We start from the raw sequence: 45,584 nt of genomic DNA, 5'->3' as shown, positions 1-45,584 counted from the left end.
TTGCTGGCGATGGCGATGCTGAAGACGCCATCGCCAGCAAGCCGGCTCCTACAGGTCGGTGGGCATCCTCAGGAATAGCGTCTGAAAACGACCTCCATCTGTACTGAAAGCGCTACAGCGGAACGATATCGATACACCCGCTTCGGATCACCGCTGCACAAGGCTTTGATCCACCTATACTTTTTTGTTCGCACTCGACTGTAGCGATTTCGCTACACCGATAAAAAAACCATCCTCAAAACAAACTCCTAACCAATTGATTTATAACAACAAAATCAAATTGGCCGCGAAATTGCTTAGTAACCACTCATAAATCAGGGCTTACGCCCAAGCATTCAATCGCGTCCACCAGACGAGTCTGGCCCCCTTAGGAGTTTCCATGAGCGAATTGCGTTTTACTGAAGATCACGAATGGCTGCGTACCGAAGCTGATGGCTCCGTCACCGTCGGCATCACCGCTTTCGCGCAGAACGCCCTGGGCGACGTGGTTTTCGTACAACTGCCTGAGCTGCAGTCCTACGACAAAGGCGCAGAAGCCGCCACCGTGGAATCGGTAAAAGCCGCCAGCGGCGTGTACATGCCACTCGACGGTGAAGTGCTGGAAGTGAACCCGGCGCTGGACAGCAGCCCGGAACTGGTCAACGAAGATCCGCTGGGCGAAGGCTGGTTCTTCCGCTTCCAGCCAACTGACGCCTCGGCTGTCGCCAAACTGCTGGATCAGGACGCCTACGACCGTCTGATCAAAGCCAACGCCGAAGCCTGAGGAGCACGCACATGACTCAAATCAATCTGAGCACTGCCAACGAATTCATCGCGCGCCACATCGGCCCGCGTTCCGGCGATGAGCAAGCGATGCTCAACAGCCTCGGTTTCGACTCGCTGGAAGCCCTGAGCGCCAGCGTCATTCCGGACAGCATCAAAGGCACCAGCGTGCTCGGTCTTGAAGACGGCCTGAGCGAAGCCGACGCCCTGGCGTTGATCAAAGGCATCGCGGCCAAGAACCAGCTGTTCAAGACTTACATCGGCCAGGGCTACTACGGCACCCACACACCGTCGCCGATCCTGCGCAACCTGCTGGAAAACCCGGCCTGGTACACCGCCTACACCCCGTACCAGCCAGAAATCTCCCAGGGCCGTCTCGAAGCGCTGTTGAACTTCCAGACCCTGATCAGCGACCTGACCGGTTTGCCGATCGCCAACGCCTCGCTGCTCGACGAAGCCACTGCCGCCGCCGAAGCCATGACCTTCTGCAAGCGCCTGAGCAAGAACAAAGGCAGCCACGCGTTCTTCGCCTCCGTGCATTGCCACCCGCAAACCCTCGACGTGCTGCGCACCCGTGCCGAGCCGTTGGGCATCGACGTAGTCGTCGGCGACGAGCTTGAACTGACTGACGTGACGCCGTTCTTCGGCGCCCTGCTGCAATACCCGGCCAGCAACGGTGACGTCTTCGACTACCGCGCACTGACCGAGCGTTTCCACGCTGCCAACGCACTGGTTGCCGTCGCTGCCGACCTGCTGGCCCTGACCGTGCTGACCCCGCCGGGCGAGTTCGGTGCCGACGTCGCCATCGGCAGCGCACAACGCTTCGGCGTGCCGCTGGGCTTCGGTGGCCCGCACGCGGCTTACTTCTCTACCAAAGATGCGTTCAAGCGCGACATGCCGGGCCGTCTGGTCGGTGTCTCCGTGGACCGTTTCGGCAAGCCGGCCCTGCGCCTGGCCATGCAGACCCGCGAACAACACATCCGTCGCGAGAAGGCCACCAGCAACATCTGCACCGCGCAGGTTCTGCTGGCCAACATCGCCAGCATGTACGCCGTGTATCACGGCCCGAAAGGCCTGACGCAGATTGCCAACCGCATTCATCACCTGACCGCGATCCTCGCCAAGGGCTTGAGCGCACTGGGCCTGACCGTCGAGCAAGCCAGCTTCTTCGACACCCTGACCCTGAACACCGGCGCCAACACCGCCAAACTGCATGACAAGGCGCGAGCGCAGCAGATCAACCTGCGCGTAGTCGATGGCGAGCGTCTGGGCCTGTCCCTCGACGAAACCACTTCGCAAGCTGACGTCGAAACCCTGTGGGCCTTGTTTGCCGACGGCAAAGCACTGCCGGACTTCGCTGCCATCGCAGCGGCAGTGGTCAGCGCGATCCCGGCTGCACTGGTTCGCCAATCGCCGATCCTCAGCCACCCGGTGTTCAACCGTTATCACTCGGAAACCGAGCTGATGCGCTACCTGCGCAAGCTCGCCGACAAGGACCTGGCCCTGGATCGCACCATGATCCCGCTGGGTTCGTGCACCATGAAACTCAACGCCGCCAGCGAAATGATCCCGGTGACCTGGGCTGAGTTCGGTGCCCTGCACCCGTTCGCCCCAGCCGAACAAAGCGCCGGTTACCAGCAACTGACCGACGAACTGGAAGCGATGCTCTGCGCCGCCACCGGTTACGACTCGATCTCGCTGCAACCGAACGCCGGTTCCCAAGGTGAATACGCCGGTCTGCTGGCCATTCGTGCTTACCACCAGAGCCGTGGCGAAGACCGTCGCGACATCTGCCTGATCCCGTCGTCCGCCCACGGCACCAACCCCGCTACCGCCAACATGGCTGGCATGCGTGTAGTCGTGACCGCCTGCGACGCCCGTGGCAACGTCGACATCGAAGACCTGCGCGCCAAGGCCATCGAGCACCGCGAACACCTCGCTGCGCTGATGATCACTTACCCGTCGACCCACGGCGTGTTCGAAGAAGGCATCCGCGAAATCTGCGGCATCATTCATGACAACGGCGGCCAGGTGTACATCGACGGCGCCAACATGAACGCGATGGTCGGCCTCTGCGCGCCGGGCAAGTTCGGCGGCGACGTGTCCCACCTGAACCTGCACAAAACCTTCTGCATCCCTCACGGTGGTGGCGGCCCGGGCGTCGGCCCGATCGGCGTGAAATCGCACCTGACCCCGTTCCTGCCGGGCCACGCCCAGATGGATCGCAAGGAAGGCGCGGTCTGCGCGGCACCGTTCGGCAGCGCGAGCATTCTGCCGATCACCTGGATGTACATTCGGATGATGGGTGGCGCGGGTCTCAAGCGCGCTTCGCAACTGGCGATCCTCAATGCCAACTACATTTCCCGTCGCCTCGAAGAGCACTATCCAGTGCTGTACACCGGCAGCAACGGCCTGGTTGCGCACGAGTGCATCCTCGACCTGCGTCCGTTGAAAGACAGCAGCGGCATCAGCGTCGATGACGTTGCCAAGCGCCTGATCGACTTCGGCTTCCACGCCCCGACCATGTCGTTCCCGGTCGCCGGCACGCTGATGATCGAGCCGACCGAAAGCGAATCCAAGGAAGAACTGGACCGCTTCTGCGACGCCATGATCCGCATCCGCGAAGAAATCCGCGCAGTGGAAAACGGCACCCTGGACAAGGACGACAACCCGCTGAAAAACGCCCCGCACACTGCAGCGGAACTGGTCGGCGAGTGGTCCCATCCGTACAGCCGTGAGCAAGCGGTGTACCCGGTTGCTTCGCTGATCGAAGGCAAATACTGGCCGCCGGTCGGTCGCGTCGACAACGTCTTCGGTGATCGCAACCTGGTTTGCGCTTGCCCGTCGATCGAAAGCTACGCTTGATCTATAGGGGGCGGACTCTCTCGCCCCACTAGGACGCCACAAAACCCCGTAGGAGCGAGGCTTGCCCGCGAAGAGGCCATCAAGGTCGCCAAAAGCTTCGCGGGCAAGCCTCGCTCCTACGGGGTCGCGGTGCTCCTCATAACAAGAAACCGGAGAACAACCATGTCGTTAAGCGTGTTCGACCTGTTCAAGATTGGCATCGGCCCCTCCAGCTCCCATACCGTCGGCCCGATGCGCGCTGCTGCGCGTTTCGTCGAAGGTTTGCGCCGTGAAGGGCTGCTGGCCGCCACCACCTGCGTCAAAGTCGAGCTCTACGGCTCGCTCGGCGCCACCGGCAAGGGCCACGGCAGCGACAAGGCTGTGCTGCTCGGACTGGAAGGTGAACACCCGGACACCGTTAACACCGAAACCGTCGCCGCCCGTCTGCAAGACATTCGTGGCAACGGTCGCTTGAACCTGCTCGGCGAACACAGCATTGCGTTCAACGAGAAAGAACACCTGGCGATGATCCGCAAACCGCTGGCCTATCACCCCAACGGCATGATCTTTCGCGCGTTCGACGCGGCGGGCCTGCAGATCCGCAGCCGCGAGTACTACTCGGTCGGCGGCGGTTTCGTCGTCGATGAAGACGCCGCCGGCGCCGACCGCATCGTCGAAGACGCCACTCCCCTGACCTTCCCGTTCAAAAGCGCCAAGGACCTGCTCACTCATTGCACCACCTACGGTCTGTCCATCAGCCAGGTGATGCTGACCAACGAAAGCGCCTGGCGCCCGGAAGCAGAAACCCGCGCCGGTCTGCTGAAAATCTGGCAAGTGATGCAGGATTGCGTCGACGCCGGTTGCCGCAACGAAGGCATCCTGCCCGGCGGTTTGAAGGTCAAGCGGCGGGCGGCAGCGCTGCATCGGCAACTGTGCAAAAACCCCGAATCGTCGCTGCGCGATCCGCTGTCGGTGCTGGACTGGGTCAACCTGTATGCCCTGGCGGTCAACGAAGAAAATGCCAATGGCGGGCGCGTGGTCACCGCGCCTACCAACGGTGCAGCGGGCATCGTCCCGGCAGTTTTGCACTACTACATGCGCTTCATCCCCGGCGCCAACGAAGACGGCGTCGTACGTTTCCTGCTGACGGCTGCCGCCATCGGCATTCTCTATAAAGAAAACGCCTCGATCTCCGGCGCTGAAGTCGGTTGTCAGGGTGAAGTCGGCGTGGCCTGTTCGATGGCGGCCGGCGCGTTGTGCGAAGTGCTTGGCGGCACCGTGCAGCAAGTGGAAAACGCCGCCGAAATCGGCATGGAACACAACCTCGGCCTGACCTGCGACCCGATCGGCGGGCTGGTGCAAGTGCCTTGCATCGAGCGCAACGCCATGGGTTCGGTGAAAGCCATCAATGCCGTGCGCATGGCCCTGCGTGGCGACGGTCAGCACTTCGTCTCCCTCGACAAAGTCATCCGCACCATGCGCCAGACCGGTGCCGACATGAAAAGCAAATACAAGGAAACCGCCCGTGGCGGTTTGGCGGTCAACATTATCGAGTGCTGATGCGCGCTCACTGCATCTGCACACTTTTTCAGGAGCTGGATATGTCCACCGAACAACTGTTGAAAACCCCGTTGCACGCACTGCACATCGAACTCGGCGCCCGCATGGTGCCGTTTGCCGGCTATGACATGCCGGTGCAGTACCCGCTGGGCGTCATGAAGGAACACCAGCACACCCGTGATCAGGCCGGGCTGTTCGATGTTTCGCACATGGGCCAGATCCGCCTGACCGGCGCCAATGCCGCCAAGGCCCTGGAAACCCTGGTGCCGGTGGACATTATCGACCTGCCGGTGGGCATGCAGCGCTACGCCATGTTCACTAACGAGACGGGCGGCATCCTCGATGACCTGATGGTCGCCAACCTCGGTAACGACGAACTGTTCCTGGTGGTCAACGCGGCCTGCAAGGATCAGGACCTCGCGCACCTGCGCAAACACATCGGCGACCAATGCACCATCGAGCCGCTGTTCGAAGAACGCGCACTGCTGGCTCTGCAAGGTCCGGCCGCCGTCACGGTGCTCGCGCGCCTGGCGCCGGAAGTGGCGAAAATGACGTTCATGCAGTTCGCCCGCGTGAAGTTGCTGGGCGTGGACTGCTTTGTCAGCCGCTCGGGTTACACCGGCGAAGACGGTTTCGAAATCTCCGTGCCGGCAGCCAATGCCGAAGCGTTGGCCCGTGCCCTGCTGGCCGAACCGGAAGTTGCGGCCATTGGCCTGGGCGCTCGTGATTCGCTGCGCCTGGAAGCCGGCCTGTGCCTCTACGGCCACGACATGAACACCGACACCACTCCGATTGAAGCGAGCCTGCTGTGGGCCATCTCCAAGCCTCGACGTGCCGATGGCGCGCGGGCCGGCGGTTTCCCTGGCGCTGAAACCGTGTTCGCCCAGCAGCAAGCCGGTGTCAGCCGCAAGCGTGTAGGCCTGTTGCCGCAGGAACGCACACCCGTGCGCGAGGGCGCAGAGATCGTCAACGAAGCAGGCGACATCATCGGTAGCGTTTGCAGCGGTGGTTTCGGTCCGACTTTGAGCGGTCCTTTGGCCATGGGTTACCTCGACAGCGCATACATCGCCATCGACACACCTGTGTTCGCAATTGTTCGTGGGAAAAAGGTGCCTTTGCTTGTAAGCAAAATGCCATTCGTTGCACAACGCTACTATCGTGGTTGATTGACTGTTTCTATAAGTAACGCGGTTGCGTTAACAGTGCACTAATGTGTAACGCAACCGCCATAAAAGAGTGCAAGCTTTCGTTTATGAACCCTGCTTATAACAATCGAAAGCAATTGAACCACCGCATCGAATAAGCTGGAACTAGTGAACACACTTATGGCCAGAAACCTGAGTAAAACCGGGCTTCTCACGGGGCTTGTTTTTTCTCCCGTAGTTGGCGTAGAGTTTGTTCACTGTGTTTGCATGGGTCGCTTGGAATCGTGACCTGGGCAGTAGCCTACAAGTTAGCTACATCCCGTTCGGCGTCTTCTTACTCTCCCTGCAACCAGCCCCAGTACTCTTTCATGAGAAAGAGACTGTCATTAATTTTTGCGTCAAAGGAAATAAGAAATGTCCCAACGTCAGAGCGGTACCGTCAAGTGGTTTAACGACGAGAAAGGTTTTGGTTTTATCACTCCAGAAAGCGGTCCGGATCTGTTCGTGCATTTCCGCGCTATTCAGGGCAACGGCTTCAAGAGCCTGAAAGAAGGCCAGAAAGTGACCTTCATCGCCGTGCAAGGCCAGAAAGGCATGCAGGCTGACGAAGTACAAGCAGAAGCCTAACCTTCTGTAACGAAAAAGCCCCTGATGCTGACATCAGGGGCTTTTTTGTGCGCGTAAATCCGTAAAATGGCTTCTTTTTCCGTCGAGAGCCCTGCCATGTCGAAACACCTGCTCACCCCTCAGGGCGACTTTCCCGCCGCGACCCTGGGCCGTCGCCTGGCAGCGATGTTCTATGACTTTCTGTTGTGCACTGCTCTGTTGATCGTCACCAGCGGCCTCTACAAGATGATCCAGATGGCGATCATCGGCGAAGACAAAATGCGTACCCTGACCGAAGCCGGCGCACTGGACGGTGATCCGTTGCTGTCGACGGTGTTGTTGTTCGTGCTGTTCGGCTTCTTCGCCAAGTTCTGGACCTGGTCCGGGCAGACCCTGGGCATGCAGGTTTGGTGCATCCGCGTGCAGAACGCCGATGGCTCATCCATCAGCCTGTGGCAGGCGCTGCTGCGCTTTGTCGTGTCGATCGCATCCTTGCTGTGTGTCGGCCTTGGATTCATCTGGTCGCTGTTCGACAAACAGAAACGCAGCTGGCATGACATCTATTCAGGCACCCAACTGGTGCGGATCCCGAAGAAAACCAAATAATCGGATAGCGTAAAACCATTGTGGGAGCGAGCCTGCTCGCTCCCACAGGTTTTTCAATTTGCCTGACAGCTATCAGGCGTTCCCGGCCAGCCTCATCCGCGCAGCCTGAGTGAAGTCGAGCATCCGCTTCAACGGGCGAATCGCCTGAGGAATCAGCGCCGGATCGACAAAGATCTCGTTCGCCCCTTCTTTCAAGGCCTTCAGCGTGCGCTCAAGCGTATTCATCGCCATCCACGGGCAGTGCGCGCAACTGCGACACGCCGCGCCGTTACCCGCTGTTGGCGCCTCGATGAACACCTTGTCCGGGCACAACTGCTGCATCTTGTAGAAGATGCCACGGTCGGTGGCAACGATTAGCGTCTTGTTCGGCAGGCTCTGCGCCGCTGCGATCAACTGACTGGTGGAACCGACAGCGTCCGCCAGCTCGATCACTGAGGTCGGTGATTCCGGGTGCACCAGAATCGCCGCGTCCGGATACAGCGCTTTCATGTCTTCGAGCTGCTTGGACTTGAACTCTTCGTGAACGATGCAGGCCCCGTCCCACAGCAACATGTCCGCACCGGTCTGGCGCTGAATGTAGGTGCCCAGGTGCTTGTCCGGGCCCCAGATGATCGTTTCGCCGTTATCCATCAGGCTTTCGACGATCTCCAGAGCGCAGCTTGATGTAACAACCCAGTCCGCCCGGGCCTTGACCGCCGCCGAGGTGTTGGCATACACCACCACGGTACGTTCCGGGTGCTGATCGCAGAACGCCGAGAACTCGTCCACCGGGCAACCCAGGTCCAGCGAACAGGTCGCTTCCAGGGTCGGCATCAGCACACGTTTTTCAGGGTTGAGGATTTTGGCGGTTTCGCCCATGAATTTCACACCGGCAACCACAACGGTCTTGGCCGGGTGAGCATTGCCGAAGCGGGCCATCTCCAGCGAGTCGGAGACACAGCCTCCGGTTTCTTCAGCCAGGGCTTGAATAACCGGATCACAATAAAAGTGCGCAACCAGCACTGCGTCCTGAGCCTTGAGCTCGGCGGCGATGGCAGCACGGTAATAGGCTTCCTCCTCGACCGTCAGCGGCTTGGGCTGCTTGGCATCGAGGTGGGCTTGAACCAGAAGGCGTTCGGAAATCTGCGTCATGTTCGCAAGACCTGCAGGCGCATTCGCGCGAAAGTCGAGTATACACCCGGCTCCGGACCACTTGAGGGTACCGCCGGGAGAGTGAGTATCATCAGGCACGGACAGCGTGAAGCTGCGCAAGGCTACAGAATATCGTGCGGATGCAAAAGATGATTCTGACCTGCGTCATGGGGAGAAGCCCTGAACCGGGCAGACCATAAATCGCAGGCAAAAAAAAATCCGGAAATCCTCACTTGCGTGGGCCTTCCAGACTTTTAAAACTGCTACAAAAATGGTGGGTCGTGTGGGATTCGAACCTACGACCAATTGGTTAAAAGCCAACTGCTCTACCAACTGAGCTAACGACCCGCTGTGTGGTGGCGCGTATAATACTGATTTTTAAGGACTATTCAACACCTAATTTGAAATAAATCAAAAATAAGGTGTTGGATCGCTGATTCCGGCTGCTGCAAAGCCTTCCGCACGCAGTCGGCAGCTGTCGCATTTGCCGCACGCGTAGCCCTTATCGTCCGCCTGATAGCAGGAAACGGTCAGACCGTAATCGACGCCCAGCTTCACGCCCGCCTGGACGATCTGCGCCTTGCTCAGGTTTTGCAGGGGTGCCTGAATGCGGAAGCCATTGCCTTCGACACCGGCCTTGGTCGCCAGATTGGCCATGCGCTCGAAGGACTCGATGAACTCAGGACGGCAATCCGGATAGCCGGAGTAATCGACAGCGTTAACGCCAATGAAGATGTCGCGCGCCCCGAGCACTTCGGCCCAGCCTAGCGCCAGGGACAGAAACACGGTGTTGCGAGCAGGCACGTAAGTCACAGGGATGCCTTCACCTGCCTCTTCCGGCACATCAATGCTGCTGTCGGTCAGTGCCGAGCCACCGATGCCGTTCAGGTTCAAACCGATGACCTTGTGCTCGACCACACCCAAGTCCCGGGCAACACGTTCAGCGGCGTGTAATTCGGCATGAGACCGCTGACCGTAATCGAAGCTCATCGTGTAGCAGCTGTAGCCTTCAGCGCGAGCCATGGCCACGACCGTCGCCGAGTCGAGGCCGCCGGACAGCAGGATGACCGCACGTTTTTCAGCAGTATTCGTTTGTTCAGTCATGTCAGCGCCCCGGCTCGTCATTCCAAAGATATTTATGCAGCTGCAGTTGCAGACGTACTGGCAGGTTGTCCGCCACTACCCAGTCAGCCAGATCCCGAGCATTCAGGTCATGGTGGCTTGGCGAGAACAGCACTTCACCGGCTCGGCGATCCAGACCGTACTGAATCAGCTTCGACACGGCCCAGTCGTAGTCTTCCCGCGAGCAGATGACAAACTTCACCTGGTCGTTGGGGGTGAGCAGCTCGATGTTCTCATAGCGGTTGCGGTGCGCTTCCTTCGAACCTGGGGTTTTCAGGTCGACAACGCGACTCACGCGTGAATCTACCGCCGAGATATCAAGCGCACCACTGGTTTCCAGTGACACTTCGTAACCGGCGTCGCACAACTGCTTAAGCAATGGGATGGCATTGGGTTGCGCCAGCGGCTCTCCGCCGGTGACACACACATAACGCGGGCGGAAACCGGCCACTTGCTCGAGGATGTCGTCGAGCGTTCGGACAGTGCCGCCAGTGAACGCATAGGCGCTGTCGCAGTATTGGCAACGCAATGGGCAACCGGTCAGGCGCACAAATACTGTGGGCAGCCCGGCAGTCCGCGTTTCCCCCTGCAACGAGTAGAAAACTTCGGTGATTCTCAATGTGTCTTGCATAGTCGCCACGGGCGTAACAGCTAAACAGGCTGTCCGCCTCCGTCAGCACTTCAAGGAACCTCGCCAACGCGCAGGCCCCAAAAAGCGTATTTCATAAAAAGGGCGTGAATTCTAACGAAAAAACCCGCGACAAGCGCGGGTTTCTTCGAAATGGGTCAAGCAGGCTTACATGCGTTGCAGATCGCGTTGGGCCAGCTGAGCGGCGGAAGTGCCCGGATATTGGGACACAACCTGTTGCAGAATGCCTTTTACCTTGTCGGGATGACCGAGGCGGCGTTCTACATCAGCCAGCTTGTACAGCGAATCAGGCACTTTGTTGTGCTTTGGGTACAGCTGCGAAACCTTGGCAAATGCCTGACCTGCACCTTGCAGATCGCCTTTGGCCAGGTTTACTTCGCCCAACCAGTACTGGGCATTGCCCGCGTATTGGCTGTTCGGGTATTTGCGCAGGAAAGCGGAGAAAGCCTGACTGGCTTTGTCGAAATCCTTGGCCTTGATCAAGTCGAAGGCTGCATCGTAATACAGTTTTTCCTTCGCTGGATCCGCCGGTTCGCTACCCGCGGCCGGAGCCTGAGCGGCTGCCGCCCCTGCAACCGCTGCTGCGCCGGGGGCATTCAGATCGCCACCGGCAGAAGAATTCTCAGGAGTCGCGGCTGGTGCAACGCCGGTTCCTATGCGCCGATCAAGATCCTGGTATCGCTCCAGGTTTTCCTGCTTCATGCGCGCTACATCATTTTGCAGAACTTCAATCACACCTTGTTGGCGCGAGATCTGCTCCTGCATCGATTGCAGTTGGTTGAACAGCTCGCCCTGTGCCGAGACAGGGGCCGAAACCCCTCCCCCGGCATAGGCGCCGTTCGTACCGTAACCCGCAGGCGGATAACTACTCCCGCTATTGTTATAGCCGGAGTCATTATCGACCACAGGAACCGCAGCCCACACCGCAAGCGGTGCGAGGCTGAGAGCCAAAACAGTTACAGCACGACGGCACGTTCGCATGACGAATTACTTACGCAGTTCGACGCGACGGTTTTGAGCCCAGGACTGCTCGTCGTTGCCGGTAGCAACTGGACGCTCTTCGCCGTAGGAAACCAGTTCCAGCTGAGCTGGGGAAACACCTTGCAGTACCAGGTAGCGTTGAACGGCTTTCGCACGACGCTCGCCCAGTGCCAGGTTGTACTCACGAGTACCACGTTCGTCGGTGTTGCCTTCCAGAACAACGCGAGCGCCGTTTGCTTTCAGGTCTTTGGCGTGAACGTCCAGAGCGCGCATGGCTTCTGGCTTCAGGTCCGAGCTATCGTATTCGAAGTAGAAGGTGGTGATTGCGCGCAGAGCAGCTTCTTCGCTCAGGGAGCCATCAACGGCACCAGTGTTAGCGCCGTAACCAGCGTTTGGATCAACAGCGCCTTCACCGGCGTTGTCGCCGCCTTTGGACGAGCAACCTACAGCTACAGCCATGGCCAGAGCCAGCGCAGCAAATTTACCAAACTTCAGCATTTCCATCGTGAAACTCCTAATGAACCCCAGTGTGTTAAGTACAACGTGTAGCGCCGCGTCAGTTCAGGTAAGGGGACCAGGAAGGTTCTCTGACTTCGCCTTGTGCGGTAGGAAGCGGGAGCCTTACGCGTCCATTAATGGACACGAGCATCAAGACTCCCCGGCCCTGCTGGCGGGTGGCGTAGATTACCATGGTGCCGTTGGGCGCAACAGTAGGCGACTCGTCCAGAGTGCTATCAGTGAGGATTTTTACGCTTCCGCGCTGCAAATCCTGGGCCGCCACCTTGAAATTAGTGAAGCCATCCTGGCGGTGAATCATCACCAGGGTCTTTTCATCAGCCGAAAGCTTCGGGTTGGCGTTGTAGTTGCCGATGAAAGTCACACGCTCCGCACCACCGCCACTGGCGCTGGTTTTGTAGATTTGTGGCTTGCCGCCACGGTCGGAGGTGAAATAAAGGGTATTACCATCCTTGCCCCAGAACGGTTCGGTGTTGATGCCAGGACCGTTGGTAACACGGGTCAGCTGACGCGAACCCAGGTTCATCACATAGATATCCGGGTTACCGTCTTTCGACAGTACCAACGCCAGGCGATTGCCATCCGGCGACCAGGCTGGCGCGCCATTCAGGCCTTCGAAGTTGGTGATCTGCTCACGGCGACCGGTGTCGATGTTCTGCATGAAGATGCGCGGACGCTTCTGCTCGAACGACACATAAGCGATGCGCTTGCCATCCGGTGCAAAACGCGGCGACAGGATCGGCTCGCGCGATTGCAGCAGGGTCACGGCACGGGCACCGTCATAGTCAGAACGTTGCAGCGTGTAGCGCGTGTTCTTCTCGGAGAACCGCTCTGCAGTCACGTACAGCAGACGTGTCGAGAACGCACCTTTGATACCGGTGAGTTTTTCGAACGACTGGTCCGCGATGTAGTGCGACATGTCACGCAGTTGATCAACGCTGCCCGACACGCTGCCGGTCAGCACTTGCTGTTCGGTGGCGACGTTGAACAGAGCGTATTGAACCTGCAGGCGACCGCCCGCCGGAGCAATGCTGCCGACCATGACGTACTGGGCGCCGAGCGCCTTGAAGTCACGGAAGATGATTTCGCTGGCCTGGCTCGGCTGGCTGATCATGTTCTGCTTTGGAATCGGCGAGTAGTAACCCGAGTTGCGCAGGTCGTTACCGATGATTTCGGCCATGTCGTCCGGCAACACGCTGCCGCCCTGGTTGCCAAACGGTACGACGGCGATCGGAGTAGCCCGATCGCTGCCGCTGGTGACCAGAATGTTTTTTTCATCTGCCGTCGCAATCCCTGCCAGGCAGCAGATCACGACAAGCATTCCTCGAAGAAGGTTTCTCACAAGGCTAGATCCTCAGGTGTGAATGTCATCTTGAATGAACGATACGGAGCGAAATCACTCGGCTTCATTCCCTGCATTTCTGTCAAACGTCCAATATTCTTGACCGCAGCAACTGCCGACGCGTCAAACGGACCGTCACCACTGGACTTGGACACGCTGACCGAAGTCACCGTACCGTCCGGCAACATGCCGATTTGCAACACGACCGTCATGCCTTTGCGTGCCGAAGGTGGACGAGCCCAGCCTTCCGCTGCACGAGCACGAATCAGGTCATCGAAACTGCCGGCGACTTCGTCACCCTGCTCATCCGCCAAGGCCTGCTGACGCTGAGGCGTGTCGGAAAGCAAATCTGCCAGGGCCTGAGCCTTTTTCTCTTCGGCGGATTTACGTGCCGCTTCCTGCGATTTCTTTTTCGCAGCATCGGCAGCAGCTTTCTTCTTCGCATCTTCGGCGACTTTCTTCTTCGCCTCTTCAGCTTCAGATTTCTTCTTGGCGTCTTCCGCGGCTTTCTTCTTCGCGTCTTCGACGATCTTCTTCTTGGCTTCTTCAGCGGCCGCTTTCTTGGCCTCTTCTTCAGCAGCCTTCTTGGCTTCTTCTTCAGACTTCTTCTTGGCTATATCAGCCAATTGTTTCTCTTCAGCCTTTTTGGCCTCGGCGGTCTTCTTCGCTTCATCGGCTTTTTTGGCTTCATCAGCCTTTTTAGCCTCTTCCGCTTTCTTGGTCTCGTCGGCCTTCTTGGATTCTTCGGCTTTTTGAGCCGCGTCTTCCTTCTTTTGTTCCGCAGCCTTGATCGCTTCCTGCTCGATCAACTTCTGTTCCATCTGCTCGACTTCGGTCTGGCGCGCGGCGGATTTCTTCGCCTCACCCGCAATCTTCTGATTGGTCTGGGTGGTCGCCTGGCTTTTCGACTTCAGTTGGTACAGGGTCGCCTGGACAATCGGCTTGGCCGGCGGCAGCTCCGGTGTGAAGGCAAAACTGACGAACAGCATGCCGAAAACCAGCACGTGCAAGACAATCGCCAGGACACTAGGCCAGAAGTAGCTTTCCGAGGCGGATGGCTCTCGCATTTGCTGCATCAGGGTGCCTCGGTAATCAAGCCAACATTACCGACCCCGGCCTTCTGCAATCCGCCCATGGCACCCATGACGGAACCGTAATCGACGGTTTTGTCGCCGCGGATGAACACCTGGGTACGTTTGCCGCCTTCAGTCCCGGCGCGAATGATCTTGGTCACCGCATCAGTCATCTGAGGCAAGGTCATTGCCCTGTCCTGCTGCTTTTCAGTGTCGACTTCGCTGCCAAGGTTCCAGTAGTAGGTCTTGTCAGCCTTGATCGAAATGGTCAGGACCTGGGTGTTGTTGTCCTGCGGCAAGGCTTCGCTGGAAACCTTGGGCAGATCAACTTTCACGCCCTGATTGAGCATCGGCGCGGTCACCATGAAGATGACCAGCAGTACCAGCATCACGTCGATGTAAGGCACTACGTTCATCTCGGCAACCGGCTTGCGCTTTTTGCGAGCTCGAGCGATTAAAGCCATTGGAAATTACCTGCTTATTCTTCGCTGGTGTGCACTTTGCGGTGCAGGATCGCCTGGAATTCATCGGCGAAGGTGTAGTAACGGCCGATCAGCGTTTCGCTGCGAGCGGCAAAACGGTTGTAAGCGATAACGGCAGGGATGGCGGCGAACAGGCCGATCGCAGTTGCAATCAGTGCCTCGGCGATACCTGGAGCCACAGTGGCCAGGGTCGCTTGCTGGGCAGTTGCCAGGCCACGGAAGGAGTTCATGATGCCCCAGACCGTACCGAACAGACCGATGTAAGGGCTGACGGAACCGACGGTGGCGAGGAACGGCAGGCTTTGCTCGAGCTTTTCTTCTTCGCGGGAGATGGCGACGCGCATGGCGCGGGCCACGCCTTCCATGACCGCTTCCGGGTCAACGCCTGGCTGCTGACGCAGACGGGAGAATTCCTTGAAGCCGGCACGGAAGATCTGCTCGACGCCCGAATCCGGGTCCGGGTTGCTGCCGGCCTGACGGTACAGTTTGGACAGGTCGATACCCGACCAGAAGCGCTCTTCGAAGCTCTCCAGGGCGCGTCGACCGGCGCGCAGCAAGTTGCTGCGCTGAAAGATCATGATCCATGAGGTCACCGATGCGGCTACCAGGATCAGCATTACCAGTTGCACCACGATACTGGCATTGCTGACCAGGCTCCACATGGAGGAATGGTCGACGACGTTAGCTTCCACGCTTTATCTCCTGCTTTGAGTGTGTACCCGCGCCGCTCACGTCGGCAAAGGCCGCACGTAGAGCTTCGGGAATGGCCCGGGGTTTTAAACTTTCAGTGCGCACACAGGCCACCAAAAACTGCCCTTCACAGAGCAGCGCATTATCCGTGGCTCGCCTGACCTGCTGTTTAAAGCGCAGGCTGACACGGTTCAATTCGATTACTTCAGCGCTTACCAGTAGCTCGTCGTCCAGTCGCGCCGGCGCGTGGTAACGCGCTTCGCTGGAATGCACGACAAACAACAGGTCCTCCCCTGCCAGCTGGGATTGGGCAAAGCCCAGCTCCCGGAGCCGCTCGGTTCGAGCCCGTTCCATAAACTTGAGGTAATTAACGTAATACACGATGCCGCCCGCATCGGTGTCCTCGTAATAAACGCGACAACGATGTGCGAAAGGCTCAAGCCCGTTTTGCGCGCGCATACTCTAGTGCTTACTCCTCAGGTTGCCAATCCGGCCAGGCAACTGTTTTTCATTGATCTGCGGCTTTCTCGCGAAAGTACGGTCCTGGGACAGCACAATGCCCGAAAAATAAGCGCGCAAAGATTAATTAATCGTCCACTGCATCAAGGAACTCGTCTACCACGGGCATCTCGCCCAATCGTGACGGAATGTTTAAACCAAAGTGCAGGTACGCATGCCGGGTGACCACCCGCCCCCGCGGCGTGCGCATGATGTAGCCCTGCTGGATCAGATACGGTTCCAACACGTCTTCAATAGTGTGACGTTCTTCGCTGATCGCGGCGGCCAGACTGTCGACCCCCACCGGTCCACCGTCGAACTTCTCGATCATGGTCAGCAGCAGACGCCGGTCCTGGTGATCGAAGCCACGCTCGTCGACATCCAGCAGATTCAAGGCGAGATCGGCAATCGGTTTGGTGATGTGGCCCTTGGCGCGAACTTCGGCGAAATCACGCACCCGGCGCAACAGTCGGTTGGCGATCCGCGGAGTGCCACGAGCCCGGCGGGCGATTTCGAATGCGCCTTCGGGATCCAGTGGCAAGCCAAGAATGTTCGCCGAACGGCTGACAATCGTCGCCAGGTCGGCGGTGCTATAGAACTCAAGACGCTGGACGATGCCGAAGCGGTCGCGCAACGGGTTGGTCAGCATGCCGGCGCGCGTCGTCGCCCCCACCAGCGTGAACGGCGGCAGATCCAGCTTGATCGAACGGGCAGCCGGGCCCTCGCCGATCATGATGTCGAGCTGGAAATCTTCCATGGCCGGGTACAGCACTTCTTCGACAATCGGCGACAACCGATGGATTTCGTCGATAAACAGCACGTCGTGCGGCTCGAGGTTGGTCAGCAGCGCAGCCAGGTCACCCGGACGCTCCAGAACCGGGCCCGAGGTACTTTTGATCGACACACCCATTTCCTGGGCGATGATGTTGGCCAGGGTGGTTTTACCCAGGCCCGGCGGGCCGAAGATCAAAGTGTGGTCCAGGGATTCGTTACGCCCACGGGCCGCCTGGATGAACAGCTCCATTTGCTCGCGAACGGTCGGCTGGCCAATGTATTCGGCCAGACTGACAGGACGAATCGCCCGATCCTGGACTTCCTCGCGGTCGCGCGGGCCCGGCGTGGCGGCTATCAGACGATCAGCTTCAATCACTTAGATCATTCCCTTCAGGGCACGGCGAATCATGTCTTCACTGCTCAAACCTTTCTCCTTGATCGCGGAAATCGCCTTGCTGGCTTCCTGCGGCTTGTAGCCCAGGGAAATCAGCGCGCTGACGGCGTCATTTTCCGCGGTGGCGACCGGCGCAATATCCGGCCCGCCTGGCTGGTTTGGCACCAGGGCAAACATCGCCGGCACAGTTTCCCACGCCTTGAAGCGATCCTTGAGTTCCACCAGCAAACGCTCGGCGGTCTTCTTGCCCACGCCCGGCACCTTGGTCAGGGCCGAGGTGTCCTGGGACTGCACGCAACGTACCAGTTCATCGACTTCCAGACTCGACATCAACGCCAGGGCCAATTTCGGCCCTACACCATTGAGACGGATCAACTCGCGAAAAAAGTCTCGCTCACGTTTGCTGGCAAAACCATAGAGTAACTGCGCGTCTTCGCGTACGACCAAATGGGTGTGCAACGTCAGCGGTTCACCGACCGACGGCAAGCGATACAGCGTGGTCATGGGCACTTCAAGCTCATACCCCAGACCGTTTACATCCAGAATCAGGTGCGGCGGCTGTTTCTCAGCCAGTGTGCCGCGCAAGCGTCCAATCACGTTTCAGATCCTTGAGCGTTGGCCAGTTCGGTGGCTGGCGACTGACAGAACAAGGGTGTTGCGCCGACAACACAGGCACAAAACCCTCATTCCGTAAAAATGACTGCTGATGCTATCAGAGACGCAGGCGCCCGCCACGACTGCGTGCCGTGCCCAGACCATGAGGCAACAGGCTGGAGCGGGTGTGAGCATGGCAAATGGCAATGGCCAGGGCGTCCGAGGCATCGATTTGCGGTTTGCTGGTGAGCTTCAACATGTGCATCACCATCATTTGCACCTGCTCTTTATTCGCCGCGCCGGTCCCGGTTACTGCCTGTTTGACCTGGGTGGCCGTGTATTCGGCGATTTCCAGATTCTCTTCGGCACCGGCAACGATTGCCGCGCCTCGGGCCTGACCGAGTTTCAGCGCGGAGTCGGCGTTGCGCGCCATGAACACCTTTTCGATGCCCATGGTCACCGGGCCGTAGGTCTGGATGACTTCACGCACGCCGCGATAGACGATTTGCAAACGCTCATGCAACTCGCCGGAACCGGTACGAATACAGCCCGACGCCACGTACACGCAGCCACGCCCGGTATCGCGTACCACGCCATAGCCGGTGATGCGCGAACCGGGGTCGATACCAAGAATTAAAGTCATAACGCCTGCGGGTTGTAATGAATGTGCGTGGCGAACCCACAACACTGTAGGAGCGAGCCTGCTCGCGATGGACGTTAACGATAACGCGCCACACCTGAATTAGCGCGGCGCTCTCAGGTTTTTCGCGAGCAGGCTCGCTCCTACAGGGGACACCTTCAGCCGAGCTGTGCGGCCACCGACTCGGGGATATCCGCGTTGGAATAGACGTTCTGCACGTCATCCAGGTCTTCGAGCATGTCGATCAGCTTGAGGACTTTCTCGGCGCCTTCCAGGTCCAGTTCGGCACTGGTGGTCGGCAGCATGACGATTTCCGCGTCATCACCTTTGAAACCGGCGGCTTCCAGAGCGTTACGCACGGAGTAGAAACCGGCGAACGAGGTGAACACGTCAATGGAGCCGTCTTCGTTCGTGACCACGTCATCGGCGTCGGCTTCCATCGCCGCTTCCATCAAGGCGTCTTCATCCACACCCGGCGCGAAGGAAATCTGCCCTTTGCGCTCGAACAGATAAGCCACGGAACCGTCGGTACCCAGGTTACCGCCGCACTTGCTGAACGCATGGCGAACAGCCGCTGCGGTGCGGTTGCGGTTGTCGGTCATGCACTCGACCATCACCGCCACGCCACCCGGGCCGTAGCCTTCGTAGGTCAGCTCGACCATGTCATCAGTGTCGGCAGCACCGGCACCGCGAGCCACCGCGCGATCGATGATGTCGCGGCTCATGTTCGCGCCCAGCGCCTTGTCCAGGGCCAGTCGCAGACGCGGGTTGGAGCCCGGATCACTGCCGCCCTGACGGGCAGCAACGGTCAGTTCACGAATCCACTTGGTGAAAATCTTGCCCTTCTTGGCATCCTGACGTTCTTTGCGGTGCTTGATGTTCGCCCACTTGGAATGACCCGCCATAACTCGCTCCGAATTCTCTTTGAAACATTGCCCGCCACACACGAAGTGCCGGCCAGCAAACAAAAAATCTCGACCTGAAGAAAAGGCGCATCCCATGAGGATGCGCCTTCAGGGTCAGCCTTACTCAGCCTTTGGCGTTTCGCGCAGACGAATGTGCAGTTCGCGCAATGCCTTGGCATCAACCACACCCGGTGCTTGCGTCATCACGTCGGCAGCACTCTGGGTTTTCGGGAAGGCGATCACTTCACGGATCGACTGGGCGCCGGTCATCAGCATCACCAGACGGTCCAGACCGAAGGCCAGACCACCGTGCGGCGGCGCGCCGTATTTCAGGGCGTCGAGCAGGAAGCCGAATTTCTCTTCCTGTTCCGCTTCATTGATACCCAGCAGGCGGAATACCGTCTGTTGCATTTCCTTGCGGTGGATACGGATCGAACCGCCACCCAGCTCGGTACCGTTCAGAACCATGTCGTAGGCACGGGACAGGGCGGTCGCCGGGTTGGCTTCCAGCTCTTCCGGGGTGCATTTCGGCGCAGTGAACGGGTGGTGCAAGGCAGTGAAGCTGCCGTCGTCGTTTTCTTCGAACATCGGGAAGTCGACGACCCACATTGGCGCCCACTTGCAGGTCAGCAGGTCCAGGTCGTTACCCACCTTGATCCGCAGTGCACCCAGGGCTTCGCTGACGATCTTGGCTTTGTCGGCACCGAAGAACACGATGTCGCCATCCACTGCGCCAACGCGATCGAGGATCACGTTGAGGTTGGCTTCAGGGATGTTCTTGACGATTGGCGACTGCAGGCCTTCAACGCCTTTGGCGCGCTCGTTGACCTTGATGTACGCCAGGCCCTTGGCACCGTAGATGCCGACGAACTTGGTGTAGTCGTCGATCTGCTTGCGCGGCATGCTCGCTGCGCCAGGAACACGCAGGGCAGCGATACGGCATTTCGGATCGTTGGCCGGGCCACTGAAGACCTTGAAGTCGACTTCTTTCAGTTGATCGGCAACGTCCACCAGTTCCAGCGGGTTACGCAGGTCAGGCTTGTCGGAACCGTAACGACGCATGGCCTCTTCGAAGGTCATGTGCGGGAATTCACCGAATTCCAGATCCAGCACTTCCTTGAACAGGTTGCGGATCATGCCTTCGGTGAGGCCCATGATGTCTTTTTCATCGAGGAAGCTGGTTTCGATGTCGATCTGGGTGAATTCAGGCTGACGGTCGGCACGCAGGTCTTCGTCGCGGAAGCACTTGGCGATCTGGTAGTAACGGTCGAAGCCGGCCACCATCAGCAGCTGCTTGAACAGCTGTGGCGATTGCGGCAAGGCGAAGAACGAACCGGCGTGAGTACGGCTCGGCACCAGGTAGTCACGTGCGCCTTCAGGGGTGGCACGGGTCAGGATCGGCGTTTCGACGTCGAGGAAACCGTTCTCGTCGAGGTAACGACGGATGCTGGTGGTCATGCGCGAACGCAGACGCAGCTTCTCGGCCATTTCCGGGCGACGCAGGTCAAGGAAGCGATAGCGCAGTCGGGTTTCTTCGCCCACTTCGGAGTATTCGTTGAGCGGGAACGGCGGGGTTTCCGATTCGTTCAGTACTTCCAGCTCGTAGCCCAGCACTTCGATCATGCCCGACGCCATGTTGGCGTTGCCGGCACCGGCCGGACGCAGGCGGACCTTGCCGGTCACTTTAACCACGTATTCGCTGCGCACGCGGTCGGCGGCGGCGAAGGTTTCAGCGCGATCCGGGTCGAACACCACCTGGGCCAGACCGTCACGATCACGGATATCGAGGAAAATCACCCCACCGTGGTCACGGCGACGGTGAACCCATCCGCAAAGGGTAATTTCCTGGCCTTCCAGGCTTTCGTTCAGTTGGCCGCAATAATGGCTGCGCATCATGGTAGTGGTTTCACTTCTCGTAATTCGAAATTCGGTTAGAGGCCTTGCACACGGGATGGTGCAAGAGCTCGCACGTGTCGTTCAACTCAGGTTCCAGACCCTAGTCGGCTTTATCGCCGCCGGCCAGGTTCTTCTTGGAACCGGTCTTGAAATCGGTTTCGTACCAGCCGGTGCCGCTAAGGCGGAAGCCCGGCATGGACAGCATCTTCTTGAGCTCTGGCGCCTGGCAGGCAGGGCAGTCGACCAGCGGTGCTGCGCTGATCTTTTGAATGGCTTCCAACTGATGACCACAGGAAGCACATTGATAGTCGTACATCGGCATGGGGGTTGTCTCGGCGATCAGATTGCTACCGCGCACGCTGGGTTTTGCGGCAAAGAGCGGGATTATATCCATTAAATGCAGCCTGTGCAGCCGTAAGACTGCACAGACTGACACACGATGCATTCCGCCATCACGGCGAGGCCATGACGACGCAACTCCCTTCCTTCAGGCTGTGCACAACGCAGACAACCCGCACCAGCCCGCTGAAATTCTTCACCCCGCCGTGACGCAAATGCACTTCTCGATCCACGTGAGACAACAACGCACTGACCGAACAGCAATTGATCCTGGCCATTTCCCCCAAAATATCCCAATACACCTGCTCAAGCCGCAAGCAGGTGGCAAAGCCATTCAAGCGTACGGATCGGGATAATGGCTGGGCCAGGCCCATATCGAACTCACTGACAAACGGATCGATCCTTACATCCTTGAATGAACCGTTCCTCCCCTCGCTTCGCCTGTCTTCATAAACCATACCGTTGACACTCCTTTGCCATCCCTGGTTCTTATAAGAGTCATGCTGTGATTCTTATAAAAGCGCAGGCGCAAAGTTATATCCAGATGACTTTTTGACCATCCACGTAGGATAAGCCAACAACTGAAGGCGGATCATGGAGACCGTCCTAGTCCGGACAAATTCCTACACCTACTGGCGCAAGATCATTCAACGAAGAGAGGCCGAAACGACAGCGCGCGGATAACACCTGCAAGGCTCCATCCGCGCACTGAACGCGTTACTCATCCAGCAAGGCGCGCAACATCCATGCGGTTTTCTCGTGAACCTGCATACGCTGGGTCAACAAATCCGCCGTGGGCTCGTCGCTGACTTTGTCGAGCAGGGGAAAGATCCCCCGCGCCGTACGCGTGACGGCCTCCTGCCCTTCGACCAGTTGCTTGATCATGCCTTCTGCGCTGGGCACGCCCGGCTCCTCCTTGATAGAAGAAAGGCGCGCATAAATGGAATAGGCACCCGGAGCAGGAAAGCCCAGCGCGCGAATGCGCTCGGCAATCGAATCGACCGCCAGGGCCAACTCGTTATATTGCTCCTCGAACATCAGGTGCAGGGTCCGAAACATGGGACCGGTGACATTCCAGTGGAAATTATGGGTTTTCAAATAAAGTACATAAGTGTCCGACAGCAGACGCGAAAGTCCGTCGACGATGGACTTGCGATCCTCTTCACTGATACCGATATCGATTGCCATGCTTTTCCCCTAAAGGTGATCAAATTCATCCGACAGGTGCAGGACCACTCTAGCAAGCCTGTCGCCACACCGCAGGCGGGAATGCCCCCGCTCCCTGCGACATATCGCCCCTGATGCACCGCTGGACTCCCTGATTTGAGTAGCCGCAAGCTTTGCTGTTAAATAGGCAGTGTGTCGCAAAGCCCTATTTTTCCGGGCGTTGCGCATAGGCTGATAACGAGTACGTGCCCAACGCCTCTTATTGTTCTGAAGCGAACCGTGCTCTATCAGCTCTTCCTTGTGATCCGTCTTAACGTGAGTTAATCAAAATGTTGAAAATCGTCCACCTGCTAATGGGCGCAGCGGCCCTGCTGCTGTCCTTCATCCCTAGCCTGCGATCCGAAGCTGTTCCTTACCTGCAACAACCCGATGCGCTTTACCTGGCCTTTTTCGGCCTGCTCAACCTTACCCTCGCACCTGTAATCCCTTACTGGAACAAAGGCCCGCGTCATCAACTGCAAAACCTGGTCAGCGCCCTGCTGGTTCTGACTGTCGTATTGCAAACCCTGACGCTGCTCGCGCCGATGCCTGTCATCGCCGGTCAACCTGCCGTACTGTTCAGCCTGGTGGCAGCCCTGATCGCCGTGCTTCTTCATCTGGCCATCAGCTTCTACAAATCTTCACCGGCCACCGCTTCGCCAAGCTATGACATGACCAACCGCGATACCGGCACCGTGAAGTGGTTCAACACTTCCAAAGGCTTCGGGTTTATTTCCCGTGATTCCGGCGATGATATTTTCGTGCATTTCCGGGCCATTCGTGGCGAAGGTCATCGCGTCCTGGTCGAAGGCCAGCGCGTGGAGTTCTCCGTCATGAATCGTGACAAGGGCCTGCAAGCCGAAGACGTGATCGCCGCTCTTCCGCGACGCTGATTCAAGGCTAAAAAAAACCGCGAACAGCCAGGCTGCTCGCGGTTTTTTTACGCCTGCATGTTCAGTAATGCGGCGGTGGCGCTTCTTCTTCGAACGTTTCGAACTGGCCGGCCATTTCCTCCTGGCGCTTGAGCAAGGCTGCCATTTGCAGTTGCAGACGCTCTACGGCACGCTGCTGCGTCGCCAGCACATCGCTCAATGCCTGGATGGTGTCATCCTGAAAGGCCAGCTGGCTCTCCAGATCGGTAACGCGTTCTTCCAGGCTCATGATTCAACCCTCCAGAAACGTAAAATCATCGGTCAACACCAGACGCAGCCGCTCGCGAATCACCGCGATCTGCTCTGCACTGTAAGGCTTCGCCGGGTGCTTGCCCCAGACCGGGGCTGGCCAGGCGGCATCCTCACGCTTGCGCACAATCACATGCATGTGCAACTGACTGACGACGTTACCCAGAGCCGCGACGTTCAATTTGTCCGCGTCGAACGAGTCCTTGAGCATTTCCGCCAGCGCAGTCGTTTCCTTCCAGAGCTGCACCTGATCAGCGACATCCAACTGAAATATCTCGCTGATATCGTCGCGACGAGGTACCAGGATGAACCACGGGTAGTTCGAATCATTGGACAACAGCAGCCGGCTGAGCGGGAAATCCCCGATCGGTAACGTGTCTTGTTGAAGTCGTGGATCTAAAGCGAACACTGCGCGCACTCCCGTCTAATCATCATTTTCAGCTTAGCGCCCCTCCACGCAGGACGACGCACCAAGCGACAGGACGGCAGCATACCTGTGAACACCACCGCCTTCACGACGAACCACGGCCGAAGGCCCATCGAAATTCGAGCGACCTGCAGAATGCGCGCCCCGACATGAGACATTTTTCGCAAGGGCGCACCATTACAGAACCGATGATCATGCAAAAAATGCTGAAATGACTGACAGACAACGACCTGTTCGCAATCACTCAGCAGTCATGCTGTATGAATTCAGTACAGCGATTAAAATTTTTTGCACCAAAACCGCACAGTGCGTCTACGCTAAGTGCGTCGGGTATCCGCCAATTACCCACTGGCGGGGTGAACCGGTAACGTTTTTGTTTGTCACGCAGTCGGCCAGGAGGGCGCAACACGATGCAAACCGTGGCGTCAAGCCCCATTAAAAGGTGCTTGTAACCCCCGGTTTTATGAGGTTTTTACGGTAACACGCAGGCGTTCAGAAAAAAAAACAGCAGTTTTCTGATTTGTGCACGCTTGTTGCATTCACACTCACATCGCCTGCAATGCAACCACTGGAAGTGGAAGCCTTCAGGCAAATAAAAACAGTGGCAGGGTTGCCCGATGGAGATTCAAACGTTTCACCAGGGACTCTTTTTACCGATGCTCACGCCTTGGAAAACAGCGATGACGTTGTCATTCCGGTTGCATTGGGGCTGTAAATTTGCGACATCTACCAAGCTGTTTGCGACGGGGTCGTAAAGAAGCTGAAAGGATAGATACGCAAGTATCGCCAACATGGTCGGCGTGATATAAGTTTGCGCCGACACAAAAAGAAAGAGCCGCCCAGATAATAAAACAGGTGGGACGGCAGTACTCTTCTAAAACCAAAGGAGCAAATCACGATGCGCGTGATGAAGTGGAGCATGATCGCACTGGCAGTTGCAGCAGCAGCCAGTACTCAAGTGGCTACGGCCGCACCTTTCGTAAGTGACCAGGCTGAAGCCAAAGGTTTTGTTGAAGACAGCTCGTTGAACTTGCTGGTTCGCAACTACTACTTCAACCGTGACAACAAAGACGGCGCCCGCGACGTCAAAGACTGGACCCAAGGTCTCTGGGGCACCTACAACTCCGGCTACACCCAAGGTACTGTCGGCGTTGGTGTTGATGCATTCGGTTACCTGGCCATCAAACTGGATGGCGGCGATGGCACTTCCGGTTCGGGCAACATGAGCCGTAGCGACACCGTTAACGCCAACGGTGGCCGCAACGTCAACGACAGCCAGGGTAAAGCAGGCGCGGCCATTAAATTCCGCGTTTCCAAAACCGAGCTGAAAATCGGCGACATGTCGCCAAGCACTGCTCCAGTGTTTGCTGTTGGCGGTTCCCGTATCCTTCCTCAAGTTGCCAGCGGTATCCAACTGCAGAGCAGCGAAGTCAAAGACCTTGACCTCGAAGCCGGCCACTTCTACTCGGGTTCCAGCCAGGACAAAAACTCCCGCGATGGCGACCTGTTTGCAAACTATGCTGGCGTGAAAGCCAAAAGCATGGACTACTTCGGTGGCAAGTACGGCATTACCGACAACCTGTCCGCATCGCTGTATGGCGCCCAGCTGGAAGACATCTGGAACCAGTACTACGCCAACGTGAACCTCACCACTCCATTTGGTGGTGACACGTCGCTGAACACTGACTTCAACATCTATCGCACCACCGATACCGGTGATTCGAAAGCTGGTGACATCAGCAACACCGCATTCTCGCTGGCAACTGCTCTCTCGTTCCTGAAAGCGCACACCATCACCCTGGCCTTCCAAAAGGTTAATGGCGATACCCCGTTCGACTACGTCGGTATCGGCAAGAACAACCGCGGTGGCGACTCGATCTTCCTCGCCAACTCCATCCAGTACTCTGACTTCAACGCCCCTGGCGAGAAGTCTGCCCAGATCCGTTACGATCTGAAAATGGCTGAGTACGGCGTTCCAGGTCTGAGCTTCATGACCCGTTACGTGAAAGGTTGGGACATCGACGGTACCAACACCCCAGCAGGCAGCGCTTACACCGGCCTGTACGGTGAAGATGGCAAGCACAACGAAACCAACTTCGAAGCCAAGTACGTTGTTCAGTCTGGCCCGGCAAAAGATCTGTCCGTTCGCTTCCGTCAAGCTTGGCACTTTGCTAACGCCGACGAAGGTGAAGGCGACGTGAAAGAGTTCCGTGTGATCGTCGACTACCCACTGTCGATTTTGTAATCGCATCCAGTTAGTTTGCGGTAACAAATAAAAAAGGCCCATCTTCGGATGGGCCTTTTTGTTGCCTGCGTGTTGCTTACTGCACCGCAGATTCCTGCACCACACGAATCACCCGCTGTGGAAACGGGATATCGATACCGGCCGTTTTCAACCGGTCACGGGACTGTTCGTTAAACATGAACATCACATCCCAATAATCCGCCGTCTTCACCCACACTCGCAGGGAAACAGTGATCGAACTGTCGCCCAGGGTAGAAATGACAGCTTGCGGAGCCGGCTCAGCCAGGATGCGTTCATCCTTGGCCAGGTCCAGCAATACTTCACGGGCTTTCTGCAAGTCCGCTTCGTAATCCACGCCCACATCAAACACAACCTTGCGGGTGGGTTGACGGTTAGTGTTGGTGATAATGCCGTTCGACAAGTTGCCGTTCGGGACGATGATGGTCTTGTTATCGCCAGTGCGCAGTACGGTGTGGAAAATCTGAATGCTGTCGACCGTACCGGCAACACCTTGAGCTTCGATCCAGTCACCAATACGGAACGGACGGAACAACAGAATCAGCACGCCACCGGCGAAGTTCGCCAGGCTGCCCTGCAACGCCAGACCGATGGCCAGACCGGCCGCACCGATTGCAGCAACGAAGGAGGTGGTTTCGACACCAATCATCGACGCCACGCTGACGACCAGCAAGATCTTCAGAATAATGTTCGCCAGGCTGCTGATGAAGCCTTGCAGCGCCAGGTCAGCGTTACGCAACGCGATCAGGCCGCCCAGTTTCTGCGTCACTTTGTTGATCAACCACCAGCCGATGGCCAGGGTGATGATCGCCAGCAGCACCCGGCTGCCGTATTCCATGATCATCGGAATCCAGGCTTGGGACGCCTTGACCAGGTTGTCCACTTCAGCATTCAAGTCCATCTACATTCTCCTGATTTCCGGCCACACGGCACGCGAAAAAAATAAGCGGCAGAAAGGCTGCTCCCGTTCGGGGGCAGCCTTTCTGCCGCTGCTTGGGCCTCGGACGCCGAAAACGCCGAGAGGTTCCCGCCTGAAAAAATCAGTCGCGGAAGTTGTTGAACTGCAACGGCATGTCGAATGTCTTGGCGCGCAGGGCTGCGATGGCTTCCTGCAGATCGTCACGTTTCTTGCCGGTAATGCGCACCTGCTCGCCCTGAATGGCGGCCTGCACCTTGAGCTTGGCGTCCTTGACGTGAGCGACGATTTTCTTCGCCAGCTCTTTGTCGATGCCTTCCTTGAGAACGGCTTCCTGCTTCATCAGCTTGCCCGACGCATAGGCATCCTTGACTTCAAGGCACTGCACGTCGATCTTGCGCTTGACCAGCGCCAGCTTGAGGATCTCAATCATTGCTTCGAGCTGGAAATCGGCTTCAGCGGTCAGGTTGACGGTCAGGTCCTTTTCCTTGAACTCGAAGGTGCCCTTGCCTTTCAGGTCATAACGACGATCGAGTTCCTTGACGGCGTTCTCGACCGCGTTGGTGACTTCGTGTTTGTCCAGTTCGGATACCACGTCGAACGACGGCATGTAATCTCTCCAATAAAGGGCGCGCTCGATCAAGATGGAGCACGCCTGGCTTGCGGTTAAAATCCGCGCTGATTATAACGGGTCTTTCCCATCATTCACTGCGAGCGTCCGATGCGCGCCTCAAACAGAGCAAAAAGCTGATGTCCACCACCTGGCATGTTCTGGGCGCCGGCAGCCTCGGCACTTTATGGGCCACGCGTCTGGCGCGGGCCGGGGTGCCGGTCCGGCTGATCGTGCGGGATGCGCCGCGCTTGCAGGCTTATCAGGCTGCGGGCGGCTTGACGCTGGTGGAGCACGGCGAAGCAACAACGTATGCCATCCCCGGCGAAACTACCGACAGCGATGAGCCGATCAACCGCCTGCTGGTGGCCTGCAAAGCCTACGATGCCGAGCAAGCCGTGGCCCGACTGGCGCCGCGCCTCACGTCCGGCGCCGAATTGATCCTGTTGCAGAACGGCCTTGGCAGTCAGGACGCCGTTGCGGCGCAGGTGCCTCAGGCGCGCTGCATTTTTGCTTCGAGCACCGAAGGCGCGTATCGCGACGGTGACTGGCGCGTGGTATTCGCCGGTCACGGTTACACCTGGCTGGGGGATGCCGGTCATCCCGTGGCGCCGATCTGGCTGGATGACGTGAGCGCCGCCGGGATTCCCCACGAGTGGAGCACCGACATTCTGACCCGGCTTTGGCGGAAACTGGCACTCAACTGCGCGATCAATCCACTGACGGTGTTACACGATTGCCGCAATGGCGGCTTGCAGGACCATCATTGTGAAGTCGCGACCCTCTGCGGCGAACTGACCGAGCTGCTTGAACGCTGTGGCCAACCGGCCGCCGCCGAAAACCTCCAGCCGGAAGTGGAACGGGTGATTCACGCCACTGCAGCCAATTTCTCGTCGATGTATCAGGACGTTGCGAATCAACGCCGTACCGAAATCAGCTACCTGTTGGGCTATGTGTGCAAAGTGGCTTCGCGGCACCAACTGAACCTGCCGCACCTCAATCAGCTTGAATCACGGTTGATCGCCCATCTGCACAGCCTTGGATTGCCCAGCGACTGAGCAGCGGCTACGCTGGCCACTTGTTCCTTTTCAGCGATAAACCTGATGCCATTGCGCCAGCGCCTTGAAAACCTTCCCGTCGGCCAGAAACTGCTGGCCGCCCTGCTGGTGCTGTTGACCACCGTTTTGCTGGTCGCCAACCTGACCTTTATCAGCGCCGCGTACTATATTTCCCAGGAAAGCATGGCGCCCCAGGCCTTGCAGACCATCGGCCGACTGGTATCCAACCCGAGCCTGGTGGCTGAAGCGCTGCAGTCACCACAAAATGCCGAGCGACTGCTCAATGAGCTCAACAGCTATTCACCGCTGCGCGCGGCAGCCCTGTATGACGGCAAGGGCGAAAGGCTGGCGCAGTTGCAACGTGGCGATCATTTGGGCCTGCCAGCGCGTTACCGCCACATCGAATCCTGGCAAGCCACCGAATTTCGCAGCAATCAAGTGATCACCCTGCCCCGCCCCGGCACCGCGCCCGGCCATCTGCTGCTGGTCGCCAGCAGCGAACTGCCGATGGCCTTCTACACCGGGACCCTGACGGCCAGCCTCGGCATTCTGATCTTCAGCGTGCTGTTATGGCTGGTGATCGCCCGGCAGATCAAACGCCTGATTACCCGGCCGATCCATCAACTCGAAGAGCTGTCCCGGCAAGTGACCCGAGAGGAGAACTACGCCCTGCGCGCCTCACGCGGCAACCATGACGAAATCGGCAGCCTGGCCGAGGCGTTCAACACCATGCTCTCGCGCATCGAGGCACGGGAGCAGCAACTCAAACGGGCACGGGACGAATCCCAGGCCGCTTACGATCAGGCCCAGGGCCTGGCCGAAGAAACCCGCCACACCAACCGCAAACTGGAACTTGAAGTCCAGGTGCGCAGCAAGATCGAGAAGAAACTCACCGGGTTCCAGAATTACCTCAACAGCATCATCGACTCCATGCCGTCGGCGCTGATCGCCCTCGACGAGCAGCTCTACGTAACACAGTGGAATCAGGAGGCCAGCGCCCTCTCCGGCACACGCCTGGACGAAGCGCTGAATCAGCCGATCTTTCTCGCCTTCGAACCACTCAAACCGTTTCTGCCGCAGCTCAAGCAAACCGTCGAGCAGCACACGGTGGCGAAGATCGAGCGCGTGACCTGGCTCAAGGACGATGAACCCAAGCATTACGCCCTGACCTTTTACCCACTGATGGGCGGTGCCGGTCGTGGCGTGGTGATCCGCATCGACGACATCACCCAGCGCCTGTCGCTGGAGGAAATGATGGTGCAGTCGGAAAAAATGCTCTCGGTTGGCGGCCTCGCCGCCGGCATGGCCCACGAAATCAACAACCCGCTTGGCGCGATCCTGCACAACGTGCAGAACATTCGTCGACGCCTGTCCCCGGACTTGCCAAAAAACCTCGAACAGGCCGAACAAGTCGGCGTTGAGCTGGATACGGTCAACGAGTACCTGAAAGTACGTGAGGTGCCGCAGCTGCTCGACGGCATTCAACAGGCGGGCGCCCGGGCGGCGAAAATCGTCACCCACATGCTCAGCTTCAGCCGCCGCAGCACCCGGCAAATGGCGCCGTGCGATTTGCCGGCGCTGATCGATCAAGCCGTGGAAATCGCCGGCAACGACTTTGACCTGGCGATTGGCTTTGACTTCAAGGGTCAGGCGATCATTCGTCAGTTCGACCCCGCTCTGGGCCCCGTGCCCGGCACCGCCAACGAACTTGAGCAAGTGCTGCTCAACCTGCTGAAAAACGCCGCGCAAGCCATTCACCAGCGCGAGGACGGCTGCGAGCCGGGACGGATCATCCTGCGGACCAAACTCAATCCACCGTGGGCGGAAATCCAGGTCGAGGACAATGGCATCGGCATGAGCGAGAGCGTGCGCAAACGCACCTTCGAACCCTTCTTCACCACCAAGGAAATCGGTCAGGGCACCGGGCTTGGCTTGTCGGTTTCGTATTTCATCATCACCAACAACCACAAGGGTCAGATGGAAGTGCAATCGACCCTGGGCCAGGGCACGTGTTTCACCTTGCGCCTGCCGTTGACGAGCACCCCGCTCGTTTCTCAAGAACTCAATCAGCTTTCGAGGTAACCATGGGCTTTCGCTTGTCGAAGATCTACACCCGCACCGGCGACAAAGGCGAAACGGGGCTGGGCGACGGCCGCCGCGTGCCCAAGGACCACCCGCGGATCGAAGCCATTGGCGAAGTCGATTCATTGAACAGCCAGGTCGGCGTGCTGTTGGCCGGGCTCGAAGCGGAACTTGGAAAGTTTCCCGGATTAAACGAAGTGATCGAGGTTTTGGCGCCTTGCCAGCATCGGTTGTTCGATCTCGGTGGCGAACTGGCCATGCCGGAATATCAGGCGTTGAAGGCGGCAGAAATCGAACGCCTGGAAGCGGCGATCGATGTGTGGAATGAAGAGCTGGGGCCCCTGGAGAATTTCATTCTGCCGGGCGGTTCGGCACTGATTGCGCAAGCGCATGTGTGCCGAAGCCTGGCGCGCAGTGCCGAGCGCCGGTGTCAGCATTTGAATGCGCTTGAACCGTTGGCCGGGGTTGGCCTGGCGTACATCAATCGGTTGTCGGATCTGTTGTTTGTGGTGGCGCGGGTGATTGCCAGGCGTCAGGGGATTGCGGAGATTTTGTGGCAGCCTGCTGCGAAACCCGGGATTTAAGCGGCACTCTTAAGGACGCCTTCGCGGGCAAGCCTCGCTCCTACTGGAGAATGCATATCCCTGTAGGAGCGAGGCTTGCCCGCGAATAGGCCAGTGGCTACACCAAAGAATCCGGCCAGAACGCCCGAATCCCCGCCACACCCTGGGCGCCTGCCGCCCAAGCCTGATCAACTTGCGCCGGCCCAACACCACCGAGCAAGAACACCGGCTTGCTGAAACCTTCGATCAACGTCGAAGCCTGCTCCCAACCCAGCGGCTGAGCCCCCGGATGCGTCAGGGTCGGCTGCACCGGCGACAGGGTCACAAAGTCCACGCCCATCTGCTCGGCCAGCGCCAGTTCCTCGGCGTTATGGCAGGACGCCGCCAACCAGCGCGTCGCCGGTAGCGGACGACCGGCCGCTGCGTATTTGCGCAGCTGTGCCGAGGTGATGTGCCAACCGGCCGACGGGAAGTCGCCCAACCATTCGAACGGCCCCTTGATCATCAGCTGCGCCTTGCCGGCACACAGCCCGGCCGCGTCCACCGCCAGATCGCGGTATTTCGGGTCGTAGCCGTTGGGCGCCCGTAGCTGGATCAACTTGATGCCATTGGCGATGGCTTTCTGAATACCGCGCAGCAGCGCAGGGGTTTCCAGATCTTCAGGCGTAATCAGGTAAGCCGCAGGCAATCGCGCCGCCGCAACGATTGGCTGGTTGGCGGCCGGAAACTCATAGCCCGGCAGATCACGCGGCGCCACCCATTCCAAAGGCTGGCCTTCGGCACCGTGAGGTTCGCCGGAAAAGTCCGAGACCTCCCAGACATCCAGCAATACTTGTTTGTCCGGGTAGTCATGGCGGACCTTTATCAGCGGTCGCGCGGCATTGACCACAATTCCCAACTCTTCATGAAGCTCACGGGCCAGCGCAGTTTCCACGGATTCGTCGGCCTCGACCTTGCCACCCGGGAATTCCCAAAGACCGCCCTGATGCTGAGTGTCGGCGCGCCGGGCGATAAGGATCTTGCCGCTGCTCTCGCGGATAACCGCGGCGGCTACGTGTACTCGTTTCACTGCCCGACCTCCTCCAGACCCGCCTTTTGCCAGGCCTTGAAGGCTGGCCATTGGTAGATCGTTTCGACGTAGGCCTCGTCCGCCACCGGCAATTTCACCTGGTAGGTGCGAAGGCGCACGGCAATGGGTGCGAAGAAGGCATCGGCCAGGGTCGCGCGGCCAAACAGGTATGGACCGGTTTCGGTCGCGGCTGCGCGGCACTCGGCCCACAACGCCAGCATGCGTTCGATGTCCGCCTGGACGTCAGCCGGGACCGGCGACAAAGGTGCGTCGCGACTCAGGTCAAACGGCATGTTGCCGCGCATGGCGAAGAAGCCGGCGTGCATCTGTGCACAGGCCGAACGTGCCTGGGCGCGGGCCGCGACGTCTTTGGGCCAGAGGCCGGCATCAGGGAATTGTTCGGCCAGGTACTCGGCAATCGCCAGGGAATCGGCGATGGTGCCGTGCTCGGTTTTCAGCAACGGGACTTTGGCGGTCGGCGAATGCTTGAGCAACTGCTCGCGAGTGTCCGGCTGGTTCAGTTTGATCAATTCTTCGGTGTACGGGGCGCCGGCCAGGTCAAGGGCCAGGGCGCCGCGCAGGGACCAGGAGGAATGCAATTTGTCGCCGATGATCAGGTGGAGGCTCATGTTCGGGACCTTTTGATGAGGGGGGACAGGCCAGAATCTTTGGTGTCTGATCGGACCTCTTCGCGGGCAAGCCTCGCTCCTACAGGGATTGCGCGATCCTTGTAGGAGCGAGGCTTGCCCGCGAAAGCGATCTGTCTTACGTACGGTACTCGGCGTTGATCTTCACGTATTCGTGGGACAGGTCCGTGGTCCAGATGGTTTCGCTGCAGTCACCGCGACCCAGTTCGATACGGATGGTGATTTCTTCCTGCTGCATCACCGCTGCGCCCTGGGCTTCGGTGTAGGTCGATGCGCGGGCACCACGGCTGGCGATGCAGACTTCGCCGAGGAACACGTCGATCTTGCTCACGTCCAGGTTTGGTACGCCGGCACGGCCAACGGCAGCCAGGATGCGGCCCCAGTTAGGGTCGGATGCGAACAGCGCGGTCTTGATCAGCGGCGAGTGCGCCACGGTGTAGCCGACGTCCAGGCATTCCTGGTGATTGCCGCCGCCGTTGACTTCAACGGTGACAAACTTGGTCGCGCCTTCGCCGTCACGCACGATGGCCTGGGCCACGTCCATGCACACTTCGAACACAGCCTGTTTCAGCTTGGCGAACAGTTCACCACTGGCGGAGGTGATTTCCGGCAGTGCCGCCTGACCGGTGGCGATCAGCATGCAGCAGTCGTTGGTCGAAGTGTCGCCGTCGATGGTGATGCGGTTGAACGACTTGTTGGCGCCGTCCAGCAACAGGTTTTGCAGCACGTCGCGGGAGACTTTGGCGTCGGTGGCGATGTAGCCGAGCATGGTCGCCATGTTCGGACGGATCATGCCCGCGCCTTTGCTGATGCCGGTAACGGTGATGGTCACGCCGTCATGCTGGAACTGGCGGCTGGCGCCCTTCGGCAGGGTATCGGTGGTCATGATGCCGGTGGCGGCAGCTTCCCAGTTGTTCACCGACAGGTCGTCGAGAGCGGCTTGCAGCGCGCCTTCGATTTTCTCGACCGGCAGCGGTTCGCCGATCACACCGGTGGAGTACGGCAGCACCAGGCTGGCATCGACGCCGGTCAGTTCAGCCAGTTTCGCGCAGGTGCGCTCGGCGGCCGCCAGACCCGGTTCGCCGGTGCCGGCGTTGGCGTTGCCGGTGTTGGTCAGCAGGTAACGCACCGGACCTTGCACACGCTGCTTGGCCAGGATCACCGGAGCGGCGCAAAAGGCGTTCAGGGTGAACACGCCCGCCACGGTGGAGCCTTCGGCGCAGCGCATGACCACGACATCCTTGCGTCCAGGACGCTTGATGCCGGCCGAGGCGATACCGAGTTCAAAACCGGCAACCGGGTGCAACGTTGGCAAAGGACCAAGACCAACAGCCATGAATGCGCTCCTTAATAAATGATGTCTGCACCGTTTTCAGGAAGAACGGTGGTGTAAATGGCAAAACGCCGCGACGGCTGATGCCGGTCGCGGCGCGGGTATTTCAGCGTATGAAACGGGTTTTACTGGATCTGCCCGTGGCAATGCTTGAACTTCTTGCCCGAACCGCAGTAGCACAGTTCGTTACGGCCCAGCTTCTGTTCGTTGCGAACCGGTGCGGTGGCGAGGGCTACATCGAGCTCTTCACCCAGCTGTTCCGGTTGATCGAGACCAGGCGCTTCAGCGTGCTCGAACTGCATGCGCGCCGCCAGTGCTTCGGCTTCCTGGCGCAGGCGTTGCTCTTCTTCGATCGGATCTTCGCGGCGAACCTGAACGTGCGACAACACACGGATCGAGTCGCGCTTGATCGAATCCAGCAGCTCGGAGAACAGCGTGAACGACTCGCGCTTGTACTCTTGCTTCGGGTTCTTCTGCGCATAGCCACGCAAGTGGATGCCGTGACGCAGGTGGTCCATGGTCGACAGGTGGTCTTTCCACAGGTCGTCCAGCACGCGCAGAACGATTTGCTTCTCGAAGGTGCGCAGCGCGTCGGCGCCCGCCTGGTCTTCTTTCTCGTTGTACGCCGCGATGAGCTCCTGCATCAGCTTCTCGCGCAGGGTTTCTTCGTACAGGTGATCGTCTTCGTCGAGCCATTGCTGGATCGGCAGCGCCACACCGAAGTCGCTCTGCAACGCCGCTTCCAGACCCGCCACGTCCCACTGCTCAGGCAGCGATTGCGGAGGAATGTGGGCGCTGACAGTCGCGTTGAGTACGTCCTGACGGAAGTCGGCGATGGTTTCACCGATGTTGTCGGCGGCCAGCAACGTGTTGCGCATGTGATAGATCACTTTACGCTGTTCGTTGTTGACGTCATCGAACTCGAGCAGTTGTTTACGAATGTCGAAGTTGCGGCCTTCAACCTTGCGCTGAGCCTTCTCGATGGCGTTGGTCACCATGCGGTGCTCGATCGCTTCACCGGACTGCATGCCCAATGCTTTCATGAAGTTCTTCACCCGGTCAGAGGCGAAGATGCGCATCAGGCTGTCTTCCAGCGACAGGTAGAAACGGCTGGAACCGGCGTCACCCTGACGACCGGCACGACCACGCAACTGGTTGTCGATACGGCGCGATTCGTGACGTTCGGACGCAATCACCTGCAAGCCACCCGACTCCAGCACTTGCTGGTGACGCTTCTGCCAGTCGGCCTTGATCTGGGCAATCTGCTCCGGCGTCGGGTCTTCCAGAGACGCGACTTCCACTTCCCAGTTGCCGCCCAACAGAATGTCGGTACCACGACCGGCCATGTTGGTAGCGATGGTCAGTGCGCCTGGACGACCGGCCTGGGCAATGATTTCGGCTTCTTTTTCGTGGAACTTGGCGTTCAGGACCTTGTGTTCGATGCCTTCCTTCTGCAGCAACGCAGACATGTGCTCGGAAGTTTCGATGGTTGCAGTACCCACCAGCACCGGACGGCCGTGAGTCATGCATTCCTTGATGTCGTTGATGATCGCCGCGTATTTCTCTTCAGCGGTCAGGAACACCAGGTCGTTGTAGTCTTTACGCGCCAAAGGCTTGTTCGGCGGGATCACCATGACCTGCAGGCCGTAGATCTGGTGGAATTCGAACGCTTCGGTGTCTGCGGTACCGGTCATGCCGGACAACTTGTTGTACAGACGGAAGTAGTTCTGGAACGTGGTCGACGCCAATGTCTGGCTTTCGGCCTGGATGTTCAGGTTTTCCTTGGCTTCGATAGCCTGGTGCAGGCCTTCGGACAAACGGCGACCCGGCATGGTACGACCGGTGTGTTCGTCGACCAGGACAACCTGACCGTCCTGCACGATGTATTCAACGTTGCGGTTGAACAGCTTGTGCGCACGCAGGCCGGCATAGACGTGGGTCAGCAGGCCCAGGTTATGCGCCGAATACAGGCTCTCGCCTTCAGCCAGCAGGCCGACGCGGGTCAGCATGTCTTCGATGAACTGGTGACCGGCTTCGTTGAGTTCGACCTGACGGGTCTTCTCGTCGACGGTGTAATGGCCGGCCTTGGTGACTTCGCCTTCGACTTCTTCGACGTGCAATTGCAGCTGCGGGATCAGTTTGTTGATCTCGATGTACAGCTTCGAGCTGTCCTCGGCCTGACCGGAAATGATCAGCGGGGTACGGGCTTCGTCGATGAGGATGGAGTCGACTTCGTCGATCACGGCAAAGTTGAGTTCGCGCTGGAATTTTTCTTCCATGCTGAACGCCATGTTGTCGCGCAGGTAGTCGAAACCGAATTCGTTGTTGGTGCCGTAGGTGATGTCGGCGGCGTAGGCCTGACGTTTCTCTTCCGGCGGCTGGAAAGGTGTAACCACACCGACCGTCATGCCGAGGAATTCGTAGAGCGGACGCATCCAGTTGGCGTCACGGCGGGCCAGATAGTCGTTCACGGTAACAACGTGCACGCCTTTGCCGGACAGCGCGTTGAGGTAAACGCCCAGTGTAGCCACCAGGGTCTTGCCTTCACCGGTACGCATTTCCGCGATCATGCCTTCATGCAAGGTCATGCCGCCGATCAGCTGGACATCGAAGTGGCGCATACCCATGACGCGCTTGCCGGCTTCGCGGGCGACCGCAAAGGCTTCTGGCAGCAGCTTGTCGAGGGTTTCCCCTTTGGCGATGCGGGCCTTGAACTCATCCGTCTTGGCACGCAATTGATCGTCCGAAAGGGCCACCATTTGCTCTTCGAAGGCATTGACGAGTTGCACCGTCTTGAGCATGCGTTTGACTTCACGCTCGTTCTTGCTTCCAAAAAGTTTCTTTAACAAAGGCGCAAACATATCGGCAGGATCTTCCACACTAAAGGGATGGAGGGCGGCCCCGTGAGTCGCCCGTGCAGCCCTCATGGCCGCATGCGAACGAGCATTCTACCCGGAAACGATGGTGAGGAAAGTGGCGTTGTTCCACGATGCATGCACTGCGCTGTTACGGGGCTCACTTAAAATAAGGGCTTTTTGCTGAACTTCAAGCCACTGACGGCAGAAGTTACTTGTTGATTTAATGGGTAAAGCGCGCGCAAAGCAATGGGTCGGGTGCAACCAGTGCTTTCTGCTACCATAGCGGCTCTGTTACTTCAGGTGTCTGATCATGGCATTTCGCCCTCTTACGGCCAGAGCACCCGCCGTTCTGCTTCGCGAAGCCAAACCGCTGAAAGCCATTTTTGGCCATGCTCAACGCCTGGGTCATTTACAACGCCTGCTCGAAAGCCAATTGCAGCCCGCTGCGCGCGAGCATTGCCATGTGGCGTCGTGGCGCGAAGGCAGCTTGTTGCTGATTGTCACCGACGGACATTGGGCAACGCGTCTGCGCTATCAACAGAAGCGTCTGCAACGGCAGTTGCAGATGTTTGATGAGTTCGCCAGCCTGACGCGGATTCTGTTCAAGGTGCAGCCACCGACCGTTCAGCAAGGCGCGGCCGGGCATACCATCAGTTTGTCGACGGATGCGGGGGCGACCATACAAGCGACGGCTGAGGGGATCAGTGATCCGAACCTGCGGGCGGCGCTGGAGCGATTGGCGGCTCACGCCAAACCAAAAGACTGACACGGCCCCTGTAGGAGCGAGGCTTGCCCGCGAAGCTTTTGGCGCCCTCAAGGGCCTCTTCGCGGGCAAGCCTCGCTCCTACAAGGTCCAGGTGATTGCTAGCGGCGTTTGCTGCCGCCGAGCAACGACCCCATCAACCCGCGCACCAGTTGCCGGCCAAGCTGATTGGCCGCCTGTCGCATCGCCGACTTCAGCGCCTGCCCTGCCGCCGTGCCGAGGAACTCCCCGGCCTTGTCGGTGAAGCTCGGTTCTTCTGGCGCAGGTTTGTCCGGTGCCGCTTCGGGTTCCGGCCCTAGGCCTTTGCGTCCCATCAGCACTTCATAGGCCGACTCGCGATCCACCGGTTTGTCGTACCGCCCTTTGAACGGTGAGCCGGCGATCAGCAGCGTGCGCTCGGCTTCGCTCAGCGGCCCGATCCGTGATTGCGGCGGTGCCACCAGGACCCGCTGGACCATCTCTGGCGTGCCCTTGTCCTGCAACGTGCCGACCAGCGCCTCGCCGATCCCCAGTTCAGTCAACACCGACAAGGCGTCGAACGCCGGGTTCGGCCGGAAGCCCTCGGCCACGGCCCGAAGGGATTTTTGTTCCTTGGCGGTGAACGCACGCAAACCATGCTGGATACGCAGGCCGAGCTGCGCCAGCACGTCATCCGGCAAGTCGCCCGGCGATTGGGTGACGAAATACACGCCCACGCCTTTCGAGCGAATCAGCCGCACCACTTGCTCCAGACGCTCCTGCAACGCCTTGGGCGTATCGGCAAACAATAAATGTGCTTCGTCGAAAAACAGCGCCAGCAGCGGTTTGTCGGCATCGCCGCGCTCCGGCAGTTGCTCGAACAGTTCAGCCAGCAGCCACAACAGGAACGTCGCGTAGACCTTCGGCGCTTCGTGCACCAGACGACTGGCATCCAGCAAGTGAATGCGCCCGCGCCCCTCGGCGGTCGGTTGCAGAATGTCTTCGAGTTGCAGCGCCGGCTCGCCGAACAAGGCTTCAGCACCTTGTTGCTCCAGGGTCGCCAATCGGCGCAACAAGGCCTGGCTGGAACCGGTGGTCATCAACGCGGCGTCGTCGCCCAGCAATTCGGGGTGGTCGCGCAGGTGATTGAGCAGTGCCTTCAGGTCCTTCAAGTCCAGCAACAACAGACCTTCGCGGTCCGCCACCTTGAACGCGGCGTACAGCGCCGATTGCTGGCTGTCGGTCAACTCCAGCAGGGCGCCAATCAACAGCGGGCCCATTTCGCTCAAGGTGGTGCGCAAAGGATGACCGGACTGGCCGTGAATGTCCCACAAAGTGACCGGGTACGCCTGCGGCGTGTGATTCAGCCAGGGCATCCCGGCGATTCGCTCGGCGATCTTGCCCTGCGGGTTGCCGGCGGCACCGAGGCCGCACAGGTCACCTTTGATGTCCGCCGCGAACACCGCCACGCCGGCATCGCTGAACGCTTCGGCCAGTCGTTGCAAGGTGACGGTCTTGCCGGTCCCGGTAGCGCCCGCGACCAGACCGTGACGGTTCGCCAGGCGCATGGCCTGGGCGATCGGTTGCCCCGCGAGATCGGCACCGATAACGAGTTGCGATGAATCAGGCATTTGGTCACCCATGGTTAATCTTTAATTCTGCACGGCCGATATAAAAGACTGAAAAGCTTCGGTAATCCCCCCAAGGAGAGGACGGAAATATCAGCTTGTTTTCATGACCGCCCACTGCGCGCTTCCTTATAAAAGCACGCCTTGGGCATTAAGACCTTAGCGGAACCCCAAGCCATGAACAAAAATCTGCGCTTCAGCCATAAAATCCTGCTTGCCGCCGCCCTCATCGTCATTGCCGCGTTCGCCTCGTTCACCCTGTACAACGACTATCTACAGCGCAACGCCATTCGCGAGGACCTGGACAAGAATCTGCAAAAAATGGGCAGCGTGACTGCCAACAATATCCAGACATGGCTGACCGGACGCAGTCTGCTGATCGAAAACCTCGCACAAAACGCCGCGCTGAACCCGGACATCGGCAACGTCGCCAAGCTGCTGGAGCAGAAGGCGGTGACGTCGACCTTCATGGGTGCTTACATTGGCAACAAGGATGGCACCTTCATCATCCGCCCGGACAGCAAAATGCCGGATGGCTATGACCCGCGCGCCCGTCCTTGGTACAAAAGCGCCCAAAGCACCAGTGGCTCGGCGCTGACCGAACCCTACATCGATCTGGCCTCTGGCCAACTGGTCATCTCCATCGTCAACAGTGTGCTCAAGGACGGCCAGAACATCGGTGTGGTCGGTGGTGACCTGAGCCTGCAAGTAATCGCCGACAGCCTGAATGCGCTGGACTTCGATGGCATGGGTTATGCGTTCCTGGTCAGCGCCGATGGCAAGATCCTGGTGCACCCGGACAAAGCGCTGGTGATGAAATCCCTGGCTGAGTCGTACCCGAAAAATACACCGCGCATCAGCAGCGATTTCAGTGAAGTGGAAGTCGATGGCAAAACCCGCATCGTCACTTTCACCCCGATCAAAGGCCTGTCTTCCGTCAACTGGTACATCGGTCTGTCGGTGGATAAGGACAAAGCCTTCGCGAAACTCAGCGATTTCCGCGCCTCGGCGGTCGTTGCGACCGTCATCGCAGTTGCGATCATCATTGCCTTGCTGGGCATGCTGATCCGCATCCTGATCCAGCCGCTGCACGTCATGACCCGCGCCATGGCCGACATTGCCGACGGCGAGGGCGACCTGACCAAACGCCTCACTATCCAGAACAACGATGAATTCGGCCTCCTGGGCACCGCGTTCAACCGTTTCGTGGAGCGCATTCACGGTTCGATCCGCGAAGTGTCTTCGGCCACCGGCCAGGTCAACGAAGTGGCGCTGCGTGTAGTCGCGGCTTCCAACTCGTCGATGTACAACTCCGACCAGCAAGCTTCGCGCACCAGCAGCGTCGCCGCCGCGATCAATCAGCTCGGTGCCGCGGCCCAGGAAATCGCGCGCAACGCCGCCCAGGCGTCGAGCCAGGCCAGCGATGCCCGAAACCTCGCCGAAGACGGCCAGCAGGTGGTGGATCGCAGCATTGTCGCGATGAACCAACTGTCGAGCATGCTCAGCGCTTCGAGCACCAACATCGAATCGCTGAACAGCAAAACCGTGAACATCGGGCAGATTCTCGAAGTGATCACCAGCATTTCCCAGCAAACCAACCTGCTGGCGCTGAACGCCGCGATCGAAGCGGCCCGTGCCGGTGAAGCCGGGCGTGGTTTTGCCGTGGTGGCCGATGAAGTGCGCAACCTGGCACACCGCACGCAGGAATCGGCGCAGCAGGTGCAGACCATGATCGAGGAGCTGCAAATCGGCGCCCGCGAATCCGTCAGCACCATGAGCGACAGCCAGCGCCACAGTCAGGACAGCGTGGAAATCGCCAACCTGGCGGGCGAACGCCTGAACAGCGTGACGTTGCGCATTGGTGAGATCGACGGGATGAACCAGTCCGTGGCGACGGCGACCGAGGAACAGACGGCGGTGGTGGAGTCGATCAACGTCGACATTACCGAGATCAATACGCTGAACCAGGAAGGGGTGGAAAACCTGCAATCGACGTTGCGGGCGTGTTCGGACCTGGAGCAGCAGGCGGCGCGTCTCAAGCAGTTGGTCGGTAGTTTCCGGATCTGATGCGCTTCTGAGGGCCCCTTCGCGGGCAAGCCTCGCTCCTACAAGGTTTTACGTGAACCTGTAGGAGCGAGCGGTGCGGCGATCCGACTTGCCCGCGAAGACGGTCTGTAACACACCACAAAACCCCAGCCGAACATCTATTCTTCATAAAGGTCAACCAAGGGAGTACAACGGACCGGAGGGATGTTCATCGTGCACATCGCGGACATAACCATGTTCTACGCCCCTGCCAGCGGTGGCGTGCGCACGTATCTGGATGCAAAACACCGTCGTCTGGGCGTCAAGCCCGGCATTCGCCACAGCCTGCTGATCCCCGGTTCACACTTGAGCGAACAGGACGGCGTTTACACGGTTCCGGCCCCTGCCCTGCCCTTCGGCAAGGGTTATCGTTTCCCTCTCCGTCTCGCCCCTTGGCGAAATGTCCTTCAAGATTTGCAGCCCGATCTGATCGAGGTCGGCGACCCGTACCTCACAGCCTGGGCGGCGCTCGATGCCCGCCGCCAGCTCGACGTGCCAGTGATCGGCTTCTATCACTCGGACTTGCCGCTGCTGGTCAGCAATCGCATGGGCAATTGGGTCACAACCAACGTCGAAGCGTATGTCAAAAAGCTCTACGGCAACTTCGACCGGGTCTTGGCGCCGAGCCGGATCATGGCCGACAAACTGACCAGCCTGGGCGTGAACAACGTTTTCGTCCAAACCCTGGGCGTCGACCTGCAAACCTTTCATCCCGATGCCCGGGATCCAGGCCTGCGCACGCAACTGGGCATCAATGAAAATACACACCTGCTGATTTTTGCCGGGCGAGGCTCCAAGGAAAAAAACCTGCCGGTGTTGCTGGAATGCATGCGGCGCCTGGGACGGCGTTATCACCTGTTGCTGGTGGGGTCGTCGATGCCGGCCGTGGTCCCGGACAACGTCACCGTCATCCATGAGTTCTGCCCCGTCACGCAGGTGGCGAAGTTGATGGCCAGCGCCGATGCGCTGCTGCATGCCGGTGACCAGGAAACGTTTGGCCTGGTGATCCTCGAAGCCATGGCCAGCGGCATTCCGGTAGTAGCTGTGGCGGCGGGAGCCTTTGAAGAAATCATCAGCGCAGAATGCGGGCTGCTGTGCGCGCCGAACGACCCGGTGGCGATGGCCAATGCGGTGCGGGAGCTGTTCAGTTCAGGCAGTGCCGCGCTCGGCCAACAAGCGCGCCTCCATGTCGAACGGCATTATTCGTGGGACGCGGTAGTCGACAGCCTGCTGGGCCACTATCACGCCGTCCTCGGCAATCAATGGCCGCTGGCCGCCAATGGTTGAGCCCATGAGCGCGCCCTGCCTGTTACTCGTACTGCATGACGTCGCGCCGCACACCTGGGCCGATTACCAACCTTTTGTCGAAGCCGTCGACGCCTTGGGTGAAGTGCCGATGACCTGGCTGGTGGTGCCGGATTACCACAGACACAACGATCTGGAGGCACACTCCGGGTTGCGCCGCCTGCTGACCGGTCGTGTCGCTCGAGGTGACGAACTGGCGCTGCACGGCTATTTTCATTGTGATGACGAGCCGCCGCCCAACACGCCACGAGACTGGTTCATGCGCCGCATTTATACCCGTGAAGGCGAGTTCTACACGCTGTCGCAGGACGCGGCCCTCGCGCGTCTGCGCGCAGGTATCGAGCTGTTTCATCGCTATCACTGGCCGCTCGAAGGGTTCGTCGCTCCGGCCTGGTTGATGAGCGAAGGTACGCGCCAGGCCTTGCGCCAGTTACCCCTGAGTTACACCAGCGATCCACAGCATCTGTTTCGTCTGCCGGATTTCACCCCGGTCGATGCGCCAGGACTGGTCTGGAGTGCGCGCAGCGCATGGCGGCGAGGTTTGTCGAAGCTCGTCAGCGATCAGCGCGAGCAACGCTTGCGCCAGGCGCCGGTGATTCGTCTGGGCCTGCACCCGGTGGACATGCGTCATCGGTTCGCGCGCGATTACTGGCTGCACACCCTCAAGCGATTACTCGACCAAGGCCGCCTGCCGATGACCAAGGCTCGTTGGCTGGCGCTGCACAGCGACCGTGTCGGTCGCGCCGCATGAGCCGGGGGATTCTGCTGTTTATCGCGCTGCTCGCGGCGGTGCTGATTCCGCTGCTGCTGGGTGGCAACCAGACCTGGTCGCGATTGCAAAGCTTTCCACTGAGCTGGTTGCTGATCATGTTCGGCATGATCCTGCTGTGCTGGGTGGTAAACACGATGCGCTTGCGCCTGTTGCTGGGTGATGAGCGCGACAAGGTCAGCCCGGTCAAAAGCCTCGGCGTGGTGATGGCTGCCGAGTTCGCCTACTGCGCCACACCGGGCGGCAGCGGCGGACCGCTGACCATCATGGCGCTGCTGGCCCGCAACGGGGTGCGCCCGGCACGGGGCAGTGCGGTTTTCGCCATGGACCAACTCAGCGATCTGCTGTTCTTTCTCTGTGCGTTAAGCGGGATTCTGATTTATGCGCTGTTCCAGCACCTCAGCGAACGCATGGAGTGGCTGCTGACCGTCAGTGCGATATCGATGTTCGGCGGGCTGCTCAGTTGTGTGGTGATCGCGCGCTACCATCGGCTGCTGATTCGCCTGAGCGGGCGGCTGCTCGCACGCCTCAATGTCAAAGGCACCACGCGCCTGCGCTGGGCGCGAAAACTCCTGCACTTTCTTGCTGCGTTCACTGACACGCTGAAGTTGCCCTTTCGGACTTTGATCAAGGTGTTTGCCCTGACCTGTGTGCATTGGGTGCTGCGCTATAGCGTGTTGTACCTGGCGTTGCGCGGGCTCGGCGCGGATTTGCAATGGGCCTGGAGTTTTTTGATTCAGATGCTTTCGCTGAGTGCGGGGCAGTTCAGCCTGTTGCCGGGGGGTGCCGGGGCGGCGGAATTGACCTCGGCTGCATTGCTGGCGCCCATGGTGGGGAAATCTACTGCGGCGGCGGCGATTTTGATTTGGCGGGCGGTGACTTATTACTTTTATCTGGTGGTGGGGGGGCCGGTGTTTTTGTTGATGGTTGGGCGGCCGTTGTTGAAGAAGTTGATGAGGTTTAGGCAGGCTTAGGGCTTTTTTGATGGTGTACATATCCGTTTTTTGGTTATGGCGGCTATTGGTTTCGCCCTTACGGCGAGTCACTTTGGAAAAGCCCCAAAGTAACCAAAGGGCTCTTGCCCCTTTCGTTCGGTGCCTCGCCTAGGCTCGGCATACCCTCGCTCCGGTCCTGCTCCGTGGGCCCGCCGCCATCGGCCATCCATGGCCGGGGGCGGCTAACCCGGCATCCATGCCGGGTTGCCCACTGCGCAGAACCTCCACTCGGCCTCTCGAGGGGGCGACTACCGCCACAGCCGCCGAGGCGGCCTGAAAGCCGACCTGGCTCTTCAGCTGTCCGCGTTGTCCTTCTTTG

The 45,584-nt window shown here is 59.0% G+C and carries 43 protein-coding genes and 1 tRNA gene; 16 read left to right on the top strand and 28 right to left on the bottom strand.

Going from position 1 to position 45,584, the window contains the following annotated elements; translation table 11 throughout:
* Positions 1-379: 379 nt before the first annotated feature.
* The 6 genes from gcvH (at position 380) to KGA82_RS18590 (ending at position 7,523) form a co-directional block, all read left to right on the top strand.
* A complete protein-coding gene (gene gcvH / locus KGA82_RS18615) occupies positions 380-763 on the top strand; it encodes a glycine cleavage system protein GcvH (protein WP_008027813.1) in 384 nt (127 codons plus the stop codon).
* Positions 764-774: 11 nt separating this feature from the next.
* Positions 775-3,627 carry an aminomethyl-transferring glycine dehydrogenase gene (gcvP, locus tag KGA82_RS18610; RefSeq protein WP_008038654.1) on the top strand — a complete coding sequence of 951 codons (2,853 nt, stop codon included), beginning with the start codon at positions 775-777 and terminating at the stop codon, positions 3,625-3,627.
* Between the two features lie 162 nt (positions 3,628-3,789).
* Positions 3,790-5,166 carry an L-serine ammonia-lyase gene (locus tag KGA82_RS18605; RefSeq protein ID WP_008038656.1) on the top strand — a complete coding sequence of 459 codons (1,377 nt, stop codon included), beginning with the start codon at positions 3,790-3,792 and terminating at the stop codon, positions 5,164-5,166.
* Positions 5,167-5,207: 41 nt separating this feature from the next.
* Entirely contained in the window at positions 5,208-6,332 is a 1,125-nt protein-coding gene (gcvT, locus tag KGA82_RS18600; RefSeq protein WP_223451742.1) for a glycine cleavage system aminomethyltransferase GcvT, read from the top strand.
* A 393-nt stretch (positions 6,333-6,725) separates the two neighbouring features.
* Complete coding sequence (locus tag KGA82_RS18595; protein WP_007977299.1) at positions 6,726-6,938, top strand: cold-shock protein; 213 nt, start codon at positions 6,726-6,728, stop codon at positions 6,936-6,938.
* Between the two features lie 96 nt (positions 6,939-7,034).
* Positions 7,035-7,523 (top strand): RDD family protein, encoded by a 489-nt coding sequence (locus KGA82_RS18590; RefSeq protein WP_008027804.1) that lies wholly within the window; start codon positions 7,035-7,037, stop codon positions 7,521-7,523.
* A gap of 72 nt (positions 7,524-7,595) precedes the next feature.
* Here KGA82_RS18590 and nadA read toward each other — a convergent pair whose 3' ends face one another.
* From nadA to KGA82_RS18495, 19 genes are all read right to left on the bottom strand, one after another.
* On the bottom strand, positions 7,596-8,654 hold the full coding sequence (gene nadA / locus KGA82_RS18585) for a quinolinate synthase NadA (protein WP_223451740.1): 1,059 nt from the start codon (positions 8,652-8,654) through the stop codon (positions 7,596-7,598).
* A 272-nt stretch (positions 8,655-8,926) separates the two neighbouring features.
* A tRNA-Lys gene (locus KGA82_RS18580) sits at positions 8,927-9,002 on the bottom strand.
* A 63-nt stretch (positions 9,003-9,065) separates the two neighbouring features.
* Positions 9,066-9,758, bottom strand: a complete 693-nt coding sequence (queC, locus tag KGA82_RS18575) for a 7-cyano-7-deazaguanine synthase QueC (protein ID WP_008038671.1) — start codon at positions 9,756-9,758, stop codon at positions 9,066-9,068.
* Position 9,759: 1 nt separating this feature from the next.
* A complete protein-coding gene (gene queE, locus KGA82_RS18570; protein WP_192229105.1) occupies positions 9,760-10,407 on the bottom strand; it encodes a 7-carboxy-7-deazaguanine synthase QueE in 648 nt (215 codons plus the stop codon).
* A gap of 165 nt (positions 10,408-10,572) precedes the next feature.
* Positions 10,573-11,406, bottom strand: a complete 834-nt coding sequence (ybgF, locus tag KGA82_RS18565) for a tol-pal system protein YbgF (RefSeq protein ID WP_223451739.1) — start codon at positions 11,404-11,406, stop codon at positions 10,573-10,575.
* 6 nt (positions 11,407-11,412) lie between these two features.
* On the bottom strand, positions 11,413-11,910 hold the full coding sequence (gene pal / locus KGA82_RS18560) for a peptidoglycan-associated lipoprotein Pal (RefSeq protein ID WP_008027793.1): 498 nt from the start codon (positions 11,908-11,910) through the stop codon (positions 11,413-11,415).
* 52 nt (positions 11,911-11,962) lie between these two features.
* Positions 11,963-13,264 carry a Tol-Pal system beta propeller repeat protein TolB gene (gene tolB / locus KGA82_RS18555; protein ID WP_032832453.1) on the bottom strand — a complete coding sequence of 434 codons (1,302 nt, stop codon included), beginning with the start codon at positions 13,262-13,264 and terminating at the stop codon, positions 11,963-11,965.
* Positions 13,261-14,340 carry a cell envelope integrity protein TolA gene (gene tolA / locus KGA82_RS18550; RefSeq protein WP_008038679.1) on the bottom strand — a complete coding sequence of 360 codons (1,080 nt, stop codon included), beginning with the start codon at positions 14,338-14,340 and terminating at the stop codon, positions 13,261-13,263. The genes tolB and tolA overlap by 4 nt, the downstream gene beginning before the upstream one ends.
* Complete coding sequence (gene tolR / locus KGA82_RS18545) at positions 14,340-14,792, bottom strand: protein TolR (protein WP_161806672.1); 453 nt, start codon at positions 14,790-14,792, stop codon at positions 14,340-14,342. Before tolR ends, tolA begins: the two co-directional genes overlap by 1 nt.
* A 23-nt stretch (positions 14,793-14,815) precedes the next feature.
* Positions 14,816-15,511, bottom strand: coding sequence for a protein TolQ (gene tolQ / locus KGA82_RS18540; protein ID WP_008027789.1), 696 nt, complete (start codon positions 15,509-15,511; stop codon positions 14,816-14,818).
* The gene (gene ybgC / locus KGA82_RS18535; protein WP_008027788.1) at positions 15,501-15,968 is read right to left on the bottom strand and encodes a tol-pal system-associated acyl-CoA thioesterase; all 468 of its coding nucleotides are present in this window, start codon (positions 15,966-15,968) and stop codon (positions 15,501-15,503) included. Before ybgC ends, tolQ begins: the two co-directional genes overlap by 11 nt.
* 127 nt (positions 15,969-16,095) lie before the next feature.
* Positions 16,096-17,157 carry a Holliday junction branch migration DNA helicase RuvB gene (gene ruvB / locus KGA82_RS18530; RefSeq protein ID WP_008027785.1) on the bottom strand — a complete coding sequence of 354 codons (1,062 nt, stop codon included), beginning with the start codon at positions 17,155-17,157 and terminating at the stop codon, positions 16,096-16,098.
* A complete protein-coding gene (gene ruvA, locus KGA82_RS18525) occupies positions 17,158-17,772 on the bottom strand; it encodes a Holliday junction branch migration protein RuvA (protein WP_008027783.1) in 615 nt (204 codons plus the stop codon).
* 115 nt (positions 17,773-17,887) lie between these two features.
* Positions 17,888-18,412, bottom strand: a complete 525-nt coding sequence (gene ruvC / locus KGA82_RS18520) for a crossover junction endodeoxyribonuclease RuvC (RefSeq protein WP_019693260.1) — start codon at positions 18,410-18,412, stop codon at positions 17,888-17,890.
* Between the two features lie 155 nt (positions 18,413-18,567).
* Positions 18,568-19,314, bottom strand: coding sequence for a YebC/PmpR family DNA-binding transcriptional regulator (locus KGA82_RS18515; RefSeq protein ID WP_008043322.1), 747 nt, complete (start codon positions 19,312-19,314; stop codon positions 18,568-18,570).
* 120 nt (positions 19,315-19,434) lie between these two features.
* Positions 19,435-21,210: an aspartate--tRNA ligase gene (gene aspS / locus KGA82_RS18510; protein WP_008029229.1), complete on the bottom strand. Its 1,776-nt coding sequence runs from the start codon at positions 21,208-21,210 to the stop codon at positions 19,435-19,437.
* A 100-nt stretch (positions 21,211-21,310) separates the two neighbouring features.
* A complete protein-coding gene (locus tag KGA82_RS18505; protein WP_010457489.1) occupies positions 21,311-21,532 on the bottom strand; it encodes an FmdB family zinc ribbon protein in 222 nt (73 codons plus the stop codon).
* A gap of 130 nt (positions 21,533-21,662) precedes the next feature.
* Positions 21,663-22,007 (bottom strand): ribbon-helix-helix domain-containing protein, encoded by a 345-nt coding sequence (locus tag KGA82_RS18500; RefSeq protein WP_223451736.1) that lies wholly within the window; start codon positions 22,005-22,007, stop codon positions 21,663-21,665.
* A gap of 259 nt (positions 22,008-22,266) precedes the next feature.
* Entirely contained in the window at positions 22,267-22,737 is a 471-nt protein-coding gene (locus KGA82_RS18495) for a Dps family protein (RefSeq protein WP_008029233.1), read from the bottom strand.
* A 308-nt stretch (positions 22,738-23,045) separates the two neighbouring features.
* Between KGA82_RS18495 and KGA82_RS29390 the strand changes: the two genes are divergently transcribed.
* Positions 23,046-23,648, top strand: a complete 603-nt coding sequence (locus KGA82_RS29390; RefSeq protein ID WP_008029235.1) for a cold-shock protein — start codon at positions 23,046-23,048, stop codon at positions 23,646-23,648.
* A gap of 61 nt (positions 23,649-23,709) precedes the next feature.
* Here the strand turns inward: KGA82_RS29390 and KGA82_RS18485 are convergent, their stop codons facing one another.
* On the bottom strand, positions 23,710-23,916 hold the full coding sequence (locus KGA82_RS18485) for a SlyX family protein (RefSeq protein WP_008029236.1): 207 nt from the start codon (positions 23,914-23,916) through the stop codon (positions 23,710-23,712).
* Between the two features lie 3 nt (positions 23,917-23,919).
* Positions 23,920-24,345 carry an HIT domain-containing protein gene (locus tag KGA82_RS18480; protein WP_008029239.1) on the bottom strand — a complete coding sequence of 142 codons (426 nt, stop codon included), beginning with the start codon at positions 24,343-24,345 and terminating at the stop codon, positions 23,920-23,922.
* Between the two features lie 916 nt (positions 24,346-25,261).
* Between KGA82_RS18480 and KGA82_RS18475 the strand changes: the two genes are divergently transcribed.
* On the top strand, positions 25,262-26,608 hold the full coding sequence (locus KGA82_RS18475) for an OprD family porin (RefSeq protein WP_223451735.1): 1,347 nt from the start codon (positions 25,262-25,264) through the stop codon (positions 26,606-26,608).
* 76 nt (positions 26,609-26,684) lie between these two features.
* Here KGA82_RS18475 and KGA82_RS18470 read toward each other — a convergent pair whose 3' ends face one another.
* Positions 26,685-27,527 carry a mechanosensitive ion channel family protein gene (locus tag KGA82_RS18470; protein ID WP_223451734.1) on the bottom strand — a complete coding sequence of 281 codons (843 nt, stop codon included), beginning with the start codon at positions 27,525-27,527 and terminating at the stop codon, positions 26,685-26,687.
* A gap of 139 nt (positions 27,528-27,666) precedes the next feature.
* On the bottom strand, positions 27,667-28,152 hold the full coding sequence (locus KGA82_RS18465; protein WP_007906601.1) for a YajQ family cyclic di-GMP-binding protein: 486 nt from the start codon (positions 28,150-28,152) through the stop codon (positions 27,667-27,669).
* Positions 28,153-28,292: 140 nt separating this feature from the next.
* Here KGA82_RS18465 and KGA82_RS18460 point away from each other — a divergent pair, with 140 nt between their 5' ends.
* Genes KGA82_RS18460 through KGA82_RS18450 form a run of 3 tightly spaced genes read left to right on the top strand, consistent with a single transcriptional unit; the run spans position 28,293 to position 31,876 of the window.
* A complete protein-coding gene (locus KGA82_RS18460) occupies positions 28,293-29,210 on the top strand; it encodes a putative 2-dehydropantoate 2-reductase (RefSeq protein WP_207285462.1) in 918 nt (305 codons plus the stop codon).
* Between the two features lie 45 nt (positions 29,211-29,255).
* On the top strand, positions 29,256-31,292 hold the full coding sequence (locus tag KGA82_RS18455; protein WP_008043327.1) for an ATP-binding protein: 2,037 nt from the start codon (positions 29,256-29,258) through the stop codon (positions 31,290-31,292).
* Between the two features lie 2 nt (positions 31,293-31,294).
* A complete protein-coding gene (locus KGA82_RS18450) occupies positions 31,295-31,876 on the top strand; it encodes a cob(I)yrinic acid a,c-diamide adenosyltransferase (protein ID WP_223451733.1) in 582 nt (193 codons plus the stop codon).
* Between the two features lie 97 nt (positions 31,877-31,973).
* Here KGA82_RS18450 and KGA82_RS18445 read toward each other — a convergent pair whose 3' ends face one another.
* From KGA82_RS18445 to secA, 4 genes are all read right to left on the bottom strand, one after another.
* The gene (locus KGA82_RS18445; RefSeq protein ID WP_223451729.1) at positions 31,974-32,924 is read right to left on the bottom strand and encodes a Nudix family hydrolase; all 951 of its coding nucleotides are present in this window, start codon (positions 32,922-32,924) and stop codon (positions 31,974-31,976) included.
* A complete protein-coding gene (locus KGA82_RS18440; RefSeq protein WP_192417097.1) occupies positions 32,921-33,553 on the bottom strand; it encodes a glutathione S-transferase family protein in 633 nt (210 codons plus the stop codon). The genes KGA82_RS18445 and KGA82_RS18440 overlap by 4 nt, the downstream gene beginning before the upstream one ends.
* 136 nt (positions 33,554-33,689) lie before the next feature.
* Positions 33,690-34,907, bottom strand: coding sequence for a bifunctional glutamate N-acetyltransferase/amino-acid acetyltransferase ArgJ (argJ, locus tag KGA82_RS18435; RefSeq protein WP_008029257.1), 1,218 nt, complete (start codon positions 34,905-34,907; stop codon positions 33,690-33,692).
* 122 nt (positions 34,908-35,029) lie between these two features.
* Positions 35,030-37,765 carry a preprotein translocase subunit SecA gene (gene secA / locus KGA82_RS18430; RefSeq protein ID WP_032832795.1) on the bottom strand — a complete coding sequence of 912 codons (2,736 nt, stop codon included), beginning with the start codon at positions 37,763-37,765 and terminating at the stop codon, positions 35,030-35,032.
* A gap of 307 nt (positions 37,766-38,072) precedes the next feature.
* On the opposite strand from secA, the gene KGA82_RS18425 reads away from it, so the two are divergent.
* Positions 38,073-38,528, top strand: a complete 456-nt coding sequence (locus KGA82_RS18425; RefSeq protein WP_008029261.1) for a DUF721 domain-containing protein — start codon at positions 38,073-38,075, stop codon at positions 38,526-38,528.
* Positions 38,529-38,626: 98 nt separating this feature from the next.
* Here the strand turns inward: KGA82_RS18425 and KGA82_RS18420 are convergent, their stop codons facing one another.
* Positions 38,627-40,114: a helicase HerA-like domain-containing protein gene (locus KGA82_RS18420; RefSeq protein ID WP_223451728.1), complete on the bottom strand. Its 1,488-nt coding sequence runs from the start codon at positions 40,112-40,114 to the stop codon at positions 38,627-38,629.
* 174 nt (positions 40,115-40,288) lie between these two features.
* Between KGA82_RS18420 and KGA82_RS18415 the strand changes: the two genes are divergently transcribed.
* The 4 genes from KGA82_RS18415 (at position 40,289) to KGA82_RS18400 (ending at position 45,244) form a co-directional block, all read left to right on the top strand.
* Complete coding sequence (locus KGA82_RS18415) at positions 40,289-42,178, top strand: methyl-accepting chemotaxis protein (RefSeq protein ID WP_192230039.1); 1,890 nt, start codon at positions 40,289-40,291, stop codon at positions 42,176-42,178.
* Positions 42,179-42,361: 183 nt separating this feature from the next.
* Complete coding sequence (locus tag KGA82_RS18410; RefSeq protein ID WP_223451727.1) at positions 42,362-43,483, top strand: glycosyltransferase family 4 protein; 1,122 nt, start codon at positions 42,362-42,364, stop codon at positions 43,481-43,483.
* A complete protein-coding gene (locus KGA82_RS18405) occupies positions 43,476-44,252 on the top strand; it encodes a DUF2334 domain-containing protein (RefSeq protein ID WP_223451726.1) in 777 nt (258 codons plus the stop codon). Before KGA82_RS18410 ends, KGA82_RS18405 begins: the two co-directional genes overlap by 8 nt.
* Positions 44,249-45,244, top strand: a complete 996-nt coding sequence (locus KGA82_RS18400) for a YbhN family protein (protein WP_223451724.1) — start codon at positions 44,249-44,251, stop codon at positions 45,242-45,244. The genes KGA82_RS18405 and KGA82_RS18400 overlap by 4 nt, the downstream gene beginning before the upstream one ends.
* Positions 45,245-45,584 lie beyond the last annotated feature (340 nt).

It is taken from the genome of Pseudomonas sp. BF-RE-22 (genome assembly GCF_019956155.1).
GTDB lineage: Bacteria > Pseudomonadota > Gammaproteobacteria > Pseudomonadales > Pseudomonadaceae > Aquipseudomonas > Aquipseudomonas migulae.
Note: the sequence above shows the minus strand (reverse complement) of the source record. Positions and strands in the feature narration are given on the sequence as shown.

Bases quoted from the DNA above. Each gene is read 5' to 3' on its own strand.
- KGA82_RS18595 (WP_007977299.1), top strand. From the start codon at position 6,726: ATGTCCCAACGTCAGAGCGGTACCGTCAAGTGGTTTAACGACGAGAAA.
- KGA82_RS18415 (WP_192230039.1), top strand. From the start codon at position 40,289: ATGAACAAAAATCTGCGCTTCAGCCATAAAATCCTGCTTGCCGCCGCC.
- KGA82_RS18605 (WP_008038656.1), top strand. From the start codon at position 3,790: ATGTCGTTAAGCGTGTTCGACCTGTTCAAGATTGGCATCGGCCCCTCC.
- queE (WP_192229105.1), bottom strand. From the start codon at position 10,407: ATGCAAGACACATTGAGAATCACCGAAGTTTTCTACTCGTTGCAGGGG.
- ybgF (WP_223451739.1), bottom strand. From the start codon at position 11,406: ATGCGAACGTGCCGTCGTGCTGTAACTGTTTTGGCTCTCAGCCTCGCA.
- KGA82_RS18455 (WP_008043327.1), top strand. From the start codon at position 29,256: ATGCCATTGCGCCAGCGCCTTGAAAACCTTCCCGTCGGCCAGAAACTG.
- secA (WP_032832795.1), bottom strand. From the start codon at position 37,765: ATGTTTGCGCCTTTGTTAAAGAAACTTTTTGGAAGCAAGAACGAGCGT.
- KGA82_RS18485 (WP_008029236.1), bottom strand. From the start codon at position 23,916: ATGAGCCTGGAAGAACGCGTTACCGATCTGGAGAGCCAGCTGGCCTTT.
- KGA82_RS18495 (WP_008029233.1), bottom strand. From the start codon at position 22,737: ATGGCAATCGATATCGGTATCAGTGAAGAGGATCGCAAGTCCATCGTC.
- nadA (WP_223451740.1), bottom strand. From the start codon at position 8,654: ATGACGCAGATTTCCGAACGCCTTCTGGTTCAAGCCCACCTCGATGCC.
- KGA82_RS18590 (WP_008027804.1), top strand. From the start codon at position 7,035: ATGTCGAAACACCTGCTCACCCCTCAGGGCGACTTTCCCGCCGCGACC.
- KGA82_RS18505 (WP_010457489.1), bottom strand. From the start codon at position 21,532: ATGCCGATGTACGACTATCAATGTGCTTCCTGTGGTCATCAGTTGGAA.
- KGA82_RS18440 (WP_192417097.1), bottom strand. From the start codon at position 33,553: ATGAGCCTCCACCTGATCATCGGCGACAAATTGCATTCCTCCTGGTCC.
- tolA (WP_008038679.1), bottom strand. From the start codon at position 14,340: ATGCAGCAAATGCGAGAGCCATCCGCCTCGGAAAGCTACTTCTGGCCT.
- ybgC (WP_008027788.1), bottom strand. From the start codon at position 15,968: ATGCGCGCGCAAAACGGGCTTGAGCCTTTCGCACATCGTTGTCGCGTT.
- KGA82_RS18470 (WP_223451734.1), bottom strand. From the start codon at position 27,527: ATGGACTTGAATGCTGAAGTGGACAACCTGGTCAAGGCGTCCCAAGCC.
- aspS (WP_008029229.1), bottom strand. From the start codon at position 21,210: ATGATGCGCAGCCATTATTGCGGCCAACTGAACGAAAGCCTGGAAGGC.
- KGA82_RS18405 (WP_223451726.1), top strand. From the start codon at position 43,476: ATGGTTGAGCCCATGAGCGCGCCCTGCCTGTTACTCGTACTGCATGAC.
- KGA82_RS18500 (WP_223451736.1), bottom strand. From the start codon at position 22,007: ATGGTTTATGAAGACAGGCGAAGCGAGGGGAGGAACGGTTCATTCAAG.
- KGA82_RS29390 (WP_008029235.1), top strand. From the start codon at position 23,046: ATGTTGAAAATCGTCCACCTGCTAATGGGCGCAGCGGCCCTGCTGCTG.
- gcvT (WP_223451742.1), top strand. From the start codon at position 5,208: ATGTCCACCGAACAACTGTTGAAAACCCCGTTGCACGCACTGCACATC.
- argJ (WP_008029257.1), bottom strand. From the start codon at position 34,907: ATGGCTGTTGGTCTTGGTCCTTTGCCAACGTTGCACCCGGTTGCCGGT.
- KGA82_RS18420 (WP_223451728.1), bottom strand. From the start codon at position 40,114: ATGCCTGATTCATCGCAACTCGTTATCGGTGCCGATCTCGCGGGGCAA.
- gcvH (WP_008027813.1), top strand. From the start codon at position 380: ATGAGCGAATTGCGTTTTACTGAAGATCACGAATGGCTGCGTACCGAA.
- ruvC (WP_019693260.1), bottom strand. From the start codon at position 18,412: ATGACTTTAATTCTTGGTATCGACCCCGGTTCGCGCATCACCGGCTAT.
- pal (WP_008027793.1), bottom strand. From the start codon at position 11,910: ATGGAAATGCTGAAGTTTGGTAAATTTGCTGCGCTGGCTCTGGCCATG.
- KGA82_RS18460 (WP_207285462.1), top strand. From the start codon at position 28,293: ATGTCCACCACCTGGCATGTTCTGGGCGCCGGCAGCCTCGGCACTTTA.
- KGA82_RS18400 (WP_223451724.1), top strand. From the start codon at position 44,249: ATGAGCCGGGGGATTCTGCTGTTTATCGCGCTGCTCGCGGCGGTGCTG.
- gcvP (WP_008038654.1), top strand. From the start codon at position 775: ATGACTCAAATCAATCTGAGCACTGCCAACGAATTCATCGCGCGCCAC.
- KGA82_RS18450 (WP_223451733.1), top strand. From the start codon at position 31,295: ATGGGCTTTCGCTTGTCGAAGATCTACACCCGCACCGGCGACAAAGGC.
- KGA82_RS18425 (WP_008029261.1), top strand. From the start codon at position 38,073: ATGGCATTTCGCCCTCTTACGGCCAGAGCACCCGCCGTTCTGCTTCGC.
- queC (WP_008038671.1), bottom strand. From the start codon at position 9,758: ATGACTGAACAAACGAATACTGCTGAAAAACGTGCGGTCATCCTGCTG.
- KGA82_RS18465 (WP_007906601.1), bottom strand. From the start codon at position 28,152: ATGCCGTCGTTCGACGTGGTATCCGAACTGGACAAACACGAAGTCACC.
- KGA82_RS18475 (WP_223451735.1), top strand. From the start codon at position 25,262: ATGCGCGTGATGAAGTGGAGCATGATCGCACTGGCAGTTGCAGCAGCA.
- KGA82_RS18515 (WP_008043322.1), bottom strand. From the start codon at position 19,314: ATGGCGGGTCATTCCAAGTGGGCGAACATCAAGCACCGCAAAGAACGT.
- KGA82_RS18410 (WP_223451727.1), top strand. From the start codon at position 42,362: ATGTTCATCGTGCACATCGCGGACATAACCATGTTCTACGCCCCTGCC.